This is a genomic window from Pseudophaeobacter arcticus DSM 23566, assembly GCF_000473205.1.
Classification (GTDB): Bacteria; Pseudomonadota; Alphaproteobacteria; order Rhodobacterales; family Rhodobacteraceae; genus Pseudophaeobacter; species Pseudophaeobacter arcticus.
The window spans coordinates 54,723-112,106 of the sequence record NZ_AXBF01000006.1 but is presented as its reverse complement, the minus strand read 5'-3'; the positions used below and the strand labels follow the sequence as shown (position 1 = coordinate 112,106).

Sequence of the window (57,384 nt, the reverse complement as noted above, 5' to 3'; positions counted from 1 at the left end):
ACGAGATGTATCCGCTGGTGCGCCTGTTGCGTACGGCACCCGTGAACCGCGAGCTGTGCCTCAGCTTCATCGGCGAAAAGGTCATGGGTCTGCCGCGGTCCTATTGATCGCCCGGTCCGGAACGGAGGACAATATGCAATTTGGAATGCGCTTCCGGCGGGAGGATGCCGCCGATAAGGTAAACGATCGTTTCTGGCACGAAATCGAGGGCACGCCGCTTGACGAAGTGCGCCGCATTCAGGAAGAGCGACTGCGTGCGCAGATGGCCTATCTCAAGACGAACTCGACCTTCTATCAGGAAAAGTTAGCCGAAGCGGGCGTGGAGTTCGACGATATTCGCACCATCGAAGACCTGCAAAAGCTGCCCTATACTTACAAGACCGAGATCCGCGAAAGCCTGGCCGCCGAGCCGCCGTTTGGCAAACACCGCGCCGCGCCGATGGCCGACATCATTCAGATGCAGGCCTCGTCGGGCACCACCGGCAGCCCCTCATATGTTGCCCTTACCGAATCCGACGCCGAAATGTGGCACGAGATGACAGCGCGCTGCTTCTTTGCCAATGGCGTGCGCCCCGGCGACATGGTGTTGCACGCGTTTTCGCTGGCCAAGGGCTTTGTCGGCGGCATCCCCGTGATGCAGGGATTGCAGTACATGGGCACAATCGATGTGCCGGTGGGGGCGGATGGCGGTGCGGAGCGGCTGCTGCGCGCTTGCGCCGACACGCGTCCGCGCTGCATCGTCGGCGCGCCGAACTTCGTGCTGCACCTGGCGGAAAACGCGCCAGAGGTGCTGGGATGCAAGGCCAGTGAGCTGGGAGTGGAACAGGTGATCGTCGGAGGAGAGCCCGGTGGTGGCATCCCGGCAATTCGCGCCAAGATCGAAGCGGCCTGGGGTGCGAAATGCACCGAAATGCTGGGTGGCACCGATCTGGGTGTGACCTACTGGGCCGAATGCGACGCCCAGTCGGGGATGCACATGGTCAACATGGACTATATCATCACTGAATTGCTCGACCCCGAGAGCGGCGACATCATCCCTTGGAAAAAAGGCGCCGAGGGCGAGATGATCTATACCGCGATTGGCCGTCAGGCGAGCCCGGTGGTGCGTTTCCGGTCCGGCGACTATATCGAGGTGATCGACACCGAATGTTCCTGCGGGCGTACCGGACCCAAGATCCGCTGCACCGGCCGGACCGACGACATGCTGATCGTGCGCGGGGCCAATGTGTTCCCGTCGGCCATCAACAGCGTGATCACCGAGATGGTGCCGGACACTAACGGCGTCATGCGCATCGTGGCCGATTTCGAAGGTCATACCACGCAGGGCGCGCTGAAAGTGATCGTCGAACGCGGACCCGACCGCGATACCGCGGACGATGCTGCCCTCAAGAAGAAAATCGAACAGCGCCTGCGCGATGCCCTGGTCTTCAAGGCCGACGTTCACCTGGTCGCGCCCGACACTTTTGAAAAACCCGGCGCCGCCAAGGTTGCCTTTGTTCTGAGAGAATATCCCGACCTGCCATGACAAAAATGATATCCCTGCTCGATACCGGGTCAGATGACTTCCGGCAAAACGATACACAGTATCGCGACAAAGTCGGCGAGCTGCATGCCCTTCGCTTGCAACAACGTGTCGGTGGCCCTGAAAAGGCCCGCGAACGGCACGTGTCGAAAGGCAAGATCCTGCCGCGCGAACGCGTCGAACGGCTGATCGATCCGGGCACCCCCTTTCTGGAAGTCGGGGAGCTTGCCGGGCTGAACAAATATGATGGTGTACCGCCGGGGGCGGGCATCATCACTGGCATCGGCGTGATCGAGGGCCGCCAGTGCATGATCATCGCCAATGATGCCACCGTGAAGGGCGGCACCTATTTCGGCATGACCTGCCGCAAGCACGTGCGCGCCCAGAAGATCGCGTGGAAGAACCGCCTTCCGGTGATCACGCTGGTCGATTCCGGCGGCGCGTTTCTGCCGGATCAGGAGAACATTTTCCCCGATGAGGGGCAGTTCGGATCGATCTTTCACCAGCAGATCGGCATGTCCGGTGACGGTGTGCCGCAGATCGCGGTGGTCATGGGCCCCTGCACTGCGGGTGGTGCCTATATCCCGGCGCTCTGCGACGAGGTGGTGATCGTGCGCGGTCAGGGCTTTATGTATCTGGGCGGACCGGAACTGACCTTTGCTGCCACCGGCGAAAAGGTGGATGCCGAAGAACTTGGCGGCGGCAAGATGCACTCGTCCGTGTCGGGTGTGACCGACCATCTTGCCGAGGATGACGCCCACGCGCTGGCCATCACCCGCGAGATCGTCAGCCATCTGGGCGAAAAACCCCTGCCCCGCAAGACGCCCAAGACGCCGCGCGCGCCCGCCTATCCGGTCGAGGAAATCTACGGCATCGTCAGCCGCGACCCCAAGGTGCCAACCGACAACCGCGAGATTGTCGCACGGCTGGTGGATGACAGCGATTTCCACGAGTTCAAGCCGCTTTATGGTGACACGATCATGACCGGCTGGGGCCGGATCCACGGCCACGAAGTGGGCATTCTCGCCAATACCGGCGTGCTGTTCGTCGAGGCCGCGTTGAAGGCGACGCATTTCATCAACCTCTGCGTACAGCGCGACATTCCACTGCTGTTTCTGGCGGATGTGAACGGCTTCATGGTTGGCCGCGAGGTCGAACAGATGGGCATCGCCAAGGCGGGTGCCAAGATGATCACGGCCATGTCTTCGGCCCGGGTGCCAAAGTTTACCATCATCACCGGCGGCTCTTACGGGGCGGGATACCTGGCAATGCTGGGCCGCCCGTTCCAGCCGGACGCAATGTTCGCCTGGCCAACAGGACGGTCCGCGATCATGGGGCCGGAACAGGCCGCCAGCGTGCTGGCGCAGGTCCGCGCACAGATCAACGAACGCGAAGGCAAAAGCTGGACCCCCGAAGAGGAGGAAGCCTTCAAGGCGCCCATCCGCAAGGAATACGAGGATTTTCAAGGTGCTTACAATTTTGCCTCTAACCTCTGGATCGACAGCGTGATCGAGCCTTGTGAAACCCGCGATGTCATGGCGCTCATGCTGGATGTGACCTCGCGCAGACCCAAGGCCGAAACCAATTTCGGCGTGTTCAGGATGTGAGGAGCGAATCATGAAAATCAAAACGCTTCTAATCGCCAATCGCGGCGAAATTGCCTGCCGGATCGCGCGCACCGCGCGGGCCAGCGGTATCACCCCTGTTGGCGTGCATTCCGAAGCCGACGCCAATGCCCTACATGTCCGCGAGATCGGGCAATCAGTCTGCATCGGTGCCGGACCGGCGTCCGAGAGCTATCTGAAGATCGACGCGGTGATTGCCGCCGCGAAATCGGTCGGCGCGGATGCGATCCATCCCGGTTATGGCTTTCTGGCCGAGAACTCTGATTTTGCCCGTGCGGTCGAGGCCGCCAGCATGGTCTTCATGGGGCCGACCCCGGACACGCTTGACCGTTTCGGCGACAAGGCCAGCGCCAAAGAGGCTGCCGTGGCCGCCGGCGTCCCGGTTATTTCGGGTGCCGAAGGCGCGTGGTCCGATCCGCAAGAGATTGCCGATGAAGTCCGCGCAATGGGCCTGCCCGTTCTGCTCAAGGCCGTCGGCGGCGGTGGCGGGCGCGGCCAGCGGCTTGTCACCGATGAGGCCACCCTTGTGGAAGACATCGAAGGCGCCCTTCGCGAGGCGAAATCCACCTTTGGCTCCGAAGGGCTGTTGCTGGAACGTTTCCTGCCAGAAGCGCGCCATGTCGAAGTGCAGATCGCGGGTGATGGCAAGGGGCACGTGGTGCACCTGTTCGAACGTGACTGCACGCTTCAGCGCCGTCACCAGAAGGTTATCGAAGAGGCTCCGGCTTGGGGCTTGCCCCGTGCGCTGCTGGACGAGATCGCGCATGACGCGGTGCGCCTGGGTGAAACGCTTGACTATCGCGGCCTCGGCACGGTGGAGTTTCTGGTCGCGGGCGAGGATTACTTCTTTCTTGAGGTGAACCCCCGCATCCAGGTGGAACACCCCGTCACCGAGGCGATCACCGGCCTGGATCTGGTTGCTCTGCACCTGCGCATTGCCGAAGGCGCAGGCCTTGGTCTGGTGCAGGATGATCTGGCGATCAATGGCCACGCGGTCGAGGCGCGGCTTTACGCCGAAGATCCGGCGATGCAGTTCGCCCCCTCAACCGGCACCTTGACCACGCTCAGCCTGCCGGAAGGTTTGCGCATCGACAGCGGTGTCGAAGAAGGCGACGCAGTGACGCCCTTCTATGATCCGATGATCGCCAAACTGATTGTGCATGCACCCGACCGGGAAACCGCCTTGGCGCGGCTGGCGACAGCCTTGGACCACGTCGCGGTTGAGGGTGTGCAAACCAATCGCGCCTTCCTGACGGCGTTGGTGCGGAACCCGGAATTCGAACGGATGCAGGTTCACACGCGCTGGATCGACGGCAGGCTGGACGAACTGACACAGGCAGCCCCCCTTGTCCGTCCCGATCTGTGGAAGGCGGCAGCCGCCATTCTCTTCGTGGCCAAGTCGCGTGGCGGTACTGATGCCAATCCCTGGACCAACCGTGACTCCTTTACCGGCTGGCGGCTTGGCCTGGGCGGTGATGCGATCGAAGCGGGGCCGAGTGTGACGCTCACCGATTCAGACGATGAATCCGAGGAATTGCGCATCGGACCTGTCAAACCGGGTGCCAAATACACCGTCCATTCGGAAAACGGCGAAGCGCTGACACTGTCCGCCCGTGAAATCACGCCGGGCCGCTGGCGCCTGAGTGAAGGCGACACCGTCCACCTGATCGAAGCACGTCTGAGCGCCGGCGTGATCGAACTGGACACGCCCGAAGGCCGCCTGGTCTTCCGTCCGGCCGCGCCCCTCGCCTTTGCTGGCGGTGATGCGGTGGCAGATCGCGCCGTGACCTCTCCGCTGACAGGGATGATTGTCGAAATCAAGGTCGCCGAAGGCCAGGCTGTCGCAGAGGGTGACGTGGTTGCGGTGATGGAATCGATGAAACTTGAAATCTCGATCCGGGCGGCTGCAGCCGGGATCGCCAGCAACATTTCCGTCTCGAATGGGGACATGGTCGATCGCGGCCAGGTCATCGCCGAGATTCTACCGTCCGAGGAGTGATGACATGAGCGACTTTCCCAAATTCGTCGAATTTCGAGAAGAAGGCCCGCGTGAGGGATTTCAGATCGAAAAAAAGATCTATCCGATCGAAGAACGGATCGAACTGATCGACATGCTCAGCGAAACCGGTCTGAAGCGCATTCAGGTCGGTAGCTTTGTCAGCCCGAAATATGTGCCGCAGATGGCAGACACCGGGGAGTTGTTCCAGCGTATCAAGCGCAAGCCGGGCGTGAATTACACGTCGCTGTGGCTGAACGACAAAGGGTTTCGCAAGGCCCTGACGGCGCATGAGGTCGATATCGACCCGCGCCTGCTGTTCTATCCTTCCGAGGCATTTGCCCAATCGAACAACAATTGTTCGTCCGCAGACATGCGGGAAAAACAACGCGACTGGGTTCGTCTTTACAAGGAAGAGGGATATACGGTCGACGCGGCCTATGTGATGACCGCCTTCGGCTGCAACCTCGAAGGCCCCATCCCGCAAGAACGCATTCTGGACGATTTCCGCTTCATTCTTCAGCTTTGCGAAGAAGAGGACATCCCCGTGCCAATCCTTGTGATCGCCGACACCATGGGCTGGGGAAACCCCGAGGCGGTCAAACGCATGATCGACGCCCTGCGCGAAATGGCGCCCGAGGCGCGCATCGGTATGCATATCCACGACACGCGGGGGCTTGGGATCGCCAATCTCCATGCCGCCCTGTCGATGGGTGTGGACATGTTCGAAAGCTCGGTCGCCGGTCTTGGCGGTTGTCCTTTCGCGGGCCACGGCCACGCCCGCGCCGCAGGAAATGTCTGCACTGAGGATGCGGTGTTCCTGTGTCACGAGCTCGGCATCGAAACCGGCATTGATCTGGACAAGCTGATCGCAGCGGCGGCCAAGGCGGAAGAGATCATCGGCGTACCGCTCATGGGCCGGGTCATGCATACCGGCGGCCTGGACAAATATCGCAAGGCAAGCTGAGGGAGATGAGAATGTCAAAGGCACTTGATGGAAAGGTTGTTCTGGTCACCGGGGCCGGGGGCGGGATCGGGTGTGACATCGCCTTGATGGCAGCCTCCGAAGGCGCTGCCGTTGTGGTCAATGATCTGGGCGCGTCACTGAAGGGCACCGGACAGACGGAAACTGCGGCGCAGAAAGTCGTTGAAGAAATCAAGGCCGCCGGGGGCGACGCCATTGCCGATGGCGGCAACGTCACCGACCCCGACGCCGCCCGCGCGATGATCGAGGCCGGTGTCAAGGAATTCGGCCGCATCGACGCGGTGGTGAACAACGCCGGCATCCTGCGTGACGGGTTCTTCCACAAGATGACATACGAGGATTTCGACGCGGTGGTGAAGGTCCACCTGTACGGCGCCTTCAATACCAGCCGCGCGGCGGCCGATTATTTCCGCGAACAGGAGGGCGGTGCTTTGGTGCACATGACCTCGACCTCGGGGCTGATCGGCAATCTGGCGCAGGCGAACTATTCGGCCGCAAAGCTGGGCATCGCGGCCTTCTCGAAATCGGTCGCGCTCGACCTGAAACGTTGGAACGTGCGTTCGAACTGCATCGCGCCCTTCGCCTGGAGCCGGATGATCTCGTCTATCAAGACAGACACCCCGGAACAGGTGGCGCGTGTCGAGAAGATCAAGGAAATGACACCGGCCAAGGTCGCGCCAATGGCCTGTTTTCTGATGAGCGACCGCGCGTCTGACGTTTCCGGTCAAATCTTTGCGGTTCGCAAAAACGAGATCTTCCTTTTCAATCAGCCCCGCCCCGTGCGGTCGGTCCATTCCGGTGATGGCTGGACCGCCGATGAAATCGCCGAGCGCGCCATTCCCGCGCTCAAATCACAGTTCACGCCGCTCGAAGTTTCGGCGGATGTCTTTTCATGGGATCCGGTCTAATGAAAAAACGCAAAGAAAAAATCAGCTCCGATATTGCCTGGAGCACCTCTGACAAGATCAGCGTGCGTGGCCTCGACCTGCCGAACGAGATCCTCGGGCACATGAACCTCGGCGATCTGGCGTTCCTGCAGTTGACGGGACGGAAAGCCACGCCCGAGGAAAGCCGGGTGTTCAACGCCGTCGTCATTACCCTTGTCGAACATGGCATCACGCCTTCGGCTCTGGCGGCGCGGATGACTTACATGGGTGCGCCGGAATCGCTTCAGGCGGCCGTTGCGGCCGGGCTGTGTGGGCTTGGCACCGTCTTTGTCGGTTCGATGGAGGGTTCCTCGAAAATGCTTTACGAGGCGCTGCCGCAGGACAAGTTGGGCACCGGTGTCGATCTGGATGCGCTTGCCGTCGAAACAGTTGAAAAATTCCGCGCCCGCAAGGCCATCGTGCCGGGGCTTGGCCATCCGGTGCACAAGCCCGTCGATCCGCGCACGCCGCGCCTGTTCCAGATCGCCGCCGAAAACGGAAAATCCGGTGAATACATCGCGTTGATCCAGAAAATTCAGGCCGTCGCCGAAGAAAAATCGGGCAAGATGCTGCCGATCAACGCCACTGGTGCGATCGGTGCAATCTGCTGTGAATTCGGCTTCCCCTGGAAGATCGTGCGCGGCTTTGGCGTCATGGCGCGTGCCATCGGTCTGGTCGGTCATATCCTCGAAGAGAGCGAAAACCCGATTTCCTATGAGCTGTGGCAGCGCGCCGAACAGGAAATTCTTGAAACGTCGGGACCGGGAGCGAAGTAACCAATGCAGACGTCAGCCCCAGACACTCACACCGATCTGCGCGACGCCTTGCGCGCACTTTGCGCGCAGTTTCCGCCAGAATATCATCGCAAGTTCGGCGAAAACGAAACCTACCCCGAGGAATTCGTCGATGCGCTGACCCGCGAGGGCTGGCTCGCGGCGATGATCCCCGAGGAATACGGTGGCTCGGGACTGGGCTTGACGGAAGCCTCGATCATCATGGAAGAGGTGAACCGCTGCGGTGGCAACGCGGGTCATTGCCACGGGCAGATGTATAATATGGGCACGCTGCTGCGGCACGGGTCGGACGCGCAAAAGCAGAAATACCTGCCCAGTATTGCCAGCGGCGAGTTGCGCCTACAATCCATGGCCGTGACCGAACCGACAACCGGAACTGACACCACCAAACTGAAGACCACCGCGGTCAAGAAGGGTGACCGGTATGAGATCAATGGCCAGAAGGTCTGGATCAGCCGCATCCAGCATTCTGACCTGATGATCCTTCTGGCACGCACCACGCCTCTGAACGAGGTCAAGAAAAAGTCGCAGGGCCTGTCGATCTTTATGGTCGATCTGAAAGAGGCAATCGGCAACGGCATGGAGGTCCGCCCCATCGCCAATATGCCCGGCCACGAAACCAATGAAGTGTTTTTCGACAACCTGGAAATCCCCGCTGAAAACCTGATCGGGACCGAAGGGCGCGGGTTTTACCATATTCTTGACGGGCTGAACGCCGAACGGACCCTGATTGCAGCGGAATGTATCGGTGATGGATACTGGTTCGTTGACAAGGCCCGCGCCTATGCCGGCGACCGCGTGGTCTTTGACCGTCCTATAGGCCAGAACCAGGGCGTGCAATTCCCCATCGCCAGGTCCTATGTGAACATCGAGGCCGCCAATCTGATGCGCTTTGAGGCCTGCAGACGTTTCGATGCCGGGCTGGATTGTGGGGCGCAGGCGAATATGGCCAAGCTGCTGGCTTCGGAAGCCAGCTGGGAAGCGGCCAATGCCTGCATCCAGACCCATGGCGGCTTCGGTTTCGCGCGGGAATACGATGTCGAGCGCAAGTTCCGCGAGGCCCGACTGTATCAGGTGGCCCCGATCTCGACCAACCTGATCCTGTCCTATGTCGGCGAGCATATCCTCGGCATGCCGCGATCCTTCTGAGTTCGCGACCATGAGTGAGATCGACCTAGACGCGCTTGCGCCCTGGCTGGGACGCACCGAAACCAGTGAAGATGTTCTGACGCAGGGGCTGATCGACAAATTCCGTGCCACATTCGGCCCGCACCTTTGGGGCGGAGCGGGTGATGTTCCGCTGGGAATTCATTGGTGTATTGCCCTTGATACCGTGCCAGCTGCCGCCCTGTCAGAAGATGGCCATGCCGCAAGGGGTGGATTTCTGCCCCCGGTACCGCTGCCCGCCCGCATGTGGGCCGGCGGCGATGTTACACATATCGCGCCGCTGACGATCGGTGAAACCTTCACCCGCCGCTCGTCGATCGGGGATATAACGGCCAAGCAGGGCCGCAGCGGAGCGTTGGTCTTTGTGACCATCGAACACGAGTATTTTAGCGGCAACCGGCTTTGTATCCGGGAACAGCAGTCGATTGTCTTTCGTAAGATCACCGCGCCCCGCCCGGTGAAGAGCGCACCCGGCGCGGGCGACCCCGCCACGCTCAGATCGAGCCTGACTCCGGATCCTGTGCTGCTGTTTCGCTATTCGGCGCTGACGTTCAATGCCCATCGCATCCACTATGACCATGTCTACGCCACCGAAGCCGAAGCCTATTCCGGGCTTGTTGTGCATGGCCCATTGCAGGCGACGCTGCTTCTGAACCTGGCGGCGAATGCGTTGAAGACGTCGCCCCACCGGTTTTCTTTCCGCGGACTCGCACCGCTGACCCTGCCCTGCGAATTGCAATTGCACAATGAAGGGACCGGTGCCTCCGGGACAGTCTGGTGTCAGGATCAAAAAGGTCTTCGAAGCTTTTCCGCAGAGTACGCGGCTGTCTGATCGGTTTTCTTCGGTAGCGAATTCAGTTGTTGACTAAATTTTCTAACATCTGTTAGATTGTGCGGGGAAACTTGGTAAACAGCCCAGGCAAACCTCTGAACAAAGAGGTGGGAGGAGAAACGATGCGAGGAAAACTCGTTCTCAACGGACAACCCTACGGTAGGGCTGTGCGCGACTCCATGACGTGTCGGGAAAAGACACGGGCTGCATCATGACTACGAATGGCGGGATCGTCTCAGCGCCGCTTGCGGTGCGTGGTGCAACTTTGAAATTTGGCGGTGTGACGGCGCTCGACGATGTGAGCATCTCTGTAAACGACGATGAATTGCTTGCGATCATCGGCCCGAACGGTGCCGGAAAAACATCACTTCTGAACGTTACTGCGGGCTTCTACCGTCCGCAGAAAGGCCGTGTCGAATTGTCTGGTCAGGACGTGACCGGCCTGCGTGTTGACCAGATCGCCCGGCGCGGTTTGGCGCGGACGTTTCAGGGCACCCATCTTTTTGCCGGGCAGACCGTGGTGGAAAACATCATGATCGGCCGTCACATGCTGATGAAATCGAATGTGATCCAGGCCTTTTTCCAATTCGGTCCCGTGATGCGCGAGGAATCGGAACATCGCGAAGCCGCTGAAGAGATCATCGACTTTCTGGAGATCGAGGCAATCCGCAACCGGCCCGTGGGCACGTTGGGGTACGGGCTGCGCAAACGTGTCGATCTGGGCCGTGCATTGGCGCAGGAACCGTCGATCCTGCTGATGGATGAACCGATGGCCGGTATGAACTCGGAAGAGAAAGAAGACCTCGCGCGCTTCATTCTCGATGTGCGGGAAGCGCGCAAGATTCCGGTGGTTCTGGTCGAGCACGACATGGGCGTGGTTATGGACCTTGCCGACCGGATTGTGGTGTTGGATTTCGGGCGGGTGATCGCCGAAGGCACCCCGGAAGAAATCCAGAAGGACCCGGCTGTGATCAAGGCATATCTGGGGTAGCGGGATGGTCAAACAAAGAACAGCAATGGTCTATTCAGACCCGGCAGTGACACATAGCGAAACCCTGCCACAGGTGTTGCTCGCGCGTGCAATCTCCTCGCCGAACGACCTCGCCGAACGCCACAAGCGCCTTGGTATCTGGCGTGAATTCACCTGGGCCGATGTGCTTGACAGGGTTCGTGCCCTGGCTCTCGGGCTGGAGAACCTGGGCCTGTCGGCGGGCGATTCCGTCATGATGATCGGCGAAAACGAACCCGAACATTTCTGGGCTGAATACGCCGTCCAGTCATTGGGCGGCAAAGTCCTGTCCGTCTATCCGGATCAGAACGCCGAAGAGATTCTGTATCTGGCCGAAGACTCGCAAACGCGGATTTTTCTGGCGCAGGATCAGGAGCAAGTCGATAAATGCATCGAGATCGCGGGCAAATACCCGGGTGCCCTGGCGATCGTTTACTGGGATGATTCCGGCCTCTGGGGCTATGATCATCCCCTGTTGCATTCCTTTGAAAGTGTGAGCGCGGCTGGACGTCAGATCCACGCCAAAGAGCCTGCCAGATTTGAAGAACACGTCAAACGCGGGCGGGCGGACGATACCGCCTTGCTGTCCTATACCTCCGGGACCACGGGAAAACCCAAGGGCGTTGTCATCAGCCATCGTTACCTGTTCGACAACTGCTCGCGGGTGATGGGGGCAATCGAAATCGCGCCAGGCACGGAATACCTGACCTACATTTCCCCCGCCTGGGTCACGGAACAGATTTTCGGCCTGTCGATCGGTTTGATCGCGCCCATGGTCGTCAATTTCCCCGAAGGCCCCGAAGACGTGCTGACCAACATTCGCGAACTGGCGGTTGACGCGCTGGTGTTCAGCCCGCGCCAGTGGGAGAACCTCGCCTCTATCGTCCAGGCCCGGATGTTGGGTGCGGGCAAGTTCCGCAATGCGATGTACAATTGGGGTATGAAAGTCGGCCGCAACGTTTATGTCGAGCGGCTGGAAGGGCGCAGCCCCAGCCTTGCCGCACGCCTGCAGCTTCCCTTTGCCGAGGCGCTGGTGCTGCATCACCTGCGCGACAATCTTGGCCTTGGTAAGGCCAAAAACGCAATGAGCGGCGGCGCCCTGATGGCACCTGACGTCTTTCGCATGTTCCACGCAATGGGCGTCAAACTGCGCAACGTCTATGGCGCGACCGAAATCGGCCTTCTGACTGCGCATGTCGGCGAAAGCTATCAGCTGGAAACCAGCGGCAGCTGGATGCAAAGCAACACGAACTACGGCGAACCGCTGGACTACAGAGTCTCGGACGAAAGCGAGCTTCAGGTGCGGGGCGGATCGGGCTTCGGCGGCTATCACGGCAAGCCCGAAAAGACCGCAGAGGAGCTGACCGAAGACGGTTGGTACAAGACCGGTGACGCGGTGTCCATGACCGACGACGGCGAGCTTTTGTTCTTTGATCGTGTCAAGGACATGCGCCGCCTGGCAAACGGGCACAGCTATCCGCCGCAGTTCATCGAAACGCGGTTGCGCTACAGCCCCTTCATCAAGGATCTCATGACCCTGGGCGACGAAAGCCGTGACTTCGTCAGCGCGCTTATCAATATCGATATGGAAGTTCTGGGTCGTTGGGCGGAAGAGAACAAGATCAGCTTCTCGACATACACCGATCTGTCGCAAAAACCCGAAATTCTGGAGCTTATCAAAGGCGAAGTGGCGCGCATCAATGGCCTTCTACCCGAAGGCTCGCGCATCGCGCGGTTTGCGAATTTCCCTAAAGAGCTCGACCCGGATGAAGGCGAGTTGACCCGCAGCCGGAAACTCCGGCGGGCCTTTTTGGAGGAACGATATGCAAACCTTGTCGAAGCGATCTATGGCGGCGGTGACAAGACCGATCTTGAAATCGCCGTGACCTATCAGAATGGCCGTCAAGGCGTTCTCAAGGCCACGGTTCGCGTATCAGATGTCGAAAACGCATCGAAGGCTGCCAAGCGGCAGTCCAAAACCTAAGGGAGGTCGGCGAAGATGGTTTATTTCATCAATGACATTATAACCGGGGCTTTGATCGGCCTACTATATTCGCTGGTGGCCATGGGCTTTGTCGTGATTTACCGCGCCAGCAAGGTATTCAACTTCGCGCAGGGCGAACTTGTGATCATCGGCGGGTTCATCGTCTGGTTCACAACGATGCAAGCGGGGCTTAGCCTTTGGTTGTCGATACCGCTTTCGCTGGTTCTGGCTGGCTTGGTCGGCTACGCAATCGAACGGATTTTTCTGACAAAGCTGATCGGTGAATCGGTTTTTTCGATGGTCATGGTCACTGTCGGCCTGCTGATCCTGTTGCGCGGGCTGGTGCTACTTGTGTTCGGTCCCGCCGTGCGGCCCTTCCCGATCATTTTCCCGCTGAAACCGTTGTTCCTCGGTGATATGTTGATCCCGATGAACCTCCTTATGGGTGGGATCATCACCATTGTCGCCGCCGTCGGGCTGTCGTGGTTCTTCAACCGGACCCGGTCGGGTCTGCGGATGACCGCAGTGGCAGAAGATCACGTCGTGGCATCTTCGATGGGGATTTCAGTGAAGGGCTCGATTGCCTTTGCCTGGGTGCTTGGGGCAATCCTGTCCACGATCGGTGCAATGATCTTTCTCAGCGGCAAATCGCTGACCTTCCTGGCCTCGGATATCGGGTTCGCGGCCCTGCCGGTGGCGCTGTTTGCCGGGTTGGAATCCATCGGCGGGCTTATTCTGGCAGGAATAATCATCGGAATCGCCCAGAGCCTGACCACCAACTATCTTGACCCGCTGATTGGCGGCTCACTTGGCAGTGTCGTGCCATACATCATCATGCTTGCCATTCTGCTGATCCGGCCGACCGGCCTGTTCGGCTGGCGCACAATCGAGCGGGTGTAATCCATGGATCCCTCCGGTATTTTCCCGACAAGCTATCGCAGTGACAGACGTATTATCCGAACGCGCTGGCAGGTGCTTGCCCTCGTCTTGTTCATGGCTCTGCTGTTGTTAGCGCCTTATCTGGTAAGCGGGCGTATCATCGCTATCCTGAACATGATGATGATCAGCGCCGTCATTGCCGTAGGGCTTCAGATCTGCACCGGCTATGCGGGCCAGATTAACCTGGGTCAGGCGGCTTTCATGGGGGTCGGGGCCTATACGGCCTCGATACTTGCCTCGAAGACCGGCCTTACATTCTTATTGACGATTCCTCTGGCCGGCCTCTCGGCTGCGCTATTCGGCTTTCTCTTTGGTTTGACCGCGGCGCGGATCAAGGGGTTTTATCTGGCTCTGACCACGATTGCGGCACAGTTCCTGTTCCACTTTGCCGTATTAAACCTGCCGTCAACCTGGATGGGTGGATCAAACGGTATCACCGTGCCGCCCGCAGAACTTTTTGGGCTGCGCTTCGTTGGCGAAACTGCGCAGTTCTACATGAATTTTGCGGTCACCGCGATCATGGTCGCGGGCGCATTCGGGATCGTCCGGTCACGCTTTGGCCGTGCCTTCGTGGCGGTCAGGGATGATGACGTGGCCGCAGGTATCATGGGGATCAATGTCGCGGCCACCAAGGCGAATGCCTTCCTGATCGGCGCTTTCTATGCGGGTGTCGGCGGGGCGCTGTGGGCCTATCTGATCCGCTTCGTGGGGGTGGACCAGTTCACCCTGTTTCACTCGATCTTCTTTGTCGCGATGATCATCGTCGGCGGGATGGGATCAATCGTGGGAGCCCTGGTCGGTGTCTTCATTATCCGCATCATCCAGGAAATCATCGCGACGGTCGGCCCCAATATTGCCGACTCGGTATCATTCCTTGGCGGAGACATCGTGTTCGCCGGCATGAATGTCGTTCTTGGCGGCGTGATCGCATTGTTCATGATCCTCGAACCCAAGGGGCTGATGCACCGCTGGAACATAATGAAATCATCTTATCGTATCTGGCCGTTTCCCTACTGAAAAAATAGAGCGGCTCTTAACCTGGGAGGAAAAATATGACTTACCAAACGAAACAAGGCCTCCGCGGCCTGCTGGCAGCGTGTGCCATAGCTGTTGCGGCAACTATGCCTTTGAAAGCGCAGGCGGAGACAACCTATAATCTCGCCCTGCTGTCGGACTTTTCCGGCCCCTATGCTGACATCATGCCCATTCTGGCGGGCGGACGCGAGGCTGTGTTCACCTGGTGGAATGAAACCCGGGGCAAGGAACTTGGCGTTACGCTGAACTATAAGAACTACGAAACCCGCTATGACGCGGCACAGGTGGCGAGCCTCTGGCCCGGGATCAAATCGGAACTGGATCCGATTGCGGTCGTCGGCCTTGGCGGGCCTGACGTTGCCGCCCTTTCCGAACGCCTGCCGGAAGACAAGATTCCGATGTTCATGGCCACGGCCAGCTACGGTTTTGCCTGGAAACCGAATTCTTGGATTTTCAACCCGCGTCCGACCTATTCGCACGAAAGCGCCGGCTTTCTGAACTGGATGCGTGAACAGCGAGGTGGAGACGGTCCGCTTAAGGTTGCGATCCTGGCTTCCGAGGCCTCGCCTGCCTATGTCGATATGGCAAAGGGCCTCGAACTCTATGCCGAAGAGCACCCCGAGGAGATTGACCTCGTCGAGGTCATCTATACCGAAGTGCAACCGACCGATCTGACGGGGCAAATGCGCCGCGTCGTGCGGGCCGGGGCCGAGGCGCTGATCATCCAGACGAACACTTCTATCGTAGTTGCGGCGAAACGTGGACTGCAGGCCAACGGTTCGAACATCCCGATCATGATGAGTTCGCATAACGGGCTTCCGGCCTCGGGCGGCGCGCTTGGCGGGCTTGATCAACTGGAGGGCGATTTTGAAGCCTACGGCATGGCGATCGCGGCCGATGAGGACACTCCCGCGCGGCAATTCTATGAAACACTGGTTGCCGATTATGGGCTCAAGGCGCCCTGGAACGTCGTGACCGCAATGGGCGTGTCTCAGGGCCTCTTTGTCGCGACCGTGATCGATCACGCGATTGCGGCGAACGGTGCCGAGGGCCTGACCGGAGAGATGGTACGCGAGGCGCTCTTTGCCGGGCCGATCACGACCGAAGAAACCCACGGCTTTCTTCCATCCCTCACGTTCACTCCCGAAGCGCCTTTCCCTTTGGAAGGTCTCAAGGTGAATGTGGGCACTGTCAAAGATGGCAAGATCACCATCGAAGCGATCGGCGTCGACGTTCCTGACGTTCAGAAGTGGTGAATTAATCCGGGCGCCGCAGTCGCGGCGCCCGTCCTGATCCTTGGCCCCGGGCAATATGACCATGCTGGAACTCAATAATGTAGAAGTGACCTATTCCGACGTCATCCTGGCGCTCAAAGGCGTGTCCATGACAGTCAGTGAAGGTCAATGTATTGCTCTGCTCGGTGGCAATGGCGCGGGCAAAAGCACGACGCTCAAGGCCATCTCGGGAACGCTCAAATCCGAGGATGGAACCGTTTCGGCAGGGTCCATCGTTCTGGACGGAACCCCCGTTCAGAACATGGAAGCCTCGGAAGTCGTGAAGAATGGCCTGATCCACGTGATGGAAGGCCGGCGCGTGTTGCGCCATCTGACGTCAGAGCAGAACCTGATCGTCGGCGGACACATGGTGCCCAATTCCGCCGAGCTTAAAAACCGCCTGGACCATGTTTACACCTTGATGCCTCGGCTTGCCGACCTCCGAAATCGAACCTCTGGCTTCATGTCTGGTGGCGAACAGCAACTGCTGCTGATTGGTCGGGCCATGATGGCCAAGCCCAAGATCATCGCGATTGACGAGCCGTCCCTGGGTCTGGCCCCGATGATGATCCGGGATGTTTATGAAGTGCTCAAGCAACTCAAATCAGAAGGCACTACCTTTTTCCTGGTCGAACAGAACAGCGCTGCTGCACTGTCGATCGCCGACTACGCCTATGTGATGGAAAATGGCCGTATCGTGATGGATGGCCCGGCAGACAAGCTCGCTGACAACGAGGACATCAAGGAGTTTTATCTTGGTGTCACCGCGTCCGGCGAACGCAAAAGTTATCGTGCAATCAAACATTATCGCCGCCGCAAGAGGTGGCTGGGATAGGAAAGGAACGAAGATGAGTGAACTGCTATCCATCAAGGGTCGTACCGCAGTAGTAACCGGAGCGGGTCAGGGCGTGGGCCGACAAGTCGCGCTTTATCTGGCTGAACACGGGGCCGGTGCCGTCATCGTCAACGATTTTCACGCCGAACGGGCCGAAAGCGTTGCCGCGGAAGTGGAGGCAGCCGGTGCAAAGGCGATGCCGCTCGCGTTCGATGTGTCGGATTTCGACGCGGTCGGCGCGGCGTTTGCCGAGGCTCAGAACGCCTTCGGCGGCGTGGATATTCTGGTCAACAATGCAGGCAACGCCGGGCCGACATCGCGTCTTGACGATCTTGTCCCGTTTTGGGAGTCGGATCCCACCGAATGGCGCCGCTGGATGGCGACCAATTTCGATGGGGTTCTGAACTGCACCCGTCACGCCATGCCCTTGATGGTCAAAGGTGACTATGGGCGCATCGTGACCGTCATTTCCGACGCCGGTCGCGTCGGCGAGCCGCATCTGGCGGTTTATTCCGGTGCCAAGGCCGGTGCGGCAGGCTTCATGCGGGCCATCGCCAAGGCGGGTGGCCGGTTCGGGATCACCGCGAATTGCGTCGCCCTGGGGGGAACGAGAACGCCGGCTGTTGCCGACCTGATCCCGGATGCAGAGACCGAGAAGCGGGCATTGTCGCAATATGTGATCCGCCGTCTGGGCGAGCCGGAAGATCCCGCCGGAATGATCCTGTTTCTCTGCTCGGATGCCGCCAGCTGGATCACCGGACAGACCTATCCGGTGAATGGCGGGTATTCTTTTGCCTGCTAGAGCCGAAAGCGGACGGAAGCCGCCTCTAGCTGGCGCTGTCCGAAAGAACGCTGTCATTGTCTGCGCCAAGCTCTGGTGGCAGGTCAGGGGCTGCGGTCTCGAAACCATCGAACTTCAGAGGCTGGACAAGGAACGTCTCGGTCCTGCCGCTGTCATGCGCGATCGTGCGCAGCAACTGTCGCGCACGCACATGGGGGTCGTCCAGCGTTTCGACCAAGGAATTGACCGGACCCCAAGGCACGCCCGCCTTGTCCAGAAGATCGCCCCATTCGGCGCGCGTCTTGCCGACCAGAACCGCCGCGATCTCTTCGCGGAGCGCGTCCTTGCGGGCGACACGGTCGCGGCCTGTCAACGGCGCAAGATCCGCTCTGTCGATCACATCGCAGAACGGTTGCCAGAACCAGTCCTCATGCGCGATGGACAAGGTCATGAGCTTGCCGTCCTTGCAGGTGAACACGCCGTAGCCCGGCTCGGCGATGAACTCGCCCAGCGGTGTGCCGTTGGCCGCCGGAACAAGGAATGCCGTCAACATCGAAACCACAGCGTCCGACATGGACACGTCCACGAAACGCCCCTGTCCCGTCCGCTGGCACGATACGACCGCCGACAGGATTGCGATCGCCGCGAACAACGCCGCGCCCACATCCGCGAGGGGGATCGCCGGAACAGGGCCCGGTTGCCCTGCATCGGCCTGATCGGCCAGCAGGCCGCCAACGCCTTCGTAGCTCAGGTCGTGGCCGGCACGGTCACGATAGGGGCCGTCCTGCCCGTAGCCCGAAATCGACACGTAGACCAGCCGCGGGTTGACGCCACGCATGTCCTCGAACCCGGCGCCCAAGGCCGCGAGCTTTCCAGGGCGGAACCCTTCGACGATAACATCCGAAACCTTGGCCAGTTCGCGAAACCGTGCCAACCCGTCGACCGATTTCAGATCCAACGCGACGCTGCGCTTGCCCCGGTTCAGAGCCCGGAACAACGGCGGAAACTGCCGGGCCGGATCACCGATGCCCGGACGTTCGATCATGATCACCTCGGCCCCCATGTCGGACAACAGCATTGTCGCGTAGGGGCCGGGAAATTGTTCAGCAAGGCTGAGAATCCTCAGGCCGGCCAGGGGTGCATTACTCATATCAGTCTCCAGCTCTTGTTTTGTCCGCGTGCGGGTCCGACCCAGTGCAGCGCAGATCGCCGGGAAAGACAAGACAAAAAACCAAACTTCCATTATTTTTCAGGATCTTAGCATGAATGAAGCAAAGCAGACGCTATTTGTTGAGCGGGTGGCAAAAACTGAATGGATTACCTTCCAGCGCACCGAACAGCTCAACGCGATGTCAACGCAGATGTTGCGAGAGATCGCGGCCGCGCTGGAATCGGCGCTGGCCGACGATGCGGTTCGCACAATTGTCCTGACCGGTTCTGGCCGGGCATTCTGCGCCGGTGCCGATCTGAAAGAAGTTGCTGGCACCAAACATGCACCGGGCGAGCCGGATCTGATTGATCTTGTCGATCACACGTTTGGACTGATGCGACATGGGCCCAAACCCGTGATCGCCGCCGTGAACGGGCTGGCCATGGCGGGCGGTCTGGAAATGGTGATGGCCTGCGACCTGGTCTTTGCCGCCGAAAGCGCGCAACTGGGCGACGCACATTCCAATTTCGGGGTCTTTCCTGGAGCAGGCGGTGCGGCGATCCTGCCGCGCAGGATTGGACTGAACCGCGCGAAATACCTGCTGTTCTCGGGCGAGAACGTTTCGGCGCGGGACATGATGGACTGGGGGCTGGTCAACAAGGTCGTCACGGACGAAAACCTGCGCAACGCGGTGCAGACCTTTACCGACAGGCTGGCAGACAAAAGCCCGGCGGTCTTGCGCCGTATGAAGGCGGTTGCTAACCGGTCGCTGGATGTGGACGAAACCGCCGCCCTGTCCGAAGAGATGCTGAACCTGCGCGCGCACATGCGGTCCTGGGACATGCACGAGGGCCTGTCGGCGTTCAATGAAAAGCGAAAACCGCAGTTTCGCGGATACTAGATCAGGAGGACAAACGATGCAGGACATTTACGTCGTTGGCGTCGGGATGACGCCGTTCGGAAAATTCCGGGACAAAACCATCAAGGCCATGACCGGCGAGGCCGTCGCCGCCGCCCTTTCAGACGCCGGAGTGACGGCTGATCGCATCGACGGCGCGTTCTTCTCGAACGCGGTGCAGGGCCACATGGAAGGCCAGCACATGATACGGGGCGAGATCGCGCTACGCGAGATGGGCATTCAGGGCATTCCGGTGGTGAATGTCGAAAACGCCTGTGCCAGCGCCTCGACCGGGTTCAAACTGGCGGTGGATTTTCTCAAGGCGGGCAATGGCGATTGCTGCCTCGCCATAGGCGCCGAAAAGATGTATTCCGACGACCGCGCGTTGATGTTTTCGGCCTTCGACAGCGGCTGGGACGTCAGCAACGGCGACGAGGTCGCGCAACGGCTGGCCGATCTGGGTACCGGAGTCGAGGAACCCGAAGGATCGAAATCGCCCAAGCCCTACAGCGTGTTCATGGATGTCTACGCAGGCTTCGCGCGGTTGCACATGAAGACCTTTGGCACCACGCAGGAACAGTTCGCCGCCGTCGCCGCCAAGAACCATGCACATTCCGCGCATAATCCGCTGGCGCAGTATCGCGATGCCATGAGTGTCGATCAGGTTCTGGCCGCGCCGCCCATCACCTATCCGCTGACCCTGCCGATGTGCGCCCCGATCTCGGACGGTGCCGCGGCGGCCGTGCTGTGCACGGGCGAAGGGCTCAAGCGGCTGGGGCTCGATCCCGCCCGCGCGATCAAGGTCAAGGCCGCGATCCTGCGCTCGGGCACCGACCGTCCGCCGGAAGATTACAAGAACCACCTGACCCGGCTGGCCGCGCTTCAGGCCTATGAACAGGCCGGGCTCGGCCCCGAGGATATGTCAGTTGCCGAAGTGCATGACGCCACGGCCGTCGGTGAAGTGATCCAGATCGAGAACCTCGGGTTTGTCGAATTCGGTGAGGGCGGCCCGGCCAGCCTGCGCGGCGACACAAAGATCGGCGGACGCATTCCGGTGAACCCTTCGGGCGGATTGGAATCCAAGGGCCACCCGGTCGGGGCCACCGGTATCGGGCAGGTCTTTGAACTGGTCACGCAGCTGCGCGGCGAAGCCGGCGCGCGTCAGGTCGAAGGGGCACAGAACGCCATTGCCGAAAACGGTGGGGGCTTGCACGGGGTAGAAGAAGCTGCCGCCTGCGTCACCATTCTCGGCCGCTGAAACAAGGAAAAAACTATGGAAAACGTGATCGCCGCCGCTCAGGCAATCTATACAGACGAGCAACGCATGTTGCTGGAGCACTTCCGCAAGATGGCCGAGGCAGAGTTCGCTCCGCTGGCCGAGAAATACGAAGACCTCGGACACCCGCCCGATGCGAAAACGCTGAAGTCCCTGTTCGCCAAGGTCGAGGAATTCGGGCTGATCAGCGGCCTGATACCCGAGAAAGACGGCGGTGCCGGAATCGACCGCATGACCTATGGCATCCTTTACGAGGAACTGGCCCGGATATGGGCCGATCTGGCAATTGCGGTCCTGATCCAGGGTCATGCCGTGTTCGCCGTCAACCTTTTGGGAAATGCGGCGCAGAAAGAGGCCTATCTGAAGCCGCTCCTGCGCAGTGAACGGATCTGTGCCACGTGTATTTCCGAACCAGAGGTCGGCTCGAACGTGCGCGAGGTCAAGACCCGTGCAGACCGCGAGGGCGACAAGATTTTCGTCACCGGCCAGAAGCTCTGGATTTCCAATGGGGCCCAGTCGGATTTCGCCATCGTTGTCTGCAATCTGGACGACGGTATTTCCATGGTCATCGTCGACCGTGACACCGGCGGATACGAAAGCCGCGAATTGCGCAAGATGGGGCTTGTCGGTGCTTCGACCTGCGAATTGTTTTTCGACCGGGCGGAAACCACCGCCGAGCATGTTCTGGGTAATGCGGGCGGAGGCCTGTTCCAGACTTTGAAGCTGTTTGAAAGCGCTCGCGTGTTTGTCGGCCTGACGAGCATTGGCATTGCCCAGGCAGCGTTGGAATGTGCCGTCAAATATGCGCAGGATCGCGAACAGCATGGCAAGCCGATCGGCGGGCACCAGTTGATCCAGGGCTACCTGGCCGACATGGCCACGCACCTGGATGCAGCGCGCCTGTTGTGTCAGCGCGGGCTGCAACTTTTGGACCTGGGCGTGCGCTGCGACACCCAGACCTCGATGGCGAAATGGTATGCGACAGAGATGGCGGTAGAGATCGCCGGAAAAGCGGTGCAAATCCACGGCGGCAACGGCATCACCAAAGAGTTTCCAGTCGAACGGCACTTTCGCAATGCCAAGGTCATGCCGATCCCGGACGGGACCACCGAGATTCAGAAGCTGGTCATCGGCCGGAACCTGACCGGGTTGAACGCGTTCTGACTCTTGAACTGACTTGGGAGCGGCCAGGATGTCCTGGCCGCTCCCAAGTCTGTTGGAACGCTTTCCGGTTTCAGCCGATCTCAGCCGTCTTTTTGGTTGACGATCAGTTCTGCATTCTCGGGTAGTTCCGCAACAATGCTCACCTCGTCGGCGCGAATTCGTGCATGCAGTTTGAAGGTTTCGATGGCGGCTGTTTCCGCAGCAGAAGCGTCGGCACCGTCTTCCAGCACAAGCGAGAGGCGGATCATGTCGCGATCGTTCTCGCGCGTTACCACGGCCTGCGCGGCCGTTGCGCCGGGCGTACCGATGACAACTTCTTCGATCACGCGTGGATAAACGAATATCTCGCGCACTTTGACCGCTGCGCCGACCCGGCCCTGCAGTGCGGAAATCCGGCTGACGGTGCCATCCGCGTTGCTTTCCAGCGCAAAGGCGCTGTCGCCGGTACCGAACCGGATCATCGGCCAAGTTGCATCGCGCGCGGTCACAACAACCTCGCCCGGTTCCCCGTGAGCGACCTGTTCTCCACTGTCCGGATCGCAGATTTGCACCACGCGGTCGGGATGAACTCCATAGCCTTCGCCGCCATCCTCATAGGCGACAAGGCCCAGATCCGCAGTGGCATAGGCAGCCCAGGTGGAGACGCCATAGTCGGCCTCAATCCGGCGGCGCTTGGCCATCCAATCGCCCATCTCTCCGCCGAGGAAGGCCGTCTTTACCTTCCATGCGTCGCGGCCATAGGTTTCGATCACTTTGTCCGCCAGCGTCAGGAAAAACGCGGTCGAGGCGCAGATCGAGGTCACGCCGGTTTCGACGATGATCTGTGCCTGAAGCTCGGTATTGCCAACGCCTCCGGGGATAACCGTGGCGCCGGCGGACTGTGCCGCTTCGTCGAACAGCAAGCCTGCCGGCACGAGGTGGTACATCCAGGTGTTCAGGATGATAACCCCGGGCCCCACGCCGGCCGCCTTGAACAGCAGGTCCAGACCGTGGCCGCCACCGCCCGATAGGGCCGGTTCGAAAATCGGGCCGGGGGATACGTAGATCCGCCCGATATCCTTGAGATCCGATGCGAGGAACCCGCCGAAGGGTGGATTGTCACGCTGGATCTTCAGAAGCTCCTCCTTCTTCATCACTGGAAGACGCGAGAGGTCCGCCACCGATGTGACGGCTGCCGGATCAAATCCGGCAGCCGTAAATCGCGATTTCAGGCCAGGAGCCTTTTCGGCCGCAGCGGCATAGGCTTGCGCTATATCTTGGTAGATATCTTCAGACATTTCCATGCCTCCTCGTCCAATCAGGCGTTAAAGCGGGCAGTCCTTGCGGAAGTTCGGCGCGCGCTTCTCCCGATGTGACAGAACGCCTTCCCTGACGTCTTCACCCATGAAACCGAGCATCTCCAGCGCGGTCGACGCATCGAAGATCGGGCCAGCCTGGCGCAGCCAGTTGTTCAGCGAATACTTGGTCCAGCGGATTGCGCTTTGCGAGCCGTTGGCCAGCTCGACGGCCGTGTCCAAAGCGATTTGTTGCAACTCGTCATCTTCGACGCACATTGAGACAAGGCCGATGCGCTCGGCCTCTTCGCCCGAAACCGGCTTACAAGTCATCAGATAGTATTTCGCCTTGGCCATCGAAGTCAGCAGCGGCCAGATGATCGCCGCGACATCGCCAGCGGCAACACCCAGGCGCGGGTGACCATCGACAATCTTGGCCTTCTTCCCGGCAATCGAGATGTCGGCGAGGATGGCAACCACAAGACCGGCACCGGCCGCAGGTCCGTTGATCGCGGAAATGATGGGTTTGTTGCAGTTGATGATGTTGTAGACAAGGTCCTTGGCCTCTTTCCAAGTCTTCATGATCTCGTGCGAGTCGCCGATCATTTTTTCAATCAAGCTAAAATCACCGCCGGCGGAAAACGCCTTTCCCGCGCCGGTTACAATGACCGCGTTGATGTCGGGATCACGGTCGATATCGATCCACATGTCCGTCATCTGGGTATGGGTTTCCGCGTCCACGGAATTAAAGGACTCAGGGCGGTCAAAAGTGATGCGCAGGACGCGATCCGCCGGGTAGTCAAATTTCAGTTTGTCGTACTTTGCATAGCGCTCCGACATAGTTCTTTTCCTCCGTAGGGTGTGGGTATGAGTATGGGTTCAGCCAGGCAGTCCGAGGACGGCCTTGGACAGAATGTTTCGTTGGATTTCGTTCGACCCACCGTAGATCGTGGTCGGCCTGGCCTTATAAAAGCTCGCAAGGACATCGACACTTACGTTGCCGACCTGAAGTGGCCCGATGGTACCGCCGTCGGGGCCGGCAGCTTCGATCATAAGCTCGGTAATGCGCTGAAAGCACTCAGTCACCCAGATTTTGAGAATCGAGACATCCGCGCCGAGCGTTTCACCTCGCTTGAGCTGATCGGCAAAACGGGCGTATAGCGCGGCGTGATCTTCAACATCGAGTGCGGCTTGGGCAAAGCGGTCGCGGAACACCGGATCATCGAAAGCGCCACGGCCCCGGGCAAAGCTTTCCAGTTGCCCCAGTGCGTTCTGGGCCAGGCTTGGTGAGCCGATGAAGATGCGCTCGAAACTCAGAAGCGCCTTGGCCATCGTCCAGCCCTTGTTCAACTCGCCCACGAGGTTTTCACTGGGCGTACGGGCATTGTCGAAGAAGACCTCGCAAAACTCGGTCTCGCCCGACAGGGTAGTGATCGTGCGCACCTCGACTCCGGGTTGATCCATCGGAGCGAGCAGGAAACTGATGCCCTGTTGTTTCTTGGGCGCATCCGGATCAGTGCGCACCAGCATGAAGATGTGCGTGGCATCATGCGCCATCGTGGTCCAGATCTTCTGTCCGTTGATGACAAATTCGCCGCCATCAATCTCTGCGCGTGTGCGCAGGTTGGCCAGATCGGATCCGGCGCCGGGTTCCGAATAGCCCTGACACCAGATGTCTTCACAACTCAGGATACGCGGCAGCCAATAGTCTTTCTGTTCCTGGGTGCCAAACTTGATAATCAGTGGGCCGACCATCTGCACGCCCATGTCGCGGCCACGATTGACGCCCCAGCGTTGCTGCTCCTCGTAGAAAATCAGAAGCTTGGCGGCGTTCAGCCCCATGCCGCCGTATTCCGCAGGCCAGGCCGGCGCGACCCAGCCCTTGGCGTGCAGCTTGCGGTGCCAATGTTCGATCTCGGCGAACTTGGGACGATGCGGCAGGTGGCGCAGTTCCTCGGGATATTCCGCCTCGAAGAACTGGCGCACTTCTTTGCGGAAGTCCGCATCGCTCGTTGCGTTCCAGTCGGTCATTGTGCTGCCCCCTCTGCTTCGCGTGCATCGAACCAAATCCGTCTGTGATAGGCGTCGTCGCCCAACCAGGCCGACAGCACCAGCGCCCGGTTCAGGTAGAGCCCGATATCGAACTCATCGGTGTAACCGACCGCCCCGTGCAACTGGACCGCGTCGCGGGTAATCCTTTTGGCGGTCGTAACCGCACGCGCCTTGGCACGGCTGGCAAGCTGTGCCCGAACCTTCTGATCGGTTTCACGGTCCATCAGCGCCAGAACTTCGCGGACGCCCGCCTGTGCAACCTCGCACATCACGTTAAGGTCGACGGCTCGATGCTGGATGACCTGGAATGACCCGATCGGCTTGTCGAACTGCTCGCGCGTCTTGATGTAGTCGAGCGTAATCTCGAAGGCGCACTCGCTCAGGCCGACAAGCTCTGCCGCGGCTAGCGCCGTTGCATCGGCGACAGCCTCGGCAAGCGCAGCCTGAACCGCGTCGCCGCTGGCCAGTTCCGCGGCCGGTATTCCTGAAAACGAAAGCTCGCCCAGGGAACTGCCGTCGGCCTGCGCCCGCCTGGTCGTAACAAGCCCGTCCGCGTCTGCCTCGGCCAGAACCAGAACCGGACCATCATCTCCTTTGGCCACAACAAGGAAGCCGTGCGATCCGGTCGCGCCGACCACCCAAGCCTTGCTGCCGGTCAGCCGTCCGTCTGCGTATCGGCAGGTCGCATTGGCGGGCGCTCCGCCCGGGCCACGTTCCTGCCAGGCAACCGCCAGTGAAATTTCGCCGCCGATGAGCTGCGCCATCTTCGGATGTTCCGGGCAAAGGCGGCGCAGAAGGCCGAGGCTCAGACCGATCGTCAGCACGACCGGTTCCGGTGCAATCACGCGACCGGCCTCTTCTGCGATGACGCCCCCGGCGGCCAAGCCCATGCCAAGACCCCCCTGATCTTCGGGCACCGCCACGCCGAATACGCCGGCCTCGGCCAATTCCCGGACCATTTTCGGGTCGAAACCGCCGTCGGCATCACGTAGTTTTCTGGCTCTTCCACTTCCGCCCGCGCGCTCGAACAGGGTGCGCGCGCTCTCTCGCAACAGGCGAAGGTCTTCTTGTTCGCTGGAAACTGTATCAGTCTGTGTCATTTTGTTTTCGCTGAATCATCACAGGGGTGTCGGTCGAAAAAACGATCTCGCCTTTGGGGTTTTTGGCGCTGAGCGTATAGTGCAAAATACCTCTGTCGGGCTTGCTTTTGGACGGCGTGACCGAATTGACCGTCATATCAACATCAAGGGGTTCGTTCGGGCGCACTGGCCGCAGCCAGCGCAAATTGTCAAAGCCCATGCCACCGATATTGGCAACATCGACCATCATCTCGGTCATGACAGGCTTGAACACCTCCAGCATCGTCTGAAAGCCCGAGGCGATCAGGCTGCCATGTATGGTGGCCGCATAGTCTTCGTCGGTGTGCAGCCGCTGCGGATCCCATTCCTTGGCAAATGCCTTTATTGAGGCTGCGCTCATCGGGGCGCTGCGAAAGTGATAGACTTGGCCCGGCGCGAAATCCTCCAAATACCTCAAGAAGCATCCTCCTTTGCGAAACCGGAATCGTATCCGCTTGCATCCCTGGAAATCCGTACGCGGTTGAATTCTTCCAGCTTCGGATAGGTTTCCTTGAACGCCACCAGGAATTCGTCCATGGGCGCGTCGAAATAGAGCCCTCGATCGTTCACATATTCCATGTGCCGGTGGTCCTGTTCATCGAACTCGTGGAACAGCGCATCGTGATACCCGTCGAAGACCAGAGGCTTGACCCCGAATCTTTCACACAGCTCCATGTTGAATGCAGGTGTTACCTTGTAGGGCTCACCATCCAGCCACAGTTGAACGTAGCCGTGATAGATGAATAGGTCAGTCCCCATCAACTCCTGCAGCTTAGGGGTGTTCAGGTGGTTGCGCACATCGGCAAACCCAAGTGCGGCGGGGATACCCACAGCACGCAAACAGGCCGCAAGCAGGATCGCCTTGGGAACGCAAAATGCCGCTTCTGCCCCTGCGATCCGGCTGGCACGGTAAGAATCTTCATCCAGCGCAAAACAATATGGGTCGTAACGAATGTCGTCGCGAACCGCTTCAAACAGACGGATCGCCTTGTCCCGCTTGGTTGCATCCAGCGAAAGATCGCGCAAAGCCGCTGTCGCAAACCCCTGCACTTCGAGGCTGTCGCTTTCGACATAGTGCGACGGCATGACAAAGCGCTCGGCTTCTGCAGGCAGGTGGTCATCGGACTCGGCCATTGGATCTCTCCATTTTTCTAACAATTGTTAGAATAGTGATTCACCACCAGCACGTCAACGGGATTTAATCTGTGTCCGGCGCGTCCAGCCCGTAACGCGCATTGTCTTCTCCCAAGGCGGCCGCAACTCCGACCGAGTTGGCCGGAGACCGGAACTCCGGCGCAATTGGTAGCGGCAATGCGGGCGCATTCTGGCCGGATATGCTCAGGGTTCGCCCAAAAACGTCACGCGCTTTGAAATGCGGGTCACGCGACGCCTCGGCGTGCGTTTTTACGACCGAACAGCAACAATCTGCCGCCGCCAGCAAAGGCTCCCAATGGGTCGAGGGCTGTTTCCCCAGACGACGCGCAACTTCCGCAGCACAGGAATCAGGCTCGGACCAGTCATCGCGAAGCGCCGACGGCAAACCGATGACATCGCAGAACGACTGCCAGAACTTTTCTTCCAACGCGCCAACGGCGATCTGACGCCCGTCCGCAGCCGTATAAAGCCGATACCGGGCCAGGCCGCCCGTCAGGCGGCTGCCGCCGCTTTCGATGTTTTGCCCGGCGATCACACCTTCGGCATGGGCCCAATAGGCAAAGGCGAACGCCCCCTCGGACATGGCGATATCCAGATGCGTCCCCTGCCCGCTTGCCTGCCGCGCGATCAGGGCCAGCAGGATATTCATCACCGCCGGATAGGTTCCGCCTCCGATATCGGCGACCAGCCCGAACGGCATTGTCGGTTGGTCATCGGGTCCGCGACTCAGCGACAGGATACCCGCATCGCCGATGTAGTTAAGGTCGTGGCCAGCGGCGCTGGCCTTTGGTCCGGTCTGGCCATAGCCGGTGATCGAACAATAGATCAGACCGGGATTGATCTCGCGCACAGCCTCATATCCCAGCCCGAGCCGGTCCATCACGCCGGGACGGAACTGCTCTACCAGAACATCGGCCTTTTCAAGTAAAGGCCGCAGAGCATCTACCGCGCCCTTTGACTTGAGGTCGATGGCCACCGACCGCTTGCCTTGGTTCAACACAGCAAAGCCGATGCTCTCCCCGTCGATCATGGGTTCCGTGTGGCGTGCGTCCTCACCGACCCCGGGCCGTTCGAACTTGATAACCTCTGCCCCGGCCTCGGCAAGCATGAGCGTCGCCATCGGACCGGGAAGAAGGGTGCTGAAATCCAACACCAGAATATCCTTGAGCGGTTGAGTCATCTTCTGCTCCTCACGCGAAGCGCGCGGCGCCATTGTTCAGAACAACGACGTCGCGTGCCGGGACCGACGCGCGAAACCGGGCCTCGCCGTCCTCTTCCCAAATTTCGAACCGCACGGTTTCGCCGGGATAGACCGGTGCCGAGAACCGAACATCCAGACCGACAAGCCGGGCGGCGTCGTAATCCAGCACCGACTTGAGGATCGCCCGGGCGGCCAGACCATAGGTCGCCAGACCGTGCAGGATCGGGCGGTCGAACCCGACAGAACGGGCGACATCCGGGTCAGCGTGAAGCGGATTGAAATCGCCGCTGAGGCGATAAATGAGCGCTTGGCGCGGCAGGGTTTCGATTTCACAGACGTGATCGGGCGCGCGGTCAGGCAGCGCTGCCGGTGCCGGGCCCGCCTTATTTTCACCGTCAAAGCCGCCATCGCCGCGACAGAAGGCCGACATCGCCACGCGCGCCAGCTTTTCACCGCTGTCCGCGTCGATGATATCGCGGCTTTGGTAGATGACGGCTCCCTTGCCCTCGCCCTTGTCGGAGATGAAGTCGATCTTGCTGCGGCCGACAATCCGGCCATGGGTCGGCAGCGGCTTGTAGATATCCAGCCACTGTTCACCATGTAACACTTGCTGCCAGTTCACACCGGTCTTGGGATCGCGCAGCCAGAAGCCGGGGTACCCCATAGTGACCGCCATCGATGGAACCGTCTTCAGCCCGTCCTCATAGACGTAGGCCAGTTCCTTTTTGTCGGTCGGATCCTCGCCGAACCCTAGGCCGAGCGCATACAGGATGGTATCCCGCTCGGTCAGCGTCTGTTCGATTTCCTCAAAGTCCCAGTTCGACAGTGCCTCGAAATCCAATGGCATTATCTTTCCTCCCTTAATTGCCGTCAGAGCGTGTTTTGCGATCCAAGTATTGCCGTGACCTGACTGGACAGCACACCGCCGTTGCCATGCGCCAGCGCCAGGTCGATATCCTTCAACTGAATGCCCGGCGCGTCGCCACGGATCTGACGCGCAGCCTCGATCACGGTGAAGATTCCGTACATCCCGGGGTGCACGCAGGACAGGCCCCCGCCATTCGTGTTAACAGGCAAGATGCCGCCAGGCGCGATGCGCCCGCCTTCGACGAAGGCCCCGCCCTCGCCCTTGGCGCAGAACCCCAGATCTTCAAGAAACAGGATGGTATTGATGGTGAAGGCATCATAAAGCTCGACCGCCTGGATGTCCGCAGCGGTCACTCCGGCCGCAGCAAAGGCGCGCGCGCCCGAGTCGCGGGCGGCGGTCACGGTGAAATCTTTCATCTGCGAAATCTGCCGGTGCGAGCTTTCCGCAGCACTGCCCAGCACATAGACAGGCGCCTTTGGGAAATCCCGGGCGCGGTCCGCGCGGACCATTACGATCGCGCCGCCGCCGTCGGTGACAAGACAACAATCGCGCACGGTCAACGGATCGCCCACCATGCGCGCGCCCAACACGTCCTCGCGGGTCAGCGGGCCGCGCTCGAACGCTTCGGGATTGTGGTGCGCCCAGGCCCGCGCGGCAACGGCCACGTCGGCCAGTTGTTCGCGGGTGGTGCCGTATTCATGCATGTGCCGCGCCGCGGCCATCGCATATGCCGAGATCGGATAGCGCGGATTGTACGGCGCCTCATAGGCCGGCGGGCGCGAGGCGGTCACCAGTCTGCCCGACGCGGTGCGCTGGTTGGAGCCATAAACAATCAGGGCGACATCACACAGGCCGGCATCAAGCGCCATGGTCGCTGACGTCAGATAATTCACGAAGGATGATCCACCCGACATCGTGCCATCAATGAAACGCGGCTGAATGCCCAGATACTCAGCCGCCATAAGCGCCGGCATGCTGTCTTCCATCATGGTGCAGAACAGCCCATCGACGTCGGACAGATTCAGCCCGGCATCGCCAAGCGCTGCAAGTGCGGACTGCGCCATGACATCATATGCCGTCAGACCATGTGCCTCTCCAAAACCGGCATGACCGGTTCCCACGATGGCGGATTTTCCCCGAAGTTCAGCGGTCATATCTTATCCCTCCGATGGCTTGAAAAGCACGGCCGGAGCGCCCTCGGCCTCGCTCACGAAAGCGGTTACAGCCATGTCGATGGCGACCTCACCTGGAGCAATGCCCTCGACCCGGCTCATCATCCGAACGCCCTCGTCCAGCTCGACAACGCACACATTGTAGTCACCTCCCCGTTCGGGCTTTCGGCGCACGACGGTTGTGGTGTGGACCCGTCCCTTGCCGGTGGCCTGCTTCCATGAAATCGCGGCGCCATGACAATGGGGACACAGGACGCGCGGGAAAAAATGATAGGCCTCGCAGTCTTCGCACTTTGGCAGCAGGATCTCTCCCTTTGTCAGTGCGCCCTGGAAAATCTGGTCTGGTCCTTTGGCGTCCGGCACCGGCGTTCTCCTTCAAGTAATCAATTCTCTGGTTAAGCGTATTGATAATAAATCTAACAAATGTTAGATTTAGTCAACCTCTTTGGAACATTTTCGGGAAACTCATGTCAGGTTCAGATTTAGCCCCCCTTTCTGGCAAACTCATAGTTGCGCTGGAACAGGCAGTCGCCGCGCCTTTTTGCTCCTCGCGACTGGCCGATGCCGGCGCGCGCGTGATCAAGATCGAACGCAAGGGCACAGGCGATTTCGCCCGCGCCTACGATACCGCCGCCAATGGTGAAAGCGCCTATTTCACATGGCTGAACCGAGGGAAAGAATCGGTCGCCCTGGATATTAAAGCCGGCGAGGACCGGGAAATCCTGCTCAGGATGCTGGAAAACGCGGATGTGTTTATTCAAAACCTGCTGCCGGGCGCGCTGGTCAAGCTTGGGCTCGATTCCGCCACGCTGCGAGAGAGGTTCCCGCGTCTCGTGACCTGCGACATCACCGGATACGGTGAGGACGGTCCGATGCGCAATGCCAAGGCCTATGATCTTCTGGTGCAATGCGAAAGCGGTCTGGCATCGGTGACCGGCACGGCGGACGGACCGGGGCGGGTTGGCGTTTCCGTCTGCGATATTGCCACCGGTATGACAGCCCATGCCGGAATTTGCGAAGCACTTGTCGGGCGTGATCGCACCGGCAAGGGCAGCGGTGTTTCGGTGGCAATGTTTGACGTGATGGCCGACTGGATGTCGGTTCCGCTGCTATATCACGATTACCTTGGCAAGCCGACACCCCGTGTCGGACTGAACCACACGGTCATCTGCCCGTACGGGGCCTATGCGTGCAAGGACGGTCAGCTTGTCGTCATTACCGTGCAGCACAGCGGCGAATGGCAACGGTTCTGTGAACACATACTGGGCGACGCGCCTCTGGCAACCGACCCCCGGTTTCACGACAACACGGCGCGAATTGAAAACAAGCCCGCGCTCGAAGCGCTCATCAAGGCCGTGTTCTCCTCTCATGACCGCGCCGAGATGCTGAAGCGGCTTGACGCTGCGGGCATTGCCTCCGGGGCCGTGAACGACGTGGCGACCCTGTCCGATCACCCTCAGCTTGACCGGTCCGTGATTGGCACACCCTCCGGCGAGATCAAGGTCCCGACACCCCCGATCCGGCGCAGCGTCGGCGAAACGACACTGGGCCCCTGCCCGGCCTTCGATGCGGAAGGCAAAGCCCTTCGCGCCGAGTTCTACCCTCGTTCAAAAAAAGGTTGGGCAACTAAATGACCGCTGAGAAAAAACCCGCGATCCTTCAAGGCGTGAAGATCGTGGATCTGACTTCGGTCGTTTTCGGACCTTTGGCGACGCAAATGCTGGGCGATCTGGGGGCCGATGTGATCAAGGTGGAAGGCCCAGAGGGCGATCTTCTTCGCCAGGTCCAGCCATCACGCAACAAACAGATGGGCGCCGCTTTTCTGGGTACCAACCGTAACAAGCGCAGTGTCGTACTCGATCTGAAGACGCAGACCGGTCGGGATCGATTGCGCAAGCTGCTTATCGATGCCGACGTGATGATTTCAAGCATACGGCCTGCGGCGCTAGCCAGATTGTCTCTCGATCCCGAAACCCTACGCCAGGAAAATCCGAACCTGATCACGGTATCTGCCACTGGATTCGGGCAGGACGGACCCTATGCCGCCCGACCCGCGTTCGACGATGCCGTCCAGTCGGTTTCCGGGTTAGCTAGCCTGGCAACATTGCGCGATCCCGAAGCGCCGCCCGCATATGCCCCTACGATTCTAGCCGACAAGCTTGGCGGCGTGACGGCCGCCTATGCCGTGATGGGAGCCCTGTTCCACCGCGAGCGTACGGGAGAAGCCCAGCATGTCGAGGTGCCGATGTTTGAGACGCTGGCCGCCTTCCTGCTGGCCGAACATCTGGATGGTGCCACCTTCGAAGAGACCCCGCAGGATTTCGGCTATGCCCGGATGCTGGTTCCGCATAGGCGTCCGGTTAAGACGGCAGATGGATATATCACAATTCTGCCCTACACCAACGTACAATGGGCGCGGTTCTTCAAGGCGGTCGGGCGCGATGACATGATCGACCACGTCTGGGTCACTGACATGGACACCCGTAGCCGCAACATCGGCGCTGTATACGATATGGTGGCGCAGATTGCCCTAACTCGGACAACAGATGACTGGCTTGCCCTGATGGAGAATGCCGACATACCCGCCATGCCGGTGCGCAACCTGTCGGATTTGCCGAACGATCCCCATCTTGCCGCGACCGGGTTCTTTCAACAGATTGATCACCCAACCGAAGGTGCGATCTGGACGACACGCCCGCCGATACGATTCTCGGCAACGCCGGCGCGGCATGATCACCGCCCTGCCCCTCGACTGGGGGAGCACAGCGAAGATATCCTCGGGCCGGGAGAAGAATAACCCCCCCGGCACCGAACGGATCAAACATCCATCGAACGTGCGATCAGTTCCTTCATGATCTCGTTGGTGCCGCCATAGATCATCTGGACCCGGCTGTCGGCATAAAGGCGCGCGATCGGGTATTCCATCATGAAACCATAACCGCCGTGCAGTTGCAGGCATTCATGCATGACCTCGTTTTGCGTCTGGCTGCCCCACCATTTCGCCATCGAGGCCGTGGCCGCATCAAGTTCGCCCTTTTCGAGGCGCACGAGCCCGTCATTGACGAAGGTGCGCAGCAATTCGGCCTTGGTCTTGCATTCCGCCAATTTGAAGCGTGTGTTCTGGAAATCCATGATGCGGTTACCAAATGCCTTGCGGTCCTGTACATATTTCACAGTTTCATCGATGGCAAAGTCAATGAAGCCTAGCGCGGTAACGCCAATCATCAGCCGTTCCCAAGGGAGCTGCTTCATCAACTGGTAGAAACCTTGCCCTTCTTCCGGGCCAAGCAGGTTCGCCGTAGGCACGCGCACATCCTCGAAGAACAACTCAGCCGTATCCGATCCCTTCATGCCCAACTTCTTCAGGTTCCGTCCCCTACGAAAGCCTTCGGCGTCCTCGGTTTCCAGAACGATCAGCGAAACGCCCTTGGCGCCAGCGTTACGGTCGGTCTTTGCCACGACGACAACCAGATCGGCTGTATGTCCGTTGGTGATGAAGATCTTCGAGCCGTTGATCTTGTAATGGTTGCCATCCTTTTCCGCATGGGTCTGGACGTTCTGGAGGTCAGAGCCCGTTCCTGGCTCGGTCATCGCGATCGCCGCGACACTGTCGCCGCTGACCAGCTTCGGCAACCACTTTTTCTTCTGTTCTTCGCTGCCATAGGCGTTGATATAATGGATTACGATGGACTGGATGCCATAGCCCCAACCCGTGTCACCGGTGCGCCCTTGCTCGTAAACGGTAATCGCATCGAACCCGATGCCGCCACCGAACCCGCCATATTCTTCGGCAATCGAGCCACCCATGACACCCTGTTGACCGACTGTTTTCCAGAAGTCGCGGTCAACAATGCCCTGCTCCGCCCATTTTTCGATGTTTGGAGCCATTTCGGCATCGAAAAGCTTGCGTGTGCTATCCGCGAACATCTTATGTTCATCTGCGGCCCAGGCCGAACTATTCGTAATCAGAGACATTTTGGAATCCATTCCTAAGGTTGGTATTGCCATAAATCTAACATCTGTTATTTTTTCGGCAATGGCCCAGTCTCAAGGCAAACGCCGCGTTATTTTGCTCGAGACGGCTTTCCTGAACTGGCGCGGTATCAACTTCCTACTCCCAGGCAAGTTCCACCAAGGCACCGAACGCGCAGGTCAGGGTAACGGGCTGACACTGGGCAGTACACGGCCTGCGTGACGCAAAAAATGAAGAACCGGAGTGAAAATGAAAGATATCGTAGTATTGGATGGTGTGCGAACAGCCATCGGAACCTTTGGCGGCTCTCTTTCGGGCACGTCTCCGATCGAACTGGGTAGCATAGTGGCGAAAGAGGCGCTTGCGCGTTCAGGTGTCGAAGGCAAGCAGGTTGGAAACGTTGTTTTTGGCCATGTTATTAACACAGAGCCGCGCGACATGTATCTTAGCCGCGCGGCGTCTATTGCCGCTGGCGTGCCAGAAAAGGCGCCCGCAATGAACGTCAATCGGCTCTGCGGTTCTGGGCTACAGGCTATTGTGTCAGCGGCGCAGTCGCTGATGCTGGGTGATGCAACAATGGCTCTTGCCGGTGGCAGCGAAAGCATGAGCCGCTCGCCCTATATCGTGCCAGCCATTCGCTGGGGGCAGAAAATGGGTGACACGGGTGCAACTGACATGATGCTCGGCGCGTTGAACTGTCCGTTTGGCACCGGGCATATGGGCGTAACAGCGGAAAACGTCGCCGCCGAATACGACATCACGCGCGAAGCTCAGGATGCGTTTGCCCTTCAAAGCCAGGAGCGCGCTCTGAACGCGCTCAAAGAGGGGTATTTCAAATCCCAGATCGTTCCCGTCGAGGTCAAGGTCAAACGCAACACTGCTTCTTTTGACACCGATGAACACCCCAAGGCGAGCACAGTTGAAATGCTCGGCAAACTGCGTCCGGCCTTCCAGAAGGATGGCACCGTGACGGCGGGGAATGCTTCGGGTCTCAATGATGGGGCCGCCGCAGTTGTGCTGGCCACGGCAGATGCTGCATCAGATGCAGGGTTGAAACCGCGCGCACGCCTGCTTGGATATCATGTTGCAGGAGTACGCCCGGACATCATGGGAATCGGGCCAATTCCGGCTGTCGAAGGACTTTTGAAACGTACAGGCCTGACAATTTCTGATTTCGACGTCATCGAGTCAAACGAAGCCTTCGCGGCTCAGGCTTTGGCCGTGAGTAAAACTCTTGGTCTGGATGGCAACAAGGTGAACCCCAACGGCGGCGCAATTGCTCTCGGACATCCTATCGGGGCGTCGGGGGCCATAATCTTTGTCAAAGCGCTCTACGAGCTGGAGCGTACCGGCGCAAAACGCGCGCTGATTACCATGTGTATCGGTGGTGGGCAGGGGATTGCCCTAGCCATAGAAGCCATATGAATTAGAGTCTATGGGCACCTCAAAAAAGCGGTTCCCTTTCAATTAGTAACAAGATGAGCATACAAAAAGGCCCGCCGGATGGCGGGCCTTCTCGCATTTGATGTGACGCAATTTACAGTGCGTCAGTCAGGGCCGGGACGGCCTCGAACAGGTCGGCGACCAGGCCGAAGTCAGCAACCTGGAAAATCGGTGCTTCTTCGTCCTTGTTGATCGCGACGATGATCTTCGAGTCCTTCATGCCAGCCAGGTGTTGGATGGCGCCCGAGATGCCAACGGCGACATACAGTTCGGGGGCAACAACCTTGCCGGTTTGACCCACCTGCCAGTCGTTCGGGGCGTAGCCCGAGTCGACAGCAGCGCGCGAAGCCCCAACGGCGGCGCCCAGCTTGTCAGCCAGCTTCTCGATCAGGGCAAAATCCTCTTCAGATCCGACGCCACGGCCACCGGACACGACCACGCCGGCCGAGGTCAGCTCGGGGCGGTCCGATGCGGCAACCTTGTCTTCGACCCATTCGGACAGGCCGGGGTTGTCGGCAGCACCGATGGTTTCGACTGCGGCCGAGCCGCCTTCGCCAGCGGCATCAAAGGTCGAGGTGCGGAAGGTGATGACCTTTTTCACATCCGACGATTTGACGGTCTGAATCGCGTTCCCGGCATAGATCGGGCGCTCGAACGTGTTGCCATCGACAACGCCGGACACGTCCGACAGGACCATCACGTCCAGCAGCGCGGCAACGCGCGGCATGACGTTCTTGGCGTCCGTGGTGGCCGGGGCGACGATATGTTCATAGTCACCGGCCAGCGATGCGATCAGCGCGGCGGTCGGTTCGGCCAGGCGGTGACCCAGCGATGCGTCTTCGGCGACCAGAACCTTAGCCACACCGTCGATCATGGCGGCGGCGTCGCCTGCGGCAGCAGCAGAGGCGCCCGCGCACAGAACGGTCACATCGCCCAGGGCCTTGGCCGCGGTCACGGCCTTGGCGGTTGCGTCGATTGCCAGTTCACCATTGGTGACTTCTGCGAGAAGAAGAACAGCCATTACACAGCCCCCGCTTCTTTGAGTTTTGCGACCAGCTCGTCCACCGAGCCGACCATGATACCGGCCGCGCGTGCCGCGGGCTCGGAGGTTTTGACGATTTCCAGACGCGGCGTGACATCAACGCCGTAATCATCGGCGGTTTTCTCATCCAGCGGCTTTTTCTTGGCCTTCATGATGTTGGGCAGCGACGCATAGCGCGGCTCGTTCAGGCGCAGGTCCACAGTGACGATCGCGGGCATCTTGACCTTGATGGTCTGCAGGCCGCCGTCAACTTCGCGGGTCACGACGGCACTGTCGCCATCGATGCCCATTTCCGAGGCAAAGGTCGCCTGGCTCCAACCGAGGATCGCCGACAGCATCTGGCCGGTGGCGTTCATGTCGTTGTCAATGGCCTGTTTGCCCGCCAGAACCAGACCGGGCTGCTCTTCCTCGACCACCTTGGCCAGGATTTTCGCGACGGCCAGCGGCTCGATGTCGGTGTGCACATCATCGGCGGCAACCACCAGAATGGCACGATCCGCACCCATGGCCAGCGCAGTGCGCAGGGTTTCCTGCGCCTGTTTGACGCCAATGGAAACCACGACGATTTCTTCGGCCTTGCCGGCCTCTTTCAGGCGGATCGCCTCTTCGACCGCGATTTCGTCGAACGGGTTCATCGACATTTTGACATTGGCGAGATCGACACCGCTTCCGTCCGCCTTGACGCGGACCTTCACGTTGTAGTCGATCACGCGTTTGACAGGCACAAGCACCTTCATCTACGTTCTCCTTTGGTTCTTCGATATGGTTTCCACCGACCTATCGGTCATTGAATTCGGGGTTTCTTTTCTCTGAGAACGCTTTCATGGCCTCTGGAAAATCATGCGCGCACAGCAGAACGCTTTGGGAATCGCGTTCGATGTCCAGAGCCTCCAGATAGCTGCACTCCGCCGTGGCGCGCATCACGCGCTTGGTTGTCTGGACACCGAACATCGGGTGTGGTGCGATCTCGCGGGCAATTTCCAGAGCGCGTTGCTCGACCTGGTCGGCGGGTACGCATTCTTCCACGACGCGCAGTTCCTTGGCGGTGCGCCCGTCTATTTCACGACCTGTGAGAACAAGCATCCGCGCCACGCCCGCGCCGGCACGTTGCTGAAGCAGCCAGCTCGAGCCGGTGTCGGGACAGCCGCCGATGCGGGCAAAAACCTCGCACAGCCGGGCATCTTCGGCCGCTACGACGATATCCGCCGACAGGGCCAGGCTGAGGCCGGCACCAAATGCTACTCCGCATACAGCAGAAATCAGAGGCTTGCGAAACAGATAGGCCGCGCGTCCGCCATCGTGAACCCGGTCGACCATTTCCGATGTCGCCCTTGCGCCTTTCGCGATTTCAGCCTGAAATCCAACGAGATCGCCGCCGCTGCTGAAATGATCGCCGCCGGTCATGACAACGACACGGATCGTAGCGTCCCGTTCGGCTTCGCGCAGAAGCGCCACCAGTTCTTCGACGAACCCGATGCTGTAAGGGTTGCGTTTTGTCGGCTGAAGAAACCGCAGGATTCCGACAGGGCCATCCCTGTCCAGGCGAATAAGCTCAGTCATTCAAGTCTCCATCAGGTCCCGGTCCAGACGGGTGCTCGCTTTTCAGCAAAGGCCTTTGGGCCTTCAATCGCGTCGTTGCTGGCGTAAACCACCTCGTGCAGGCGCTTGCCCTCTTTCAGGCCACCGGCACAGCCCAGATCCATGGTTGCGCGAACACTGCCTTTCGCGGCAACAACCGACAGCGGGGCCGCGCTGGCAATGCGTTTGGCAAGGTCGAAGGCCCGTGCGCGGACAGCATCGGGAGTGTCTTCGATATAGTTGGTGAACCCGTATTCGTGCAGGCGCTCGATCGGCATCAAGTCGCCGGTCAGAACTATTTCCATAAGGATGGGCTGCGGCAGCATGGACAATGCTGGCGATGCCCAAGGCGATCCACGACCGATCTTTACTTCGGTGATACCGACCTTGGTCCCCTTGAGACCGACCCGCAGATCGCAATTCAAGGTCAGCATCATGCCGCCCGCCATCAGCGACCCTGTCATCGCCGCGATGATCGGTTTCTTGCAGGCGCGCATGGTCTCGTGAAACGGGTCGCGCATCTTGGTCAGAATATCGACACCCTCGTCGCGTGCGATTTGTGTGGCTTCCTTCAGATCCAGTCCGGCGCTGAAAACGCCGCAATCGGCAGAAGTCAGAATGGCCACACGAACGCTGTCATCCGCCTCGATCTTTTCCCAAGCATCGGTCAGCCCGTTCGTCGCCGCCACGGAAAGCGCGTTTTTACGTTCGGGCCGGTTGATACAGACGGTCGCAATTCCGTCTTCGATCTTCACGTCAATGGGGCTCATGATACCTGCTTCGCTTTCTCGGGACAATCTAACTGCGGAAAGCTTCCCCGCGACATGTCTGCCGCGGGGAAGCTCTGTCTTATTCGACGGTGAACGTCGCGGAGCTGTGCTTGATGACATCCCAAACAACGTCGAGATAGTCGGCGCTCCAGTCGGTCAGCGGAACCCAGGTTTCGCCATTCCACTGTTCGACCCGAGTCTTGCCGCCACCACCGTGGTCTTTGTCGGTCACTGTAACCGGGGCCATGATGCCGTTTCCATCGAAGTCCTCGATCGATTCATAGGCATTCTTCATGCTTTCCGGTGTGATCGGCCAACCGTTTTCAGTAATTGCGATCCGCGCGGCTTCGAAACCGGCCGAGTAGATCGCCATGCCCGTGTTGTAGTACACGTCGCGCACCAGGCTCTCGGGACCGCTGCCCTTGCCATTGGCATAGTAGGTGTCCAGCATCGTCTTGACGATCGGAACTTCCTGGCCACCGGCCACGTTGGTCCCGCGCAGGATGCCTTTCGCCTCTTGTGCGCCAATATTGGCGATATCAACTTCGTTCAGCCAGTTCACCGACAGATAGCGGTCGATCGGGAAACGGTTGCGGCGCATTTCCTTCGAGGCGACCACATGCCCGCCCGCCAGCAGCCAGCTGATCACGTAGTCAGGCTTGTCGCGGCGGATTTTGCTCCATGCGCCGGCCTGATCCGACCCGGGAAGCGGCACGGGATACAGCTCCAGTTCGAACCCTTCCTTTTCGGAAAGCGTTTTCAGGATCTCGATCGGTTCCTGGCCAAAGGGATAATCCAGATAGATGAACCCGATCTTCGCCTTGCTCAAGTCACCGCCCATCTGACCCTTGATGAAGGCAACGTCATTTGCCGCCTGCTGCCAGTACGTCGGACCGACCGGGAAAACCCATTCGAACACTTCGCCGTCCACCGCGTCACCGCGGCCAACAAAGGACTGCATCAACACGTTGCCGTCCTTCATCGCACGCGGCAGAACCGCGTTCGTGACCGGCGTGGACAGAAAATTGAAAAGGAAAACGCCTTCGCGCTTGAGCTGCTCGTAGCATTCCACACCGCGCTGCGGTTCGTTGCCGTGATCGCGAATGATGACTTCAACCGGATGCCCTTCGATACCGCCATTTTCGTTGGTGTACATCGCCAGGTCCTGCGCGGCCTGGGCCACCTGCGGCGAAATGAACGTGTAGGATTTACTGAGGTCGAAGCAGAGTCCGAAGCGGATCGGCTCCTTGTCCTGCGCTGAGGCAACAGTCGCGCTTGCTGCCAGCGCAGTAGCAAGTACCACTGCCTTAATGTGCTGTTTGACTTTCATGTTTTCTCTCTCCCGTTGGTTTGGTTTGGGGCGGTGATACCGCTTTGTAAACGCCGCTGCCGCCCCGCGTAGCGTCGCCCTTCCTGCTACCAGTCTTTCACTGCTCGTATTTCGCGGAACTCTCTTTAACCACACCCCACACAACGTCCGTGTACGCAGAGATCCAGTCGGTTTGCGGCACCCAAGTCTCTCCGTCCCACATTTCGATACGGGTCTTGCCCCCGCCGCCATGATCTTCGGCCGTCACCGTAACGGGGGCCATCAGCCCGTTCGCGTCATAGCCCTCAAGCGACTCCAGTCCGGCCTTGTAGGATGTCGGAGTGATCGGCAGCCCCTCGGCTTCCGCCGCCTTGCGCGCGGCTTCGAACATGATCGAATACATGGCCAGCCCGGTGTTGTAGAAAACGTCCTGCGTCTTCTCGATCGGGCCGGATCCCTCGCCCTTGTCATAAAGCTCGGCCATGATTTCCTGATACAGGGCAATATCCTGACCGCCCACGACATTGGTCCCGCGCTTGATACCTTTGGCGGCCTCTTTACCGATGTTGGCGATATCGACTTCGTTCAGCCAGTTGACCGAGATGTATTTGTCCATCGGAATGCGATTGCGCTTCATCTCTTTCGAGGCAACCACATGGGCACCGCCCAGCATCCAGACGATCACATGATCGGGCTTGTCGCGGCGCACCTTCGACCACACGCCGGCCTGGTCGCTGCCAGGCAGTGGCACGGGGTACAGTTCAAGCTCGAAACCCTCTTTCTCGGACAGGGTTTCCAGGATCTCGATCGGCTCCTGCCCGAAGGGATAATCGAAGTAAACAAACCCGACCTTCACATCTGACAGATCGCCGTCATGCAATTGCTTGATGTAGGCGACATCGTTGGCGGCCTGTCCCCAATAGGTCGGCCCGATCGGATAGACCCAATCGAAGACGGTGCCATCAACGGCATCGCCGCGCCCGACAAGAGACTGCATCAGGATACGCCCGTCTTCCATGGCCCGCGGCAGGATAGCCAGAGACACCGGAGTGGACAGGGTATCGAAAACAAAGACGCCCTCGCGGCTGAGTTTCGAGTAGCACTCGATTCCGCGCTGCGGTTCGTTCCCGTGGTCACGCACGATGACTTCGACCGGTTCGCCACCGATGCCGCCCTTCATGTTGATGAGCTTGGCAAGGTCCATCGCGGCCTGCGAAACCTGCGGCGTGGCAAAGGTATAGGCTTTGCTGAGGTCGTAGCAGATGCCGATCTTGAATGGCTCGGCCAGCGCCTGGGTGCTGAACACTGCTCCTCCGAACATGGATAGTACAGCCAACGCTTTGGTAAATTTCTTCATTTGTTCCTCCCTGAACAACTTCTGATTAGTACCTCAACTCAACCAACGTTTGCGTCGGCTGTAGTGCTTGACGTTGTGAAAATCGGTTTCTTCTCCGCCGCCCAGATAAAATTCCTGAATGTCGGAGTTGGATTTGAGCGCCTCGGCCGTGCCGTGCATGACAACGCGGCCGTTCTCAATCAGATACCCTTGCGAAACAATCTCCAGAGCGGCCAGCGCGTTCTGCTCCACCAGCAGGACGGATACGCCCTCCTCCTGATTGATCTTTTGCAGGATGCCGAAGATTTCCTCGACCAGGAACGGGGCAAGGCCGAGACTTGGTTCGTCGAGCATCAACAGTTTCGGCTGCGTCACCAGCGCCCTGCCGATGGCCAGCATCTGTTGCTCGCCACCAGACAAATAGCCTGCTTGCGAATTGCGGCGTTCGGCAAGTCGTGGGAAATAGTCGTAAATCTTTTCTTTTTCCGCATTCAGCGCCGATCGGGACATTCCGCGCGGCGCAGCAGCGGTCAGGTTCTCGTCGGGGGTCAGGTGTTCAAAGACCCGCCGCCCTTCGATGACGTGACAGATACCCATCCCGACGCGGTTTTGCGCGAGCACTTCGGTTATTTCTGTTCCCTGGAAGGTTATTTCACCTCGGCTGATGCGTCCGCGCTCTGCCTTCAGAAGACCGCTGATCGCTTTCAACGTGGTGCTTTTGCCCGCGCCGTTCGAGCCCAAGAGCGCGATCATCTCGCCTTTTGGCACCTTGACCGAAACACCTTTGATCGCCAGCATTACATTGTCGTACAGCACCTCGACACTGTTCATGGACAGAATGTGCTCGGCTTCAACTTTTTCTTGCATCGGCATTTCCCTTATTTCTTGAACTGATCGAAGGGCCAGACCATCAGATAGTCTCTGATGTTGCCGTAGAGTTTTCCCAAACCGAGCGGTTCGATCAGAAGGATAATGACGATCAGTGCGCCATAGACCGCATTCGGGATGTGAGCGAGCGTTTCAACATTGATCTGCATACCAAGCCCCTCGCTCACCGTGACGACGAGACCGTTCACCAAACCGGGGACAAGAAGGATCAGAGCAACACCGAAATAGGATCCGATTACGCTGCCGAGGCCGCCAACGATCACCATCGCAAGAACCTGGATAGATACGGTGACCGAAAACTGCTCCGGCGCGGCAAGAAAGAAGAAGGTGGCGACAAGCAAAGCACCACTGACGCCCGCGATGAAAGACGAAGTCGCGAAGGCTAGGATCTTGTAATAGAAACTGTTCACACCCAGGATCGCGGCAGCAAAGTCTTTTTCGCGTACCGCGACCAGGGCACGACCAAGCCCAGTGCGTTTGAGATTCAGCATGAAGATCGTCACCAACACACACCATCCGAAGGCGACATAGTAAAAACCGGTATCAGAGGTAATATCCTGCCCAAGAAACGCCAAAGTTGGTGACTGGAGCGATGCGTGCGAGCCCCCTGAAATCGCCGGCGAGTGGGTCAGAACCCAGTCCATCACGAATTGCATCGCAAGAGTCGTGAGTGCGAGATAGAGACCCTTGACCCGCAATGCGGCAAAGGCGAACAGGCTGCCGATCACAGATGACGTCAACCCGCCAATGATCAGGGCGAATTCCCATGGCACGCCGAAACGCGCCGCGTGGATCGCCGAATACGCCCCGACGGCCATGACCGCAGCATAGCCCAAGTGAAGTTGGCCAGCCCAACCTGTCACCAGGTTAAGTCCAAGGGCGGCGGCCGTCCAGATCAGCCACGGAAGCATGTAACTGTTCAGGTAGAGCGACGGTATGATGAATGGCGCGGCAAGTCCAATCAGGAAGATGAATACAGCCAGGTTCCGGTCAGCAGGTACCTTGAAGATACGACTATCGGATACATAGTTGGCGTGATGGACGCCGGAAAGTCTATAAAACATCCCTTAGACCCTTTCGATGTCGTGACGGCCGAACAGCCCGTGCGGACGGATCATGACCGTAAGAATGAGCACGGCGGCGACGATAAGCTCGCGGCTTCCGCCTCCGACAAGCGGATCCAGAAGATCGGCACCAACGTTTTCGACGACGCCCAGAATGATGCCCGCGATCACTGCGCCGAGGATACTGTCGAGTCCACCAAGAACGGCCACCGTCAGACCCTTCAGAAGCAACAGCGACAGCGCCTGATCGACACCCTGAATCTCGCCCCAGATGACGCCTGCGGCGACGGCAACAACTGATGCCAGTGCCCAGGACAACCCTACGCCGCGCTCAACCGAAATGCCGACCGACCACGAAGCCATGTAATCATCCGCGATCGCCCGCAACTTGATCCCGGTCCGGGTTCGGAAGAACAGCATGAAGGCGACAAAGAGTGCGAGCGCAACACCGGCACCGACAAGATGGATGCGGCTGACGAAGATGTCGCCCAGGAACAGCGGTTCATAGCTGACCCCCAAATCAACCGAACGGGATGTCCCACCCCAGATTGCAAGTGTTGTCCCCCGCAGGAAGATGTCCAGGCCAAGTGTCAGCATCAGGATCATGACGACCGGACGGCCCGCGAGACGGCGCAGGGCAACACGCTCAATGCCAAATCCCAGGCCGAACATGATCACCGCAGCAAGCGGAATGGCCAGCCACAGCGGCAGACCCGCGTCATGTGAAAGGGCAAGAACCACATAGGCCCCGACCATTGTCAGCCCACCCTGCGACAGATTGGGCACCGAGGACGCTTTGTAGATCAGCACGAGGCCGATAGCGAAGAGCGAATACAAGAGACCCGTCAAGGCTCCATTGATCGCAAGTTCAGATAGAAAGACCCAATCCATTTATACCTCCCTGATGGGAAGGCTTCTTTCGACCTTCCCTATTTCCCCTGTCTCGTAAGTCACCTGCGCGCTTACGTGGACATCTTTTGAACCGTCGTAGAGCGCCGCGATCACGTCGGCATAGCGTTCCTGTACAACCTTGCGTCGCAGTTTTCGGGTCCGCGTGATCTCACCATCGTCCGGGTCGAATTCCTTCGGCAGGCTGACAAAGCGTTGCAGGCGCAACGGCTCTGTGACGGCCTTATTTACCCGTTCGAATGCCCCGTGCAGCAGCGCCGCGACCTCGTCACGTTGCGACAAATCGGAATAGGACACATAAGGCACGCCGTTCACTTCGGCCCAGTGTCCCACTGCCTCGAAATCCACGCAGACCATGGCGGTCAATTCATCCAGGCCGGCACCGATAACAGCCGCATCCTTGATATAGGGGCTGAACTTCAACCGGTTCTCAATGTAGTTTGGCACATAACGCTCGCCTCCGGCTGTATGCATGACCTCGGAGACACGGCCCAGAACAACCAGGTGTCCGTCATTCTCCAGATAACCGGCATCGCCGGTATGCAGCCACCCGTCCTCAAGCGCTTCGGCGGTCGCTTCGGGTTTGTTGAAGTACCCCTCAAACACGCTGTCCGAACGCACCAGGATCTCTCCGTCTTCGGCAATTTTCACCTCGACGCCAGGCGCGGGTTTGCCAACGGTATGGAGGCGCACCTCGCCCGGAGACTGAATCGCATTGATCGCGCTATTTTCGGTCTGGCCGTAGAGTTGGCGCAATTTGATTCCCAGGGCTCGGTAGAAAACAAACGTGTCTTCGCCGATTGCTTCGCCGCCAGTGAACGCGTTCTTCAGACGACTCATCCCGAACTGGTCCTTGATCGGACCAAAAACGATCGCCTCGCCCAAAAGTCGGCCCAAAGGCTCTAGTGCACCGCCGCTAATGCCATTCAGCTTGCGTGTCTCGGCGGCAATCGCCCGGTCCATGAAGAAATGGTACAGCCATTTTTTGACCGGGGTCGAGTTCTCGATACCCACTTGGATCGTCGTCAGCATCTGGTCCCAGCTTCTCGGCGCCGCCAGATAGAATGTCGGAGCGATTTCGCGCATGTCGCGAACGACGGTTTCCTGACGTTCAGGCACGTTCACGGTGAACCGGCAGAGCAGCGCCGCCGCGACGGTAATGGCGAAGTCGCCCACCCAGGCCATCGGCAGATAGGCGAGGATTTCCTCATTGTCGTCGAATGCACCCGCTGCATGCCCGTTCCTGGCCGCAGCAAGAACGTTCTTTTGACTCAGAACGATACCTTTCGGTTTTCCCGTGGTCCCTGACGAATGCATGAAAATGGCCGGATCGCCGGGCTTTGCCCGACCAAAGAGATCTTCGCGCAAGCCCGGGGTTTCATTAAGATCGTGCTGACCGACTTCGATCAGGTGATCCCAGGACATCAGCCCTTCAACCTCATAGAATCCGAGGCCTCGCGCTTCATCATAAATGATGTGGTCGATACCCTCGGCGCCCGCGTCCTTCAGTTCCAGGATCTTGTCTACCTGCTCCTGATCTTCGGCGATGGCCGCGACGATTTCGACTTCGCCAAGAAAGTGCCGAAGTTCTTCGATTGTCGCGCCCGGATAGGCAGGCATTGCATAGGCGCCCAGCAACGAAACAGCCAGCATGCCGCCGTACAACCGTGCACGGTTATCGCCCAGAATAAGTACTGCCTTGCCCGGCTTTACGCCGATTTTTTCAAGTCCGGCCGCGCAGGCAAGCACCTCTTCGGCGTATTCCGCCCAAGTGGTTTCTTTCCAGATCCCGCGTTCCTTTTCGCGAAGCGCGATATCCTTTCCGTGGCGCGACGCGTTTTGCGCCAGCAGTGCACCAATCGTATCGCCGCCCGAAGACTGTTTTTGCGTCAAATCAGTCATGCGACCCTCCGATATATGCCTCGATGACCCGCGGGTCTTTTACAACGTCCTTCGGGATGCCGCTGGCGATCATTTCGCCATAATTAAGCGCCAGCATCCGATCACAGATGCCGGTGATGACATCCATATGATGCTCGATCAGCAGAACGCTGACGCCGCGTTCGGCACGGGCATCCAGAATGAAGCGGGACATATACCCCTTCTCTTCCTGATTCATGCCTGCCATCGGCTCATCGAGTATCAACATTTGCGGCTCGGCCACCAATGCCCGCGCAAGTTCGACCCGTTTTTTCAGCCCGATCGGAAGACCATCGACCAACTCATGTCGGATGCTTTCAAGCTGTAGAAACTCGATCACCTCCTCGACGATCTTACGGTTCTCGATCTCTTCATGCCGCGCCGCCCACCAATAAAGCGCCGTGCGTAAGACGCCCGGTTTCATGTGGATGTGCCGCCCGAGCAGGATGTTGTCCAGAACGCTCATCCCGTTGAAAAGGGCAAGATTCTGGAACGTCCGCGCAACCCCGAGCTTGGCAACCTTATGAGGCGCTGTGCCCGTGATGTCTTTTCCCGCCAGCCGGACAGTGCCTACGTTTGGCGGATAAAACCCGGTAATTGCGTTCGTTAGCGTTGTCTTGCCGCTACCATTCGGTCCGACAAGCCCAAAGATTTCACCTTGCCGAATGACGAGATCAACTCCGGTGACAGCAACGATGCCGCCAAACCGTCGTTCGACCCCGTTGCACTCCAGAAGCGCCCCGCCATCGGTACCAACTGCTATTTTATTCTTCGTTGTCATCTGGATCTTATTGTCCCCATTAAGGTTCATGGCTTTCATCAGGAAATCAGGAAATGGTCCGGTCGACCCGTTGGCCATGGGTCCCCCCACAATTGCTGCCCACCGTCGATGTTCAGAACTTCACCGGTAACAAACTTTCCTGAGTTGGCCGCCATATAGACAACACCTTCAGCGACATCCCATTCGTCCCCGGCGTGCCGCATCGGATTGGAATCCTGGAAAGTTGCGGCACCCTCTGGAGGGTAGTTCCCGAAACCGTTGCTTTCGCAGCAACCCGGCGCCACGCAGTTCACGCGGATATCATGCGGCGCCCACTCCACCGCCACCGATTTGGACAGGTAAATCACCCCCGCCCGAGCTGCACAGGTATGAGCGATGCCAGGCATCCCGCGCCAGATATCCGCCACGATATTTACGATGGAACCCGGTTGCTTGTTCTCAACCCAGTGGCGCGTCGTGGATTGCATCATCCACCAGGTTCCGTTGAGGTTGGTGTCAATGACGGCGGTCCAGCCTTTCGGGGAAAAATCCAGCGCAGCCTGTGGAAACTGCCCCCCCGCATTGTTCACCAGAACGTCTATGGAGCCGAATTCCTGATTCGTCTTAGCGACAAAATCCTCGACCTGTTCAGGGTCACGGATGGTCATGGGCACGGCGAAAACTCTGCCCCCAAAACTCTCGAGGTACTCTTTGGCCGAGGCCAGCTTTTCCTCGTTGCGTCCATTGATCGCCAGATTGGCGCCCAGCCTGGCGAACAGAGCCGCAATCGCCAGCCCCAAACCTCCGCCTGCGCCGGTTACAACGACGGTTTTGCCCGCGAACAAATCATGTGCGTAAACGGTTGTGCGTTTTGACAGGTCTTCTCGCGAAGACCCGAACTGCGTCTCACTCATGACGCCTCCTCCCTTTTCCCCTATTGCGGGGCTTTGTCTGATAATCTAACGGACGTTAGAAAAATAATCAAGTAGGGAATACGCGCTATCCCAATCCGTGTCTCGCGGTCAGTAAGACTTTGGAAGTCCTAGCGCTTTTTCAGCAATGAATGATAACAACATCTGCGGCGTCACAGGTACAATGCGGAACAAGAGCGCTTCTCTGACCAGACGCTCCACGTGATATTCCTTTGCGTAACCGAATCCGCCAAAGGTGATCTGTGCGGCCTCGGTCGCCTCAACCGCGGCGTCGGCGGCCAATAGCTTGGCTGCGTTCGCCTCGATGCCGCAGGGCTCCCCCGAATCGTAAAGGGCGGCGGCGTGCATCACCATGAGATTGGCCGATTCCACCCGCGCCCAAGCCTGAGCGAGCGGATGCTGAACGCCCTGATTCTGACCGATGGGCCGGTCGAAAACCACTCGTTCATTGGCATATTGCGCCGCGCGGGTCAGAGCGTTGCGTGCGATGCCGATGCATTCGCCCGCCACAAGGATGCGTTCTGGATTCAGCCCATGCAGAATTTGCCGAAACCCTTTGCCCTCTTCTCCGATCAGGTCTTCGGCAGGTATCGGCAACCCGTCGATGAAGACCTCGTTCGAATCGACAGCCTTGCGCCCCATCTTTTCGATCTCTCGCACATCAACGAAATTACGGTTGAGATCGGTATAGAACAGGCTCAGCCCTTCGGTCGGGTTAGTCACATCCTCAAGCCGCGTTGTTCTGGCCAGAAGCAGCATCTTGTGGGCAACCTGCGCGGTCGAAATCCAGACCTTCTGACCATGCACGACATACCTGTCTCCCTGTCGCACCGCCATGGTCTTCAGCTTTGTGGTATCCAGCCCCGTCGTCGGTTCGGTGACGCCGAAACAAGCCTTTTCATCACCTGCGATCAGGGGGCTCAGCATGCGCGCGCGCTGTTCATCGGTCCCGAACTTCACCACCGGGTTGAGCCCGAAAATGTTCATGTGGATGGCCGAGGCCCCGCTCGCGCCAGCCCCTGACTCAGCAATCGCCTGCATCATGATCGTCGCTTCAGTGATCCCCAGGCCGGCGCCGCCGACCGCTTCAGGCATGGCGATGCCAAGCCAGCCGCCATCGGCCATTGCCCTGTGCAAATCATGGGGAAAACCACCGTTGCGATCCCGGTCCAGCCAGTAGTCATCGTCGAATTGTGCACAAATCCGCAGAATCTGGTCGCGGATTTCCTGTTGGTCGGTGGTCATTCTAAATGTCATGGCGTCCCCTTGCCTTCCAGTCTCACGAGTCCTGCCTCACAAAGGGCAGAGATTTGCTCATCGTCAAAACCAAGATCGCTTAGAATACTTCGGCTGTCTGCGCCGGGCGGTCGTCCCAGCCAGCGAAGTTCACCGGGCGTCGCGCTTAGATGCGGGATCGGACCGATGACCTGGGTCTGCTCGCCCTCGACCGATACGATGTCCCCGCGATGGCGTATCTGCTCATTGGTCGTGATCTCCTCGACGCTCAACACCCGAGAGGCAACCGCATCATGTCGTGCGAATACAGCCGCAACTTCTTCAGCGGTGTGCTGCGTGACGAAATCATTGATCGCGTCAAAGACCACCGCCATGTGCTGCGACATCTCGCCGAGTGTCTCGAACCGCGGGTCATCGGCCAAAGAGTCCCCTCCGACCGCGCGCATCAGGCGTTGCGCAGTTTCCGCGCTACCTGCCGAGACGGTCAGCCAAACCCCATCGGACGTGCGGAACATGCCCCCCGGCGCAAAGTCCATCGGCTGGCGCAGCCCGTTGCGCCGCGGTGAATGGTTCGCACCTGTCATTGCGGGAACAGGATAGTCCATCAATCGAAGCAGCGCTTCGAACACCGCAAGATCGACAACCTGACCCCGTACTATCCCCTTTTCGCGGGCAAACAGCGCAATCATGATTCCCAATGCGCCCATCAGGCCTGTCGTGCTGTCGGCCGCCGGAAATCCGGGGTGCATCGGCGGCCCGTCAGGGAAACCGGTCAGATGTGCTAAACCACTCATGGCTTCTGCCGCACGACCAAACGCAGGTACGTCCCGCATCGGACCTTCCTGTCCGTAACCCGAAACGCGCAGAACAATCAGATCTGGGTTCCACTCATGAAGGGTTTCCGGCCCGATACCAGCACGTTCAAGCACGCCCGGCCGGAAATTTTCGATAAGAACATCGGCACCTTCAACCAATTTGCGCAGGATGTCCCGGCCTTCGCCGGACTTCCAGTCTAGGCTCAGAATCTTCTTGTTGCGGCCCAGCGTCTTCCACCAAACGCCCGCTCCATCCTCTGCCTTGGGCCCGAGGTCGCGCATCATATCCGTTCGGTTGGGTGCCTCGATCTTGATGACATCTGCACCGAAATCCGAGAGCAAGGCTGCCGAAAAAGGTCCGGCAATTACGTGGCCAAGTTCGATGATTTTCAGGTGATCAAGGGGTCCAGGCATTCGTTCTCGCCGCCAGTAATCTAACATTTGTTAGAATAGTAGCCTCGTGGACGGCAAACCTCAAGACTTGAGATTGCGAAATGGGGGTCTGATGCCGCAGAGTGCAAAATAGTACGCTACAGCGCTTCGATCTAAGATTGAATAATTTGGTCTCTTTCTGCTCCCTTCGGTTGAGTGCGAGAAACGATAAGCCATGTATCAATCTAAAGTCGAAACGCTTCAGTTATCCAACGAGCGCTATTGAATTGCGCCGTTTGGACCATGGACTCTACTTCGAAACTCCGCACGAGCCGCCCTGGGATCGTCGGACTCCCGGAGCTTCGCGACGATTCTCTCCGGTTTTGTTTTTTCTGGGCCATCCCGCTATCCTCAAATTGGCTCGAAATCCTATTTTTGGGGAGGATCGTTGCGTCAGGCGGTCGCCGCTAGGCCGTCCGACTGTGCGTCCCGTTTCGGTGGCCGTATCCGGAACAGAAGCGCATAGAGCACCGGAACCGCGACGAGCGTCAGGACCGAAGCAAAGGCGAGGCCGCCCATGATCGTCACCGCCATCGAGGCAAAAAACGCATCGGGCAGAAGCGGAATCATGCCAAAGATCGTCGTGCCGGCGGCGAGCACCACAGGGCGAAGACGGCTGACTGAGCCGTCGATCACCGCCTTGTAATCGGGCACACCCTGTGCACGTAGAAAGTCGATCTCTTCGATGAGAACGATTGCGTTCTTCATCAACATTCCCGAAAGCGACAGGAAGCCGAGCAGGGCCGTAAATGTGAAGGGCAGACCGGTGAACAGCAACCCCAGGACCATGCCCGTCACGGACATTGGCACCACGAGCCACAGGATCAGCGGTTGGCGGACTTTGTTGAACATCAAAATCGAAATCGTCAACATGACCAGGAAGCCTAGGGGAAGCTGCTTGCCAAGCGACTCCTGAGCCATCTGCGCACTTTCGAATTCGCCACCCCATTCCATTGCATAACCGTCGGGAAGCGGGATGGATTCGATCTCGGTGCGGACGCTTCGGAAGGCCTCATCCGCGGTGAGATCGCTGCGGGCACCGCCGAGAGCGGTGATCGTCCGCTCCCGGTCGCGCCGGTGAATGAGTGCCTCGACAAGACGGGGGTCGAACCTTTCGACAAGGTTGGCCATGGGTACATAGGACCCTGCCCCATCGGACCACACCGATAGGTCACGAAGGCGGTCAACTCCGTCGCGTTCGCTCTCGGGAAGCCGGAGATGGATTGGAATCAACACGTCGTCCTCGCGTAGGTCGCCAACGCGCAGTCCGGACGTTCCATAGCGGATGGTATCCGCGATCGCTCCACGCGTTGCGCCAGCCAGCCGCATTCGTGCCTCATCGACGATGGGTTCGACGAGGATCTCACGCTGCCGCCAATTGGTGCGCGGATTGGTGATGGTTCCTGCCTCCTCGTAAATCCTCATCGCATCATCCGCGAGCTGGCGCAGGATGACCGGATCGGGTCCCGAAAAACGAACTGCAACATCGGCACCGGAGGGCGGTCCGAACACGATCTCTTCGACACGGATCAGAGCGTGGGGGAATTCGGCGGGCAAGTCCTGGTTAAGTCTGCTCGCGATCGTCGCGATCGTCGCGGCGTCCGCAACCCGGACGATGAGTTGGCCATAGCTGGCATCCGCCTGCTCGGGGTTGTATGTCAGCATGAATCGGCTTGCCCCGCGCCCGACGAGGGCCGTTACCCCGGTTACGGCATCCTCATCCATGAGAATCCGCTCGAGCCGCTGCATCTCTTCGTCGGTCGTGTTGATATCGGTTCCCTGCGGCATCTGGAACTCAACGTAGAAAATCGGCGTGTTCGAGGCGGGGAAGAAGGCCTGCTTGACCTGTCCGAAAGCCATAACGGACCAAACGGTGATGCCAATGATCGTCAGAACAACCGGGATGCGGACGCGCAGCGCCATCCACAAAATCCCGCGATATGTCGCGTAGAACACGCCCTTGTAGGGATTATCCGAAATGTTTTTGGGGGTCTTGAGCAGCAGCTTGCCGAGATACGGCGTCACCGTGACTGCCAGGACCCAGCTTGTTAGCAGCGAGATGGCGATCACCGCGAAAAGCGAAAACAGAAACTCGCCCGTGGCGTCAGGCGACAGCCCGATACCGGAAAACGCCATGATCCCGATAACGGTCGCCCCCAGCAAGGGGATTGACGTGGCGCTTTCGGTCTCGGCAGCAGCGTCTTCTGCGCTTTTTCCTCGCGCCATGCCGATCACCATCCCTTCTGTGATGACGATGGCGTTGTCGACCAGCATCCCCATCGCGATGATCAGGGCGCCCAGGCTGATCCGCTCCATCTGTATCCCGAACACTGACATGAAGAACAGTGTAGAGAAAACGGTGAGCCCGAGGGTCGCGCCCACCACGAGGCCTGCGCGCCAACCCATGGTCAGCATCAGCGCACCGACCACGATCGCGACCGACTGTCCGAGGCTGACGAGAAAGCTTGAAACGGATTCGTCCACCACGACATGCTGCTCGTAGATCGGAATGATCTCGACACCTTCAGGAAGCCCCAACTTGAGCCGTTGAAGCCGTGCTGAAACCGCCTGACCGACTTCGACCACGTTTTGGTCCGTCAACGCGGAAACGCCAAAGGTAAATGCCGCCGTGCCGTTCTGCCGGATGATCTGGCTAGGCTGTTCGGCCGCCTCGCGGGTCACGCTGGCGATGTCGCTGACAGCGATCTGGCCGACATTTCCGGCCGTGCCCAGCCGCAGCTCCTCTATCCCTTCGGGGCTAATATAGCCCGGCGGAACCGATAGGCCGATCCGGGCAGGGCCCTCGGTGATCTCGCCGTTGGTGAACACCTGGTTTTCGTCTGCGAGAATGCCCAGGATCTGGGTCGGCGGAAGGCCCAGCATCTCGAGGCGTGCAGACGGGATCGAGATGGTAATTACCTCTTCGGAGAGGCCCTGAACCTCGACCTTGGCGACGCCATCGACAGTGACCAGTCCGAGCCGGAGCGTCGTGGCCAAATCCCTCTGCTCCGATGGGCTCAGACCTTCGGTCGTTACCGCATAGAACATGCCATAGACGTCGCCGAAATCGTCATTGATGATGGGCGGTAGCGCCCCTGCGGGAAGGTCCCCCTCCACGTCGCTGATGCGGCGGCGCATTTCGTCCCAAACCTGCGGGATCTCGTCCGGGCCATAGGTCATCTCGATCTCGACGGTGATCTGCGCCATGCCCGGCATCGACTTCGATTCCACCCGGTCGAGCTGCTTCATTTGCTGCAGCGCATTTTCGACGACGTCGGCGACCTCCTCTTCAACCTCCAGAGCCGTGGCGCCGGGATACGGTACGAAGATGAGCGCCGTTTTGAGCGTGAAGCTCGGGTCTTCAAGGCGACCGACCGTGTTCAGCCCCCAATAGCCGCCGAGGAGACAAAAGATGATGGTGAGCCAGACCGCCACAGGACGCTCGATGCTCGCTCGTGAGATGCTGAGTGCCATGGTTCTATTCTTGTCCTGTCAAAAAGAACGGGATCAGAGCCCCGAAACTGTCACGGTCTGATTGTCCCTGAGCCGCCACCAGCCACCGGAAACAACCAATTCGTTGCCCTTCAGGCCATCCAGAACGACAATCTCGTTGTCGATCGGAAGACCCAGACGGACCGCCCTGCGCGTGACCTGGCCGGACGTTTCTTCGTAGATCCAGATGGACGGTTCGGTTCGGCTCGTCGTATCCACCGCCGAAACCGGAACGATCACTGATTGCGGGGGATCTGCTTCTGCGGCGATGGCGATGCGCACATCCGCAGTCATCCCGGGCAGAAGACGCGAGTCGATATCACCCGTGATCGCAAGTTCCACGTCGTAGGTCTGCGCCGTCCGGTCGGCATCGGTCGCAAACGAGCGAAGCACCAGAGGCGCGGTGTAACCCGGAACAGCCGGAAAAGTTGCAACGATCTCGAAGGCATCGGGTGCCGACCGGGCAATGGCCGCAAGTTCCTCTGGCAGGGAGATCACCAGCCGCATCTCGCTGACATCCTGTAGACGCGCGACAGGCGCGGCCGACGTGACGTTGACGTATTCTTCAACGAAGGTGCGCGCCACAATCGCGTCGAATGGCGCGACGATTTTCGTTTGGGACAGGCGCCGCTCTGCCTCGCGGAGCGCGACTTCTGCCTGGACGAACTGCGCGCGGGCCGTGTCGAGGCGCGCGTCGGACGCCACGTCACGATCGGCGAGGTCCGAGGCGCGCGCAAGTTCGGAATTCGCCAGGTCGTAGGACGCCTGAGCCCGGTCGACGGCGAGTTCGAAATCGATTTGGTCGAGCTCCGCGATCACCTCGCCCTCGCGAATCGTGTCGCCGGGCTCAACCTCAAGGCGAATGATCTGCCCGGGTATCTGAAACGCAAGGTCCACCGTTCGAGCAGGTTCGACGCGGCCTGCAACGGTGCGAGACTGACTTACGACGCGATTGAGCGCACGGGTCACTTCGACCGTGACTGGTCGCTCCACGTTCGCTGCAGGCCTTGTATCGACTTCTGCCTCCAGGGTGTCCGTCGCGGTCTGGGCCAGCACATCGGTCAGGAACGGCGAAACAAACGGGACGGCAACGGCCGACACGGCCGCTACCGCAATAACAAAAACGATCCGCTTCAAACTTCGTGTCTCTCTATTCGAGTTCATTAATCATGGCCCTCAATTGCTCGATGACGCGTCCCCTGAGATCCGCGCCACCGTCGGGAAGGCCCAGAAGTTTCTGGAACCGAAGTCCCTGGATCGCTAGGACGACAACCATAGCACCCGGAGTGTCTTGTGTGTCGGACAGGATACGCTCAAGGTCGCCGGTCAGTTCAGCCCGTAGCGGATCGAGCAGCCGCGGATCTGACGCGGCAGCCGCGAGAATCGCCATCGAGAGGTCGTCATCGACGGCTCTGGCTTGCACGATTGCTTCCAGGTGCCCACGCAGGGTGCGGGATCTGCGATCTTCCGGGACTGATGCCAGGCGTTCGCGATGTTCTGCGAGCATCTCATCAAGCAGCCCGGCAAGAAGCGCTCTCTTGGTCGGAAAATTGTATAAGACCCCGCCTTTACTGAGATCGGCCTCACGCGCGACGGCGTCGATCGTAATCTTTCCCGCGCCCTCTCTGTGCGCAATTGCCCGCGCAGCGCCGAGGATCCTTGGTGACGCATTCTTTGCCTGCATTTTGGATTGTATGGTCATTATTCACTGTCCATTCGGCAATTTTATTGAGAGATTTGGAGCACTGCCCCGTTGTCGGAAAGCAAGGTCAGTTCAGAGCTCTACTCTATGTCCGCTCCCGTAGAGTCGCAGGAATGCAGTGACTGCATCGGCCGCATGCTTGTCCCGCTCGACTGTTCTTTGCACGGCCAGCAGGCGTGGCATCAACAGTCCAGAAACGCAAAGATGTATGAAGTGATCCGCAACACGCGGGGGGTTGTCGATCTCAAGCGCGCCTTCCCGGGAAAGGCGTTCCAGAACTTTACTGATGAGTTCGCGTGCCCGTTTCGGTCCGGCACGAAAATACACCTCCCCGACCTCGGGAAGCATCTCGGTGGCACCGATACACGTCCGCAGAAGGCGGATGTAGGTTTCGTCCAGAACGAGATCGATCATGCGCAGGGCAAGTTTTTCCAACTGGGCGCGCGGCTCGGGACCTGCGGACAAGGGTCGGAGGATCTCTTCCGCAAGCCGACCGCATTCGGATTCCACGACGCTCAGAAACAGCTGCTCCTTGGTCGGGTAATACGAATACATTGTTGCCTTCGACACTTTCCCTTCGGCGGCAATGGCATCGACGGTGGCGCCTTCATAACCGCACCGGAAGAAGACCTCGCGCGCGCCGAACAAAACCTCGGCCATTTTTCTCTCGCGCATCTCGTTCTTCCTGTCCTGTGCAGCATTGCGGGATTTCAAACTTGACTGTACCGTCTAGTCGGTACAGTAGATTGAT

Annotated in this window: 53 protein-coding genes (1 of these 53 cut by a window edge); 23 read left to right on the top strand and 30 right to left on the bottom strand. The window is 59.2% G+C overall.

Annotation, left to right across the window (positions count from 1 at the left end; translation table 11 throughout):
- The 16 genes from ARCT_RS0103055 to ARCT_RS0102980 all read left to right on the top strand — a co-directional run.
- Positions 1-107: the 3' end of an acyl-CoA dehydrogenase family protein gene (locus ARCT_RS0103055; protein ID WP_027238759.1), read on the top strand. It extends 1,054 nt beyond the left edge of the window; the window shows 107 of its 1,161 coding nt (coding positions 1,055-1,161); the start codon falls outside the window, past its left edge; its stop codon occupies positions 105-107.
- A gap of 26 nt (positions 108-133) precedes the next feature.
- On the top strand, positions 134-1,525 hold the full coding sequence (locus tag ARCT_RS0103050) for a phenylacetate--CoA ligase family protein (protein ID WP_027238758.1): 1,392 nt from the start codon (positions 134-136) through the stop codon (positions 1,523-1,525).
- A complete protein-coding gene (locus ARCT_RS0103045) occupies positions 1,522-3,129 on the top strand; it encodes an acyl-CoA carboxylase subunit beta (RefSeq protein WP_027238757.1) in 1,608 nt (535 codons plus the stop codon). Before ARCT_RS0103050 ends, ARCT_RS0103045 begins: the two co-directional genes overlap by 4 nt.
- 10 nt (positions 3,130-3,139) lie before the next feature.
- Positions 3,140-5,146, top strand: a complete 2,007-nt coding sequence (locus tag ARCT_RS0103040; RefSeq protein WP_027238756.1) for an acetyl/propionyl/methylcrotonyl-CoA carboxylase subunit alpha — start codon at positions 3,140-3,142, stop codon at positions 5,144-5,146.
- Positions 5,147-5,150: 4 nt separating this feature from the next.
- Entirely contained in the window at positions 5,151-6,110 is a 960-nt protein-coding gene (locus ARCT_RS0103035; RefSeq protein WP_027238755.1) for a hydroxymethylglutaryl-CoA lyase, read from the top strand.
- Between the two features lie 11 nt (positions 6,111-6,121).
- Positions 6,122-7,036 (top strand): SDR family NAD(P)-dependent oxidoreductase, encoded by a 915-nt coding sequence (locus tag ARCT_RS0103030; RefSeq protein WP_036784116.1) that lies wholly within the window; start codon positions 6,122-6,124, stop codon positions 7,034-7,036.
- Complete coding sequence (locus tag ARCT_RS0103025; protein ID WP_027238753.1) at positions 7,036-7,830, top strand: citryl-CoA lyase; 795 nt, start codon at positions 7,036-7,038, stop codon at positions 7,828-7,830. Before ARCT_RS0103030 ends, ARCT_RS0103025 begins: the two co-directional genes overlap by 1 nt.
- A 3-nt stretch (positions 7,831-7,833) precedes the next feature.
- Positions 7,834-8,997 carry an acyl-CoA dehydrogenase family protein gene (locus ARCT_RS0103020; RefSeq protein WP_027238752.1) on the top strand — a complete coding sequence of 388 codons (1,164 nt, stop codon included), beginning with the start codon at positions 7,834-7,836 and terminating at the stop codon, positions 8,995-8,997.
- A gap of 10 nt (positions 8,998-9,007) precedes the next feature.
- Entirely contained in the window at positions 9,008-9,847 is an 840-nt protein-coding gene (locus ARCT_RS0103015) for an FAS1-like dehydratase domain-containing protein (protein ID WP_027238751.1), read from the top strand.
- Positions 9,848-10,058: 211 nt separating this feature from the next.
- Positions 10,059-10,838 (top strand): ABC transporter ATP-binding protein, encoded by a 780-nt coding sequence (locus tag ARCT_RS0103010; protein ID WP_036784113.1) that lies wholly within the window; start codon positions 10,059-10,061, stop codon positions 10,836-10,838.
- A 25-nt stretch (positions 10,839-10,863) separates the two neighbouring features.
- Positions 10,864-12,840 (top strand): AMP-binding protein, encoded by a 1,977-nt coding sequence (locus tag ARCT_RS0103005; protein ID WP_027238749.1) that lies wholly within the window; start codon positions 10,864-10,866, stop codon positions 12,838-12,840.
- Positions 12,841-12,855: 15 nt separating this feature from the next.
- Entirely contained in the window at positions 12,856-13,740 is an 885-nt protein-coding gene (locus ARCT_RS0103000; RefSeq protein ID WP_027238748.1) for a branched-chain amino acid ABC transporter permease, read from the top strand.
- Positions 13,741-13,743: 3 nt separating this feature from the next.
- A complete protein-coding gene (locus tag ARCT_RS0102995) occupies positions 13,744-14,796 on the top strand; it encodes a branched-chain amino acid ABC transporter permease (RefSeq protein WP_027238747.1) in 1,053 nt (350 codons plus the stop codon).
- 104 nt (positions 14,797-14,900) lie between these two features.
- The gene (locus ARCT_RS0102990; RefSeq protein WP_240476211.1) at positions 14,901-16,070 is read left to right on the top strand and encodes an ABC transporter substrate-binding protein; all 1,170 of its coding nucleotides are present in this window, start codon (positions 14,901-14,903) and stop codon (positions 16,068-16,070) included.
- 61 nt (positions 16,071-16,131) lie between these two features.
- The gene (locus ARCT_RS0102985) at positions 16,132-16,923 is read left to right on the top strand and encodes an ABC transporter ATP-binding protein (RefSeq protein ID WP_027238745.1); all 792 of its coding nucleotides are present in this window, start codon (positions 16,132-16,134) and stop codon (positions 16,921-16,923) included.
- A 13-nt stretch (positions 16,924-16,936) separates the two neighbouring features.
- Positions 16,937-17,725 (top strand): SDR family NAD(P)-dependent oxidoreductase, encoded by a 789-nt coding sequence (locus ARCT_RS0102980; RefSeq protein ID WP_027238744.1) that lies wholly within the window; start codon positions 16,937-16,939, stop codon positions 17,723-17,725.
- Between the two features lie 25 nt (positions 17,726-17,750).
- Here the strand turns inward: ARCT_RS0102980 and ARCT_RS0102975 are convergent, their stop codons facing one another.
- Positions 17,751-18,854: a CaiB/BaiF CoA transferase family protein gene (locus tag ARCT_RS0102975; protein ID WP_036784160.1), complete on the bottom strand. Its 1,104-nt coding sequence runs from the start codon at positions 18,852-18,854 to the stop codon at positions 17,751-17,753.
- Between the two features lie 112 nt (positions 18,855-18,966).
- On the opposite strand from ARCT_RS0102975, the gene ARCT_RS0102970 reads away from it, so the two are divergent.
- Genes ARCT_RS0102970 through ARCT_RS0102960 form a run of 3 tightly spaced genes read left to right on the top strand, consistent with a single transcriptional unit; the run spans position 18,967 to position 22,192 of the window.
- Positions 18,967-19,755, top strand: a complete 789-nt coding sequence (locus ARCT_RS0102970) for an enoyl-CoA hydratase/isomerase family protein (RefSeq protein WP_036784110.1) — start codon at positions 18,967-18,969, stop codon at positions 19,753-19,755.
- Positions 19,756-19,771: 16 nt separating this feature from the next.
- On the top strand, positions 19,772-21,010 hold the full coding sequence (locus tag ARCT_RS0102965) for a thiolase family protein (RefSeq protein ID WP_027238741.1): 1,239 nt from the start codon (positions 19,772-19,774) through the stop codon (positions 21,008-21,010).
- Positions 21,011-21,025: 15 nt separating this feature from the next.
- Positions 21,026-22,192, top strand: coding sequence for an acyl-CoA dehydrogenase family protein (locus ARCT_RS0102960; protein ID WP_036784107.1), 1,167 nt, complete (start codon positions 21,026-21,028; stop codon positions 22,190-22,192).
- An 80-nt stretch (positions 22,193-22,272) separates the two neighbouring features.
- On the opposite strand, the gene ARCT_RS0102955 is transcribed toward ARCT_RS0102960, so the two are convergent.
- The 10 genes from ARCT_RS0102955 to ARCT_RS0102910 all read right to left on the bottom strand — a co-directional run bounded on the left by ARCT_RS0102955 (position 22,273) and on the right by ARCT_RS0102910 (position 31,395).
- A complete protein-coding gene (locus ARCT_RS0102955; RefSeq protein ID WP_240476210.1) occupies positions 22,273-23,469 on the bottom strand; it encodes a phenylacetate--CoA ligase family protein in 1,197 nt (398 codons plus the stop codon).
- Positions 23,470-23,496: 27 nt separating this feature from the next.
- Entirely contained in the window at positions 23,497-24,306 is an 810-nt protein-coding gene (locus ARCT_RS0102950) for an enoyl-CoA hydratase/isomerase family protein (RefSeq protein WP_027238738.1), read from the bottom strand.
- Positions 24,307-24,345: 39 nt separating this feature from the next.
- Positions 24,346-25,497 carry an acyl-CoA dehydrogenase family protein gene (locus ARCT_RS0102945; RefSeq protein WP_027238737.1) on the bottom strand — a complete coding sequence of 384 codons (1,152 nt, stop codon included), beginning with the start codon at positions 25,495-25,497 and terminating at the stop codon, positions 24,346-24,348.
- A complete protein-coding gene (locus ARCT_RS0102940; RefSeq protein WP_027238736.1) occupies positions 25,494-26,618 on the bottom strand; it encodes an acyl-CoA dehydrogenase family protein in 1,125 nt (374 codons plus the stop codon). Before ARCT_RS0102940 ends, ARCT_RS0102945 begins: the two co-directional genes overlap by 4 nt.
- Positions 26,605-27,054, bottom strand: a complete 450-nt coding sequence (locus tag ARCT_RS0102935) for a MaoC family dehydratase (protein WP_027238735.1) — start codon at positions 27,052-27,054, stop codon at positions 26,605-26,607. Before ARCT_RS0102935 ends, ARCT_RS0102940 begins: the two co-directional genes overlap by 14 nt.
- Positions 27,051-27,770, bottom strand: coding sequence for a transglutaminase-like domain-containing protein (locus tag ARCT_RS0102930; RefSeq protein ID WP_027238734.1), 720 nt, complete (start codon positions 27,768-27,770; stop codon positions 27,051-27,053). Before ARCT_RS0102930 ends, ARCT_RS0102935 begins: the two co-directional genes overlap by 4 nt.
- Positions 27,771-27,834: 64 nt before the next feature.
- A complete protein-coding gene (locus ARCT_RS0102925; protein ID WP_027238733.1) occupies positions 27,835-28,971 on the bottom strand; it encodes a CaiB/BaiF CoA transferase family protein in 1,137 nt (378 codons plus the stop codon).
- A 10-nt stretch (positions 28,972-28,981) separates the two neighbouring features.
- Entirely contained in the window at positions 28,982-29,839 is an 858-nt protein-coding gene (locus tag ARCT_RS0102920) for a MaoC/PaaZ C-terminal domain-containing protein (protein ID WP_027238732.1), read from the bottom strand.
- Between the two features lie 23 nt (positions 29,840-29,862).
- Positions 29,863-31,014 carry a thiolase gene (locus ARCT_RS0102915; RefSeq protein WP_027238731.1) on the bottom strand — a complete coding sequence of 384 codons (1,152 nt, stop codon included), beginning with the start codon at positions 31,012-31,014 and terminating at the stop codon, positions 29,863-29,865.
- Between the two features lie 3 nt (positions 31,015-31,017).
- Positions 31,018-31,395 (bottom strand): Zn-ribbon domain-containing OB-fold protein, encoded by a 378-nt coding sequence (locus tag ARCT_RS0102910; protein ID WP_027238730.1) that lies wholly within the window; start codon positions 31,393-31,395, stop codon positions 31,018-31,020.
- Between the two features lie 104 nt (positions 31,396-31,499).
- Here ARCT_RS0102910 and ARCT_RS0102905 point away from each other — a divergent pair, with 104 nt between their 5' ends.
- Positions 31,500-32,666 carry a CaiB/BaiF CoA transferase family protein gene (locus ARCT_RS0102905; protein ID WP_027238729.1) on the top strand — a complete coding sequence of 389 codons (1,167 nt, stop codon included), beginning with the start codon at positions 31,500-31,502 and terminating at the stop codon, positions 32,664-32,666.
- On the top strand, positions 32,663-33,829 hold the full coding sequence (locus tag ARCT_RS0102900) for a CaiB/BaiF CoA transferase family protein (RefSeq protein WP_027238728.1): 1,167 nt from the start codon (positions 32,663-32,665) through the stop codon (positions 33,827-33,829). Before ARCT_RS0102905 ends, ARCT_RS0102900 begins: the two co-directional genes overlap by 4 nt.
- Positions 33,830-33,849: 20 nt before the next feature.
- Here ARCT_RS0102900 and ARCT_RS0102895 read toward each other — a convergent pair whose 3' ends face one another.
- Positions 33,850-35,007, bottom strand: a complete 1,158-nt coding sequence (locus ARCT_RS0102895; RefSeq protein WP_027238727.1) for an acyl-CoA dehydrogenase family protein — start codon at positions 35,005-35,007, stop codon at positions 33,850-33,852.
- Positions 35,008-35,068: 61 nt separating this feature from the next.
- Between ARCT_RS0102895 and ARCT_RS28190 the strand changes: the two genes are divergently transcribed.
- Both ARCT_RS28190 and ARCT_RS0102890 read left to right on the top strand, forming a co-directional pair.
- Positions 35,069-35,227, top strand: a complete 159-nt coding sequence (locus ARCT_RS28190) for a hypothetical protein (RefSeq protein ID WP_161631283.1) — start codon at positions 35,069-35,071, stop codon at positions 35,225-35,227.
- A gap of 27 nt (positions 35,228-35,254) precedes the next feature.
- Complete coding sequence (locus ARCT_RS0102890) at positions 35,255-36,430, top strand: acetyl-CoA C-acyltransferase family protein (protein WP_027238726.1); 1,176 nt, start codon at positions 35,255-35,257, stop codon at positions 36,428-36,430.
- A 112-nt stretch (positions 36,431-36,542) separates the two neighbouring features.
- On the opposite strand, the gene ARCT_RS0102885 is transcribed toward ARCT_RS0102890, so the two are convergent.
- From ARCT_RS0102885 to ARCT_RS0102795, 18 genes are all read right to left on the bottom strand, one after another.
- Positions 36,543-37,469, bottom strand: a complete 927-nt coding sequence (locus tag ARCT_RS0102885) for an electron transfer flavoprotein subunit alpha/FixB family protein (RefSeq protein ID WP_027238725.1) — start codon at positions 37,467-37,469, stop codon at positions 36,543-36,545.
- Positions 37,469-38,227: an electron transfer flavoprotein subunit beta/FixA family protein gene (locus tag ARCT_RS0102880; RefSeq protein ID WP_027238724.1), complete on the bottom strand. Its 759-nt coding sequence runs from the start codon at positions 38,225-38,227 to the stop codon at positions 37,469-37,471. The genes ARCT_RS0102885 and ARCT_RS0102880 overlap by 1 nt, the downstream gene beginning before the upstream one ends.
- Positions 38,228-38,267: 40 nt before the next feature.
- Positions 38,268-39,050, bottom strand: coding sequence for an enoyl-CoA hydratase/isomerase family protein (locus ARCT_RS0102875; RefSeq protein ID WP_027238723.1), 783 nt, complete (start codon positions 39,048-39,050; stop codon positions 38,268-38,270).
- A gap of 11 nt (positions 39,051-39,061) precedes the next feature.
- Positions 39,062-39,838 (bottom strand): enoyl-CoA hydratase/isomerase family protein, encoded by a 777-nt coding sequence (locus tag ARCT_RS0102870; RefSeq protein ID WP_027238722.1) that lies wholly within the window; start codon positions 39,836-39,838, stop codon positions 39,062-39,064.
- Positions 39,839-39,917: 79 nt separating this feature from the next.
- The gene (locus ARCT_RS0102865; protein WP_027238721.1) at positions 39,918-41,168 is read right to left on the bottom strand and encodes an ABC transporter substrate-binding protein; all 1,251 of its coding nucleotides are present in this window, start codon (positions 41,166-41,168) and stop codon (positions 39,918-39,920) included.
- Positions 41,169-41,265: 97 nt separating this feature from the next.
- Entirely contained in the window at positions 41,266-42,504 is a 1,239-nt protein-coding gene (locus tag ARCT_RS0102860) for an ABC transporter substrate-binding protein (protein WP_027238720.1), read from the bottom strand.
- A 33-nt stretch (positions 42,505-42,537) separates the two neighbouring features.
- Positions 42,538-43,350 carry an ABC transporter ATP-binding protein gene (locus ARCT_RS0102855; protein WP_027238719.1) on the bottom strand — a complete coding sequence of 271 codons (813 nt, stop codon included), beginning with the start codon at positions 43,348-43,350 and terminating at the stop codon, positions 42,538-42,540.
- Positions 43,351-43,361: 11 nt separating this feature from the next.
- Entirely contained in the window at positions 43,362-44,435 is a 1,074-nt protein-coding gene (locus ARCT_RS0102850; RefSeq protein WP_027238718.1) for a branched-chain amino acid ABC transporter permease, read from the bottom strand.
- A gap of 3 nt (positions 44,436-44,438) precedes the next feature.
- Complete coding sequence (locus tag ARCT_RS0102845) at positions 44,439-45,326, bottom strand: branched-chain amino acid ABC transporter permease (protein WP_027238717.1); 888 nt, start codon at positions 45,324-45,326, stop codon at positions 44,439-44,441.
- The gene (locus ARCT_RS0102840; RefSeq protein WP_027238716.1) at positions 45,327-47,246 is read right to left on the bottom strand and encodes an AMP-dependent synthetase/ligase; all 1,920 of its coding nucleotides are present in this window, start codon (positions 47,244-47,246) and stop codon (positions 45,327-45,329) included.
- Positions 47,239-48,045 carry an ABC transporter ATP-binding protein gene (locus ARCT_RS0102835; RefSeq protein WP_027238715.1) on the bottom strand — a complete coding sequence of 269 codons (807 nt, stop codon included), beginning with the start codon at positions 48,043-48,045 and terminating at the stop codon, positions 47,239-47,241. The genes ARCT_RS0102840 and ARCT_RS0102835 overlap by 8 nt, the downstream gene beginning before the upstream one ends.
- A 38-nt stretch (positions 48,046-48,083) precedes the next feature.
- Positions 48,084-48,869 carry an SDR family oxidoreductase gene (locus ARCT_RS0102830; RefSeq protein WP_240476209.1) on the bottom strand — a complete coding sequence of 262 codons (786 nt, stop codon included), beginning with the start codon at positions 48,867-48,869 and terminating at the stop codon, positions 48,084-48,086.
- 177 nt (positions 48,870-49,046) lie between these two features.
- On the bottom strand, positions 49,047-50,213 hold the full coding sequence (locus tag ARCT_RS0102825; RefSeq protein WP_027238713.1) for an acyl-CoA dehydrogenase family protein: 1,167 nt from the start codon (positions 50,211-50,213) through the stop codon (positions 49,047-49,049).
- Entirely contained in the window at positions 50,210-51,421 is a 1,212-nt protein-coding gene (locus ARCT_RS0102820; RefSeq protein ID WP_027238712.1) for a CaiB/BaiF CoA transferase family protein, read from the bottom strand. Before ARCT_RS0102820 ends, ARCT_RS0102825 begins: the two co-directional genes overlap by 4 nt.
- 411 nt (positions 51,422-51,832) lie before the next feature.
- On the bottom strand, positions 51,833-54,913 hold the full coding sequence (locus tag ARCT_RS0102810; protein WP_027238711.1) for an efflux RND transporter permease subunit: 3,081 nt from the start codon (positions 54,911-54,913) through the stop codon (positions 51,833-51,835).
- 33 nt (positions 54,914-54,946) lie between these two features.
- A complete protein-coding gene (locus ARCT_RS0102805) occupies positions 54,947-56,068 on the bottom strand; it encodes an efflux RND transporter periplasmic adaptor subunit (protein ID WP_027238710.1) in 1,122 nt (373 codons plus the stop codon).
- A 13-nt stretch (positions 56,069-56,081) separates the two neighbouring features.
- Entirely contained in the window at positions 56,082-56,633 is a 552-nt protein-coding gene (locus tag ARCT_RS0102800; protein WP_036784097.1) for a TetR/AcrR family transcriptional regulator, read from the bottom strand.
- Between the two features lie 72 nt (positions 56,634-56,705).
- Positions 56,706-57,308: a TetR/AcrR family transcriptional regulator gene (locus ARCT_RS0102795; protein WP_036784095.1), complete on the bottom strand. Its 603-nt coding sequence runs from the start codon at positions 57,306-57,308 to the stop codon at positions 56,706-56,708.
- Between the last annotated feature and the right edge of the window lie 76 nt (positions 57,309-57,384).

What these genes read in the sequence shown, in the direction of transcription:
- ARCT_RS0102960 (WP_036784107.1), top strand. Translation starts at nt 21,026, where the DNA reads ATGGAAAACGTGATCGCCGCCGCTCAGGCAATCTATACAGACGAGCAA.
- ARCT_RS0102945 (WP_027238737.1), bottom strand. Translation starts at nt 25,497, where the DNA reads ATGACCGACTGGAACGCAACGAGCGATGCGGACTTCCGCAAAGAAGTG.
- ARCT_RS0102800 (WP_036784097.1), bottom strand. Translation starts at nt 56,633, where the DNA reads ATGACCATACAATCCAAAATGCAGGCAAAGAATGCGTCACCAAGGATC.
- ARCT_RS0102890 (WP_027238726.1), top strand. Translation starts at nt 35,255, where the DNA reads ATGAAAGATATCGTAGTATTGGATGGTGTGCGAACAGCCATCGGAACC.
- ARCT_RS0102955 (WP_240476210.1), bottom strand. Translation starts at nt 23,469, where the DNA reads ATGTCTGAAGATATCTACCAAGATATAGCGCAAGCCTATGCCGCTGCG.
- ARCT_RS0102855 (WP_027238719.1), bottom strand. Translation starts at nt 43,350, where the DNA reads ATGCAAGAAAAAGTTGAAGCCGAGCACATTCTGTCCATGAACAGTGTC.
- ARCT_RS0103005 (WP_027238749.1), top strand. Translation starts at nt 10,864, where the DNA reads ATGGTCTATTCAGACCCGGCAGTGACACATAGCGAAACCCTGCCACAG.
- ARCT_RS0103025 (WP_027238753.1), top strand. Translation starts at nt 7,036, where the DNA reads ATGAAAAAACGCAAAGAAAAAATCAGCTCCGATATTGCCTGGAGCACC.
- ARCT_RS0103020 (WP_027238752.1), top strand. Translation starts at nt 7,834, where the DNA reads ATGCAGACGTCAGCCCCAGACACTCACACCGATCTGCGCGACGCCTTG.
- ARCT_RS0103030 (WP_036784116.1), top strand. Translation starts at nt 6,122, where the DNA reads ATGTCAAAGGCACTTGATGGAAAGGTTGTTCTGGTCACCGGGGCCGGG.
- ARCT_RS0102860 (WP_027238720.1), bottom strand. Translation starts at nt 42,504, where the DNA reads ATGAAGAAATTTACCAAAGCGTTGGCTGTACTATCCATGTTCGGAGGA.
- ARCT_RS0103015 (WP_027238751.1), top strand. Translation starts at nt 9,008, where the DNA reads ATGAGTGAGATCGACCTAGACGCGCTTGCGCCCTGGCTGGGACGCACC.
- ARCT_RS0103035 (WP_027238755.1), top strand. Translation starts at nt 5,151, where the DNA reads ATGAGCGACTTTCCCAAATTCGTCGAATTTCGAGAAGAAGGCCCGCGT.
- ARCT_RS0102905 (WP_027238729.1), top strand. Translation starts at nt 31,500, where the DNA reads ATGTCAGGTTCAGATTTAGCCCCCCTTTCTGGCAAACTCATAGTTGCG.
- ARCT_RS0102880 (WP_027238724.1), bottom strand. Translation starts at nt 38,227, where the DNA reads ATGAAGGTGCTTGTGCCTGTCAAACGCGTGATCGACTACAACGTGAAG.
- ARCT_RS0102795 (WP_036784095.1), bottom strand. Translation starts at nt 57,308, where the DNA reads ATGCGCGAGAGAAAAATGGCCGAGGTTTTGTTCGGCGCGCGCGAGGTC.
- ARCT_RS0103000 (WP_027238748.1), top strand. Translation starts at nt 12,856, where the DNA reads ATGGTTTATTTCATCAATGACATTATAACCGGGGCTTTGATCGGCCTA.
- ARCT_RS0102845 (WP_027238717.1), bottom strand. Translation starts at nt 45,326, where the DNA reads ATGGATTGGGTCTTTCTATCTGAACTTGCGATCAATGGAGCCTTGACG.
- ARCT_RS0102865 (WP_027238721.1), bottom strand. Translation starts at nt 41,168, where the DNA reads ATGAAAGTCAAACAGCACATTAAGGCAGTGGTACTTGCTACTGCGCTG.
- ARCT_RS0102965 (WP_027238741.1), top strand. Translation starts at nt 19,772, where the DNA reads ATGCAGGACATTTACGTCGTTGGCGTCGGGATGACGCCGTTCGGAAAA.
- ARCT_RS0102885 (WP_027238725.1), bottom strand. Translation starts at nt 37,469, where the DNA reads ATGGCTGTTCTTCTTCTCGCAGAAGTCACCAATGGTGAACTGGCAATC.
- ARCT_RS28190 (WP_161631283.1), top strand. Translation starts at nt 35,069, where the DNA reads ATGGCCCAGTCTCAAGGCAAACGCCGCGTTATTTTGCTCGAGACGGCT.
- ARCT_RS0102980 (WP_027238744.1), top strand. Translation starts at nt 16,937, where the DNA reads ATGAGTGAACTGCTATCCATCAAGGGTCGTACCGCAGTAGTAACCGGA.
- ARCT_RS0102970 (WP_036784110.1), top strand. Translation starts at nt 18,967, where the DNA reads ATGAATGAAGCAAAGCAGACGCTATTTGTTGAGCGGGTGGCAAAAACT.
- ARCT_RS0102810 (WP_027238711.1), bottom strand. Translation starts at nt 54,913, where the DNA reads ATGGCACTCAGCATCTCACGAGCGAGCATCGAGCGTCCTGTGGCGGTC.
- ARCT_RS0102895 (WP_027238727.1), bottom strand. Translation starts at nt 35,007, where the DNA reads ATGTCTCTGATTACGAATAGTTCGGCCTGGGCCGCAGATGAACATAAG.
- ARCT_RS0102930 (WP_027238734.1), bottom strand. Translation starts at nt 27,770, where the DNA reads ATGGCCGAGTCCGATGACCACCTGCCTGCAGAAGCCGAGCGCTTTGTC.
- ARCT_RS0103040 (WP_027238756.1), top strand. Translation starts at nt 3,140, where the DNA reads ATGAAAATCAAAACGCTTCTAATCGCCAATCGCGGCGAAATTGCCTGC.
- ARCT_RS0102950 (WP_027238738.1), bottom strand. Translation starts at nt 24,306, where the DNA reads ATGTCGGAGCGCTATGCAAAGTACGACAAACTGAAATTTGACTACCCG.
- ARCT_RS0102825 (WP_027238713.1), bottom strand. Translation starts at nt 50,213, where the DNA reads ATGACATTTAGAATGACCACCGACCAACAGGAAATCCGCGACCAGATT.
- ARCT_RS0102920 (WP_027238732.1), bottom strand. Translation starts at nt 29,839, where the DNA reads ATGCCATTGGATTTCGAGGCACTGTCGAACTGGGACTTTGAGGAAATC.
- ARCT_RS0103045 (WP_027238757.1), top strand. Translation starts at nt 1,522, where the DNA reads ATGACAAAAATGATATCCCTGCTCGATACCGGGTCAGATGACTTCCGG.
- ARCT_RS0102990 (WP_240476211.1), top strand. Translation starts at nt 14,901, where the DNA reads ATGCCTTTGAAAGCGCAGGCGGAGACAACCTATAATCTCGCCCTGCTG.
- ARCT_RS0102940 (WP_027238736.1), bottom strand. Translation starts at nt 26,618, where the DNA reads ATGACACAGACTGATACAGTTTCCAGCGAACAAGAAGACCTTCGCCTG.
- ARCT_RS0102870 (WP_027238722.1), bottom strand. Translation starts at nt 39,838, where the DNA reads ATGAGCCCCATTGACGTGAAGATCGAAGACGGAATTGCGACCGTCTGT.
- ARCT_RS0102900 (WP_027238728.1), top strand. Translation starts at nt 32,663, where the DNA reads ATGACCGCTGAGAAAAAACCCGCGATCCTTCAAGGCGTGAAGATCGTG.
- ARCT_RS0102820 (WP_027238712.1), bottom strand. Translation starts at nt 51,421, where the DNA reads ATGCCTGGACCCCTTGATCACCTGAAAATCATCGAACTTGGCCACGTA.
- ARCT_RS0102985 (WP_027238745.1), top strand. Translation starts at nt 16,132, where the DNA reads ATGCTGGAACTCAATAATGTAGAAGTGACCTATTCCGACGTCATCCTG.
- ARCT_RS0102835 (WP_027238715.1), bottom strand. Translation starts at nt 48,045, where the DNA reads ATGACAACGAAGAATAAAATAGCAGTTGGTACCGATGGCGGGGCGCTT.
- ARCT_RS0102995 (WP_027238747.1), top strand. Translation starts at nt 13,744, where the DNA reads ATGGATCCCTCCGGTATTTTCCCGACAAGCTATCGCAGTGACAGACGT.
- ARCT_RS0102925 (WP_027238733.1), bottom strand. Translation starts at nt 28,971, where the DNA reads ATGACTCAACCGCTCAAGGATATTCTGGTGTTGGATTTCAGCACCCTT.
- ARCT_RS0102875 (WP_027238723.1), bottom strand. Translation starts at nt 39,050, where the DNA reads ATGACTGAGCTTATTCGCCTGGACAGGGATGGCCCTGTCGGAATCCTG.
- ARCT_RS0102850 (WP_027238718.1), bottom strand. Translation starts at nt 44,435, where the DNA reads ATGTTTTATAGACTTTCCGGCGTCCATCACGCCAACTATGTATCCGAT.
- ARCT_RS0102915 (WP_027238731.1), bottom strand. Translation starts at nt 31,014, where the DNA reads ATGACCGCTGAACTTCGGGGAAAATCCGCCATCGTGGGAACCGGTCAT.
- ARCT_RS0103050 (WP_027238758.1), top strand. Translation starts at nt 134, where the DNA reads ATGCAATTTGGAATGCGCTTCCGGCGGGAGGATGCCGCCGATAAGGTA.
- ARCT_RS0102840 (WP_027238716.1), bottom strand. Translation starts at nt 47,246, where the DNA reads ATGACTGATTTGACGCAAAAACAGTCTTCGGGCGGCGATACGATTGGT.
- ARCT_RS0102975 (WP_036784160.1), bottom strand. Translation starts at nt 18,854, where the DNA reads ATGAGTAATGCACCCCTGGCCGGCCTGAGGATTCTCAGCCTTGCTGAA.
- ARCT_RS0103010 (WP_036784113.1), top strand. Translation starts at nt 10,059, where the DNA reads ATGACTACGAATGGCGGGATCGTCTCAGCGCCGCTTGCGGTGCGTGGT.